Here is a 54,945-nt window from a genome sequence, read left to right on the forward strand (position 1 = left end):
CCTGGATCGACCGCAAACCCTACGACCCCAGCGCACACGGCGGACTTCAAATGTTGCTCAAAACAGCGGGGGGTTGACACAGGGTGTCTCATGCAGCGGCCTCCGCGGCGACCGACAGGCCCGGCAGCGCCGCCAGCCGCGGCAGCACGCGCGCCGCGTTGGCCGTCGTCACCGCCGCCGCGTGCGCGACGCTGCAGCCGCGCAGCCGCGCGAGCTCGGCGGCGATGCGCGGCAGCTCGGCCGGCTCGTTGCGCGCGACGTGGCCGGCGGCGCGCTGCGCCGCCGTGCGGTACAGCCACTGCGGCGGGATATCGGGCGCGTCGGTTTCGACGACGAGCGCCGTCTCGGGCAGCGTCGCGGCCAGCTCGCGGATGCGAAGCGCGCGCTCGAACGTCATCGCGCCGCCGAAGCCGAGCGCGAAGCCGCGCCCGACGAAGGCCAGCGCCTGCGTGCGGCTGCCGTTGAACGCGTGCGCGATGCCGCCGCGCACCTCGACGCGGCGCAGCCCGGCGAGCAGTGCGTCGGCCGAGCGGCGCACGTGCAGGATCACCGGCAGCCCCGCGTCGCGCGCGATGCGCAGCTGCGCCAGATAGAAGCGCGTCTCGCGCTCGCGCGCCGGGTCGTCGGGCGGCGGCGGCACGAAGTGGTCGAGGCCGATCTCGCCGATCGCGAGCAGGTGCGGGTCGTCGCGGTGGCGGTGGACCGCCTCGCGCAGGCGGTCGAGGTCGTCGGCGGCGGCCTGCGGCACGTACAGCGGGTGGATGCCCAGTGCGTAGCCGAACCCATGGCGGTGTGCCAGCGCGCGCACCGCGTCGAAGCCGGCGACGTCGACCGCCGGCAGCACGCATTGCACGACGCCTGCGGCGCGTGCGCGCGCCACGACGGCGTCGACGTCGGCGCCGAATTCCGCCGCGTCGAGGTGGCAATGCGAATCAACCCAGCGCACTTCGGGGTAGGGCATGCCCTGAATGATGCACGACGGCACGCTGCGTGCTACCGTTGTCGCGCCCTCTGGCTCCTCCGCGAGCTCGTCATGAACGCACGCAAGCCGACCCGCACGCCGCTGTACAGCCGCTCGCCGACGCGCCCGACGGCCAGCGGGGCGGCGCAGGACGCGCGCACCACCGCGTCGGCGGCCGTGCCCGGCGGGTCCGGCATGACGGCAGCGACGTCGCCGCCCGCGGGCCCAGCACCCCCGCCGCGGGCGACGCGCGCCGGCGCGCTGCGCGCGCGGCTGCAGCGCGTGCCGGCCTGGGGCTGGGCCGTGTTCGGCGCATTGCTCGTCGCAGCGCCGGCATGGCTCGGGGGCGGGCTGCGCCCGGCCGCGCCGGCGCTCACCCAGCGGCAGATCGACGCGGCGGTGCTGCACACGCTGAACACGCAGCCGCTGCCGTCGGCGGCGGCCAAGGCCTACGAGGGCGTCGCGCCGTCGGTCGTGCGCGTCATCGGGCGTGCGCACCCGCCCGGCGAGCCGCCGGCGGCGCGGTCGAAGTCCGGCGGCAACGGCGGCGGCGCCAAGCCGACGACGCCCGACCGCGACGACGACGATGACGGCGCGTCGGTAGGCACCGGCGTCGTCATCGTCGACAGCGGCGTGATCCTGACGAACCTGCACGTCGTCTCCGGCTCGCGCCACATCGAGGTCGTGTTCCACGACGGACTGACGTCGGGCGCCTCGGTCATCAACGTGATGCCCGAAAACGATCTGGCCGTGCTGCGCGCGCACCGCATCCCCGACGACCTGAAGTCGGCCACCATGCGCAGCACCGCCGACCTCAAGCCCGGCGACCGCGTGACGGCGATCGGCTTCCCGTTCGGCATCGGGCCGACGGTGTCGCACGGCGTCGTCTCGGGCCTCAAGCGCGAGTTCCGCACGCCCGACGGCGAGCGGTTGCTGACCAACCTGATCCAGTTCGACGCGATGGCCAACCCGGGCAGTTCGGGCGGGCCGCTCGTCACCGACGACGGCGAGGTCGTCGGCATCGTCACCGCCATCTACAACCCTGTGCAGGAGCGCTTCTTCGTCGGCATCGGCTTCGCGGTGCCGATCGAGTCGGCCGCCGCCGGCGCCGGACTGCCGCCGTTCTGACCTTCCCGCCCCCACCCTGCCCGCCACCCGACGAAAGGCCCCGATGACGCCCAATACCCTGAGCAGCCAGGCCGCCGAGACCGGCGCGCTGATGGAACGCGTGCTGTACGAAGTCAAGCGCGTCGTCGTCGGCCAGGACCGCTTTCTCGAGCGCGTGCTCGTCGCGATGCTCGCGCAGGGCCACCTGCTCGTCGAGGGCGTGCCGGGGCTGGCCAAGACGCTGACGGTGAAGACGCTCGCGCAGACGCTGCGCGGGCAATTCAAGCGCATCCAGTTCACACCCGACCTCGTGCCCGCGGACCTGGTGGGCACGCGCATCTACAACCAGAAGACGGGCGACTTCAGCACCACGCTGGGGCCCGTGTTCACCAACCTGCTGCTGGCCGACGAGATCAACCGCGCGCCGGCCAAGGTGCAGAGCGCGCTGCTCGAGGTGATGCAGGAGCGCCAGGTCACGATCGCCGGCGAGACGCACAAGGTGCCCGAGCCCTTCCTCGTGATGGCCACGCAGAACCCGATCGAGACCGAGGGCACCTACCCGCTGCCCGAGGCGCAGGTCGACCGCTTCATGATGAAGGTGCTCGTCGGCTACCCGACCGAGGAGGAAGAGTTCGTCATCGTCGACCGCGTCACCGGCCCGAAGATCGACGTCGTGCCGGTGTGCGACACGGCACAGCTGCAGCAGCTGCAGCGCGACTGCCGCAAGGTCTACGTCGACCCGTCGCTGGTGCAGTACGCGGTCAAGCTGGTGGCCGCCACGCGCGAACCGGCCAAGGTGGGTCTGGCGGACCTGCAGAAGTACGTGACCTTCGGCGCCAGCCCGCGCGCGACGATCGGTCTCATCGAGGGCGGACGCGCGCTCGCCTTCCTGCGCGGGCGCAGCTACATGCTGCCCGAAGACGTGCTCGACATCGCCCCCGACGTGCTGCGCCACCGCCTGTCGCTGAGCTACGAGGCGCTGGCCGACGGGCTCGACGCCGACACGCTGGTGATGAAGATCATGCAGAAGGTGCCCGCGCCCGAGCGGCCGCTCGAGAAGCATGTCCAGGTCGCCGCCTGAGCCAAGCGCGCCGCGCGCGCGCCCCGCCGGCCGTGCCGAGGCGATGCTGCACCGCCTCGACTGGACCGTGCTGCGCAAGCTCGACGGCGCGCTGCAGGGCGACTACCGCAGCCTGCTGCGCGGCGTCGGCCTCGACCTGGCCGACCTGCGCGAGTACCAGCACCACGACGACCCGCGGCACATCGACTGGAACGTCACGGCGCGCCTGCAGGTGCCGCACGTGCGCCAGTACACCGAGGACCGCGACGTGACCGCGTGGTTCCTGCTCGACCTGAGCCCGTCGGCGGGCTTCGGCTCGAACCGCAGCAAGCTCGACGTCGCCGTCGAGTTCACCGCCGTGCTCGCGCGGCTGCTCACGCGCCGCGGCAACCGCGTCGGCGCGCTCCTCTACGGCGACCGCGTCGACACCGTGGTGCCGGCGCGCAGCGGACGCCTGCAGGTGCTGCAGCTGCTGCACCGGCTGCTGCACCGCCCGCCCGCGCAGCCGATGCCCGGCGGCACGCAGCTGGCGGTGCTGCTGCGCCAGGCACTCGAGGTCGTGCGGCGCCGCTCGATCGTGTTCGTCGTCTCCGACTTCATCAGTGCGCCGGGCTGGGACGAGCCGCTCGCTCGGCTCGCCGCGCGGCACGAGGTGATCGCCGTGCGGCTGTACGACCCGCTCGAGATGGACCTGCCCGACCTTGGCATGGTCGTGATGCAGGACCCGGAAACCGGCGAGCAGGTCGTCGTCGACACGCAGGCGCCGGGCTTTCGCCACCGCTTCGCCACCGCCGCGCGCCGACGCGAGGCCGACTTGCGTGAGGGGCTGGCGCGCGCCGGCGTCGATGCGATCGAACTCGCCACCGACGACGACCTGGCCGCGACGCTGGCGCGCTTCGTCCAGCTGCGCAAGCGCCGCACGCAGCTGGCCGCCGGCGGCGCGCTGCCGGCGCACCTCGCCGCCGTCGCGTGAACGTGCAAGGAGACTGAGCCATGTCGTTCCTGTGGCCCACGATGCTGTGGAGCCTGCTGCTGGTGCCGGGGCTCGTGCTCCTGTACCTGTGGCTGCTGTCGCGGCGCAAGAAGGTCGCGCTGCCGTACGCCCAGCTCGCGCTCGTCAAGGAGGCGATGGCCAAGGGCGTGGGCTGGCGCCGCCACGTGCCGCCGGCGCTGCTGCTGCTGGCGATCACGGCGATGCTGGTGGCCACCGCGCGCCCGACGGCGGTGATCACGCTGCCGCTGGCCGAACAGACCATCATCCTCGCGATGGACGTCTCCGGCAGCATGCGCGCCACCGACGTGCAGCCCAGCCGCCTCGAGGCGATGCAGGCCGCCGGCAAGGCCTTCCTCACCGACTTGCCGCGCAGCGTGCGGGTGGGCGTCGTCAGCTTCGCCGGCACCGCCGCCATCGTGCAGCCGCCCACCTTCAGCCGCGAGGACGTCGTCGCCGCGATCGACCGCTTCCAGCTGCAGCGCGCCACCGCGATCGGCAGCGGCCTGATCCTGTCGCTGGCGGCGATGTTCCCCGACGCCGGCATCGACCTCAGCCAGGTCACGGGCCAGCGCAACATGCCCGCGCCGCTGGGCGCCGAGCCGAAGGCGCAGAAGGAGTTCACGCCCGTCGAGCCCGGCAGCTACGCGTCGGGGGCGATCATCCTGCTCACCGACGGCCAGCGCACGACCGGCCCGGACCCGATCGAGGCCGCGCAGATGGCCGCGCAGCGCGGCGTCAAGGTCTACACCGTGGGCATCGGCACCAAGGAGGGCGACACGATCGGCTTCGAGGGCTGGACGATGCGCGTGCGCCTCGACGAGGACACGCTCAAGCAGATCGCGCAGATCACCCGCGCCGAGTACTTCTACGCCGGCACCGCCGAAGACCTGAAGAAGGTCTACGAAGGGCTGTCGAGCCGGATGGTGATGGAGAAGAAGGAGACCGAGGTCAGCGGCCTGTTCGCCGCGCTGGGCGCGCTGCTGACGCTGCTGGCCGCCGGGCTGTCGATCGTGTGGTTCAACCGCGTGATGTGACGGCGCCGGTCGAGACGATTTTCTTCGGTCACCTGGCCGTCGAGGCCGTGGCGCGGTTGGCGATGCCCGATCCGGTGTTCCGCGTGAAGGGCTGCACTTTCGCCGTGCCGAAGAACGGGCAGACACCGACGCTCGGCGGGCCGAATACGTTGCAGCGCGACGCGATCACGGCACGGCTCGAGGCCGAGCGCGCGGCCGCCAAGGCACCTGCGGCATGAGGATCGCGATCGTCGGCGGCGGCCCCGCGGGCCTGTTCTTCGCGTCGCTGATGAAGCGTCACGGGCTGGCGCGTGACGTGCGCATCGTCGAGCGCGACCCCGAGGGGGCGACCTACGGCTGGGGCGTCGTGCTGTCGGACGTCGCGCTGAACTTCGTCAAGGACGTCGACGCGGCACTGCATGCGGCGCTGACCGAAGGCCAGGTCGTGTTCGACCGCATGCGCATCGTCCACCGGGGCCAGGAGGTGATCCTCGAGCACAACACGTTCTGGCGCATGGCGCGGCTGGACCTGCTGCGCATCCTGCAGTCGAGCTGCCGCGACGCCGGGGTGCGGCTCGAGTTCGGACGGCGCATCGCCGACCGCGCCGAGCTCGATGCGCTGGCCGCCGACGCCGACCTCGTCGTCGCCGCCGACGGCGCGCACAGCGCGGTGCGCACGCTGCTCGCCGAGCATTTCGGCCCCGAACTCGACGTGCGGCCGAACTGGCTCGCCTGGTACGGCACACGGCAGCGTTTCGATGCGCTGTCGCTGGTGTTCCGGCCGTGCGCGCACGGGCTGCTGATCGCGCACGCCTACACCTACACGCCGACGCTGAGCACCTTCCTCGTCGAGGCCGACCCCGACACCTTCGTCGCCGCGGGGCTGGGCGCGATGAGCGAGGCCGACAGCCTGCACTACTGCGAGCGCGTGTTCGCCGACGACCTCGGCGGCGAGCCGCTGCTGTCGAACCGCTCGACGTGGTCCCGCTACGCGATCGTGCGCAACCGCCGCTGGCACCACGGCAAGGTCGTGCTGCTCGGCGACGCGCTGCGCACCGGCCACCCGTCGATCGGCTCGGGCACACGGCTGGCGATGCAGGACGCGATCGCGCTGTTTCGCGCCTTCGAACACGCCGGCGCCGACGTCCCCGCGGCGCTGTGCGAGTTCGAGCGCACCCGCCGCCCCGGCTCCGACGGCCTGCAGGCCGCCGCCGTCAGGAGCACCGAGTGGTACGAGACGGTGCGCTCGCGCCTGCACCTGCCGCCGGTGGCGTTCGCCTACGACTACATGCGACGCACCGGGCGCGTGTCGCACGAGGACCTGCGCGCGCGCGACCCGGCGCTGGTGGCCGCCTACGAGGCGCTGCCGCCCGGCGAGCGCGGCTGAAACGCGCGCGCCGCGGCGGCTTCATCCGCCTGTCATCGCTGGCGGCCCAGACTGGCTGGCGTGCGGCACCGAGCGTGCCGCAACGTGCCACACGGAGGACCCTCACGATGACGACGACCCGCCCGCTTCGGGGCGCGCCGCTGCGCCGCCTCGCCACACTCGCCTGCAGTGCCGCACTCGCGCTCGCGGCGCACGCCGACCACGGCGGCCGTGACGGCGACGGCCCCCACGCCTCACGCCATGCCCCGCATGCGATCGGCCTGTGGGGCGACTTGCCGTACTCGGCCGCGCAGGAGAGCGTCGGCCTGCCGAACCTGATCGCCGACATGAATGCGCACCGGCTCGCGTTCACGGTGCACACCGGCGACCTGAAGCAGGGCTCGGGCAGCCCGTGCGACGACGCGCTGTACCTGCGCGCACTGGGCTGGTTCAACGCGCTGCGTGCGCCGGCGATGTTCACCCCCGGCGACAACGACTGGGCCGACTGCGACCGCCCCTCCAACGGCGGCTACGATGCGCTCGAGCGGCTCGACCGCGAGCGGCAGATCTTCTTCTCGACACCGTGGTCGCTCGGCCAGCGGCGGCTGCGCCAGCAGGTGCAAAACGAGCCGCTGTGCCTGGGCGCCGGCGGCGCCGCGGTGCCCTGCGTCGAGAACCGCCGCTGGACCGTCGGCCGCGTCGTCTACGTGACGCTGAACGTGACCGGCTCGTGCAACAACCTGTGCGACACGAACCCGGATGAGGCCGAGTTCGCGGCCCGCAACGCCGCCAACATCCGCTGGCTTCGCGAGAGCTTCGCGGTCGCGCAGGCGCGAGACGCCGCCGCGGTGATGCTGATCTCGCAGGCCAACCCGGGCTGGGACGGCAGCGACGGCACCCGCGCGCCGCGCCGCGACCCGCGCACGCTCGTACAGACCGACGGTGCGCCCGACGGCTTCCGCGACTTCCTGCTCGCGCTGCGCGAGGCGGTGACCGACTTCCGCCGCCCGGTGGCCTACGTGCATGGTGATTCGCACTACTTCCGCGTCGACAAGCCGCTGCTCGACGCGCAGGGCCGGCGGCTCGAAAACTTCACCCGCATCGAGACGCCCGGCAACAACGCCGCCTCCGGCAACAACGACGTGCACTGGGTCAGGGTCGAAGCCGACCCGCGCAGCCGCGACGTGTTCAGCGTGCAGTTCATGACCGTGCCGGGCAACCGCGTCGCGGTGCCGGCGCCCTGAGGCGCCCGCGGCTCAGCGCGCGTCGGCCGTGATGCGCCCGCCCGCGAGCCGCACCGCACGCCCGCACCGCGCGGCCAGCCGCTCGTCGTGCGTGACGACGACGAGCGCCATGCCGCGCTCGCGGCACTGGCCGAGCATCAGCTCGAACACCGTGTCGGCCGTCTCGCGGTCGAGGTTGCCGGTCGGTTCGTCGGCGAGCACGCAGGCCGGCTGCGTGACGAGCGCGCGCGCGAGCGCGACGCGCTGACGCTCGCCGCCGGACAGTTCCGACGGCCGGTGGTGCACGCGCTCGGCCAGACCGACGCGCGCGAGCACCTCGCGTGCCGCGGCGCGCGCGGCGGCCGGCGGCTCGCGGCGGATGCGCAGCGGCATCGCGACGTTGTCGAGCGCGCTGAACTCGGGCAGCAGGTGGTGGAACTGGTAGACGAAGCCCAGGTGCCGGTTGCGCCAGCGGCCCTGCGCCGCGGCGTCCATCGCCGACAGGTCCTGCCCCTGCAGCCACACGCGCCCGGCGCTCGGCGCGTCGAGCCCGCCGAGCAGGTGCAGCAGCGTACTCTTGCCCGAGCCCGACGCGCCGACGATCGCCAGCGTCTGCCCGGCGCGCACCTCGAGATCGACGCCGCGCAGCACCTGCACGTCCAGCGGCCCCTCGTGGAAGCGCTTGTGCAGGCCCTCGGCGCGCAGCACGACCGGCGCCTCACTCATAGCGCAGCGCCTCGGCGGGATTCACGCGGCTGGCGCGCCAGCTCGGGTAGATCGTTGCGAGGAACGCGAGCACCAGCGAGACGACGGCGATCGGCACGATGTCGCCGGCCTGCGGGTCGCTGGGCATGCGCGTGATGAGATAGATGCTGCCGGGCAGGAACGCGACGCCCAGCGCCCGCTCGATCGCCGGCACGATGACGTCGACGTTGAACGCCACCAGCAGTCCGAGCGCGACGCCGGCGGCGGTGCCGACGATGCCGGCGGTGGCGCCCTGCACGACGAAGATGCCCATGATCGAGCGCGGGCTCGCGCCCAGCGTGCGCAGGATCGCGATGTCGGCGCGCTTGTCGGTCACCGTCATCACCAGCGTCGACACGAGGTTGAACGCCGCCACCGCGACGATCAGCGTCAGGATGATCGCCATCAGGCGCTTCTCGATCTGCACCGCGTCGAACCAGTGGCGGTTGGTGCGCGTCCAGTCGCGCACGACCACGTCGCGCCCGAGCATCGACGCGAGTTCCGCCGCGACGCCGCGCGCGGCATGCACGTCGGCCAGCCGCAGCTGCACGCCGGTCGGCCCCTCGACGCGGAACAGCGCCGCCGCGTCGCGCAGGTGGATCAGCGCCAGTGCGCTGTCGTACTCATAGTGGCCGGTGTCAAAGGTGCCCGTGACCGTGAACTGGCGCAGCCGCGGGATCACGCCGGCCGGCGTGACCTGCCCGCCCGGGGCCACCAGCGTGACCTTGTCGCCCACCGTCACGCCGAGCTGGCGCGCCAGCTCGGCGCCGAGCACGACGTGCCACTCGCCCGGACGCAGCGTGGCCAGCGTCGTGTCGCGCAGCCGCGCCGCGAGCTCGGTCACCGTGGCCTCGGCCGCGGGCTCGATGCCGCGCACGACGGCGCCGCGCATGTCCTCGCCGCGCGCGATGAGCGCCTGCGCCGCGACGAACGGCGCCGCGCCGCGCACCTGCGGGTGGCGCTTCGCGGCCTCGGCGGTGGCCTGCCAGTCGGGCAGCGCGGCGCCGTCCCAGGCATGGATCTCGACGTGCGAGATCACGCTGAGCATGCGGTCGCGCACCTCCTTCTGGAACCCGTTCATCACCGACAGCACGATGATCAGCGCCGCCACGCCGAGCGCGATGCCGAGCATCGACACGGCCGAGATGAACGAGATGAAGCCGTTGCGCCGGCCGGCACGGCCGGCACGGGTGTAACGCCAGCCGACCTGGAGCTCGTACCACGGGTTCATCGGGCCGGCATGCTACCCGAGGGCCCCCGGTGCGCCGCAGCGGCGGGACTCCCGCGCGCCGGGATAATCCGCCGCAATGCATCTCGTGGTCCCGTTCGCCGCGCCGCTGTCCGACGCCGGGCGGCAGGCGCTGCGCGATGTCGAACTGCCGCACCTGGCCGAGCTGCTGAGCGCGCGTCGCCGCGAGCGTCGCGACGACGGCGACGCGTGGTCGCTGACGCCGCCGCACGAACGTGCGCTCGCCCGCGCGTGGGGCTGGGCCGCCGCCGAAGGCGCGCTGCCGTTCGCGGCGCACACCGCCGCGCAGGCCGGCATCGAACCGGGCGACCTCGCGTGGGGCCTGCTGACGCCGGTGCACCTGCACCTGGGCACCGAGCAGGTGAGCCTGCTCGACCCGCAGGCGCTGCAGCTCGACGAAGCCACGTCGCGCACGCTGTTCGACGCCGTCGCGCCGCTGTTCACGAGCGAGGGCTTCGTGCTGCGCTGGGTCGCGCCGCTCGTGTGGCTGACCGCGCACGAGTCGCTGCGCGCGCTGCCCACCGCGTCGCTCGACCGGGTGATCGGCCGCCACGTCGACCGCTGGCTGCCCGATGCGCCCGCGGCCCGTCTGCTGCGCCGGCTGCAGAATGAGGTGCAGATGCTGCTGTACACGCACCCCGTCAATGCCGAACGCGAATCGCAGGGCCGCCTGAGCGTCAACTCGGTGTGGCTGAGCGGCTGCGGCCCCTACCAGCCGGCACGACCGGCACCCGCCCTCGTCGTCGACGAGCGCCTGCGCGCTGCGGCGCTCGCCGAGGACTGGCCCGCGTGGCAGGCCGCGTGGCGCGCGCTCGATGCCGGCCCGCTGGCCGCGGCGCTCGACGCGACGCGGCGCGGCGAGCCCGTGACGCTGACGCTGTGCGGCGAGCGCAGCGCCGTCACGTTCGACGCCGCCGCGCGCCGGCCGTGGGCGCGCTGGTTCGTGCGCCGGGCCGACGCCGCCGCGCTGCTGGAGACGCTGTGAGTCCGCCATTCGCCGAGGAGCGCGGGGTGGCCGCGTCGATCCCGCAGACGCGCGAGGTGCTGCCGCCGAGCGGCGACGTGCGCGACGTGCCGCCGCCGATCCTCGAAGTGCGCGACGTCCCGCCGCGCGTGGCCTTCGCGCTCGAGCAGGCCGGCGTGCACCCGCTGCTCGCGCGCCTGTTCGCCGCGCGCGGCATCCGCGACCGCGACGAGCTCGACGACGGCCTCGACCGGCTGCTGCCTCCGTCGACGCTGCTCGGTGCCGACCGCGCCGCACGCCGGCTGGCCGACGCGATCGCCGCGCGCGAGGCGGTGTGCGTCGTCGCCGACTACGACTGCGATGGCGCCACCGCGTGCGCGGTCGCGCTGCGCGGCCTGAAGCTGCTCGGCGCCGACCCGGCGACGCTGCACTACGTCGTGCCCGACCGCGCGCGCCACGGCTACGGCCTGACGCCGGCGATCGTCGACCTCGCGCGCGAGCGCGTGCCCGGATTGAAGCTGCTGGTCACCGTCGACAACGGCATCGCCAGCCTCGAAGGCGTCGCACACGCACGCGCACACGGCATCGGTGTCGTCGTCACCGACCACCACCTGCCGGCCGTCGAGGCCGGCCGCGTCGTGCTGCCCGACGCCGACGTCGTCGTCAACCCGAACCAGCCCGGCTGTCCGTTCGAGAGCAAGTCCATCGCCGGCGTCGGCGTGATGTTCTACGTGCTGCTCGCGCTGCGCGCCGAGCTGCGCGCACGCGGGCGCTTCGCCGACGGCGCGCAGCCGCGGCTCGACAGCCTGCTCGACCTCGTCGCGCTCGGCACGGTGGCCGACGTCGTGCGGCTGGACGCGAACAACCGGCGCCTGGTCGCGCAGGGGCTGCGCCGCATCCGCGCCGGGCGCATGCAACCCGGCGTCGCGGCGCTGTTCGCGGTGGCCGGGCGCGATGCCGCGCGCGCCGCGTCGTTCGACTTCGGCTTCGCGCTGGGGCCGCGCATCAACGCCGCCGGCCGCCTGGCCGACATGACGGTGGGCATCGAGTGCCTGCTCGCCGACGACGCAGCGCGCGCCGCCGAGCTCGCGCGCACGCTCGACGCGATCAACCGCGAGCGCCGCGACGTCGAGGCCGGCATGCGCGCGCAGGCCGAGCTGCACCTCGACGCGCTGCTGCCCGCCGGCGTGCCGCCGCCGGCGCTGGCGCTGTTCGACGCCTCGTTCCACGAGGGCGTGGTCGGCATCGTCGCCGGCCGCGTGAAGGACCGCCTGCACCGCCCGACCTTCGTCTTCGCGCGCGGCGCCGACGGGCTGCTCAAGGGCTCCGGGCGCTCGATCGCGGGCTTTCACCTGCGCGACGCGCTCGATCTGGTGGCCAAGCGCGAGCCCGGCGTGCTGCTGCGCTTCGGCGGCCACGCGATGGCCGCCGGCTGCACGCTCGCCGAGGCGCAGTTCGAGCGCTTCGCCGCCGCGTTCGTGCGCGTCGCCGCCGAATGGCTCGACGCGGCGACGCTGCAGCAGCGCCTGCGCACCGACGGGCCGCTGCCGGCCGAGTACTTCGAAGCCGAGACCGTGCGCGCGCTCGACGCGCAGGTCTGGGGGCCGGCGTTCGAGCCGCCGCTGTTCTGCGACGAGGTCGAGGTCGTCGCGCAGCGGCTGGTCGGCGAGCGCCACCTGAAGCTGCGGCTCAAGCCCGCCGGGGCCGCGTCCGGTGCGCCGCGCGAGGCGATCTGGTTCGGTCGCAGCGAGCCGCTGCCGCCGCGTGCGCGCGTGGCCTATCGGCTGTCGCTCGACGAGTACCAGGGCCAGGCGCGCGTGCAGATGGTGATCGAGGCCGCCGTGCCGGTTGCGGGGTGATCGCGCCGGCGTCGCGAACTTCCGTGCGCCGACGCCGTCGAACCGGCTTCGCCGTTTCACCGTCCCGCCCGATGCGCCGCCTGCCCACGCTGTCCGCCCTGCTCCATGCCTTCGTGCTCGCCGCCACCGCGCTGGCGGCGCTGCCGAGCGCCGCGCTCGACGTCAAGCCCGTCACCGTCGCGCGCGGCCTGCAACACCCCTGGGGGCTCGCGTTCCTGCCCGACGGGCGCATGCTCGTCACCGAACGGCCCGGGCGCCTGCGCATCGTCGAGCGCGACGGCACGCTCGGCGCGCCGCTGGCCGGGTTGCCGCCGGTCGTCGCCAGCGGCCAGGGCGGACTGCTCGACGTCGCGGTCGACCCGAAGTTCGCCGACAACCACCTCGTCTACTGGAGCTACAGCGAGCCGGCGCCCGATGGCAGCGGCAACAGCACCGCGGTGGCACGCGGCCGGCTCGACGGCAACCGGCTCGCCGACGTGCAGGTGATCTTCCGCCAGCAGCCCAAGGTCGCGAGCAGCCACCACTTCGGCTCGCGGCTCGTGTTCGCGCCCGACGGGCGGCTGTTCGTCACGCTCGGCGACCGCTTCTCGCGCAAGGACGACGCGCAGACGCTCGACAACCACCACGGCAAGGTCGTGCGCATCGAGCCCGACGGCAAGGTGCCCGCCGACAACCCCTTCGTCGGCCGCCCCGGCGCGCTGCCCGAGATCTGGAGCTACGGCCACCGCAACATCCAGGGCGCGGCGATCCACCCGACCACCGGCGCGCTGTGGACGACCGAGCACGGCCCGCAGGGTGGCGACGAGCTGAACGTGACCGAGGCCGGCAGGAATTACGGCTGGCCGGTGATCACCTACGGGCGCAACTACGGCACCGGCACGCGCATCGGCGAAGGCACCGAGCGCGCCGACGTCGTCGCGCCGCTGCGTCACTGGGTACCGACCTCGATCGCACCGAGCGGCATGGCCTTCGTCACCAGCGACCGCTACCCCGGGTGGAAGGGCAGCGTGCTGCTCGGTGCGCTGCGCGCACAGGCGCTCGTGCGCGTGAGCCTGGACGGCCACCGCGTGACCGGCGAGGAACGGCTGCTGACGAACCTCAACGCGCGCATCCGCGACGTGCGCCAGGGCCCCGACGGCTGGATCTACCTGCTCACCGACAGCCCCGACGGGCAGATCGTGCGGCTGGAGCGCTGAGAGTCCGCTCTCGCCGTTCAGCCCCGCGGCGGTTTCAGCGGCGGACGGCGCGCGTCGCGCAGGCGCGCAGCCATCTCGGCGATGTCGGGCGGGTCGAACGAGCAGACGAACATCACCGCCACCGGCAGCAGCGCAGCGACGAGGAGGAAGAAGTCGCCGTGGTCGAGCAGCACGGCGAGCACCGGCAGCGCGGCGAGCGCGCCCATCGCTGCGTCGACGAGGGCCGAGCGCCGCCCCGGCGAGTGGCGCGGTGGCGCGGGCGGCGGGCCGTCGGACTCAGCGGCCAAGGGTGTCCCCCTACAATCGGGCGGTGCTGGATGTCAGCTTACTCAATGCCGACCTGCATTGCCACTCCGACGTCTCGGACGGCACGCTCAGCCCGCAGGCGCTGGCCGCGCGCGCGAAGGCCAATGGCGTCGAGCTGTGGTCGCTGACCGACCACGACGAGATCGGCGGCCAGGCCGCCGCGCGTGACGCGGCGCGCGCGCTGGGGCTGCCGTACCTGACCGGCTGCGAGATCTCGGTCAGCTTCCTCGACCAGACGGTGCACGTCGTCGGCTTGGGCTTCGACGCCGACGACACCGCGCTGCGCGACGGCCTGGCCGCCACCCGCGCCGGACGCGAGCAGCGCGCGCGCGAGATGGCCGCGGGCCTCGCGCAGGTCGGCATCAAGGGCGCGTTCGAAGGCGCGCTGAAGTACGTCGGCAACCCCGAGCTGATCTCGCGCACGCACTTCGCGCGCTTCCTCGTCGAGACCGGCGCGTGCCGCGACACGCACGAGGTCTTCCGCCGCTACCTGACCGAGGGCAAGCCGGGCCACGTGCCGCACCGCTGGGCGCGGCTCGGCGACGCGGTGCGCTGGATCACCGCGGCCGGCGGCGTCGCCGTGATCGCGCACCCGGCGCGCTACCGCTTCACGCCGACCGAGGAATACGCGCTGTTCAGCGAGTTCGTCGCGCACGGCGGGCGCGGCGTCGAGGTCGTCACCGGCAGCCACACGACGGCCGAGTACGCCACCTACGCCGAGCTCGCGCTCGAGTTCGGCCTGCTCGCGTCGCGCGGCAGCGACTTCCACGACCCCGACGAGAGCCACACCGACCTCGGCGCGCTGCCCGACCTGCCCGGGCGGCTCACACCGGTGTGGGCCGCGCTCGCCGAGCGGGTGATCCGGCCGTGAGCGTCGCCACGCTGCGCGCCGGCGCGCCGCCGGCCACGCGCCCGGTGCTCGGCGTCGCGCTGATCGGCGCGATGGCGGCGTGCTTCGCGGTGCTCGACACCACCGTCAAGGTCGTCGGCGCCGTCGTCCCGGTGCTCGTCGTGCTGTGGGCGCGCTACGCGTTCCAGGCCGTCGTGATGTCGGTGTGGCTGGCCGCGCCGTCGCGGCGCGCGCTGTGGCGCCCGGCGCACCCGCGCTTCCAGCTGCTGCGCGGCACGCTGCTGTTCACCGTCAGCGCGCTGAGCTTCATCGGGCTGCAGCACCTGCCGGTCGCGGAGTTCACCGCGATCTTCATGATCACGCCGGTGCTGTCGATCGTCGTCGCCGCGCTCGTGCTGCGCGAGCGCGTGACGCCGTGGCGCTGGGCGCTGGTGGCCGGCGCCTTCGCTGGCGCGCTCGTCGTGCTGCGCCCGGGCAGCGGGCTGTTCGGCTGGGCCGCGCTGTTCCCGCTCGCCGGCGCGACCTGCTATGCCGCATTCCAGGTCCTCACGCGCCGGCTCGCCGGCCACGAGCACCCGCTGACGACGCACCTGTACACCGGCGTCGTCGGCACCGTGCTCGGCTCGCTCGTGCTCGCCGCGCTGCCGGTCGACGTCGTGCCGTCGCTGGCGGCGGCCGACGCGCGCGCGATCGCGCTGATGCTGCTCGTCGGGCTGATGGGCACCGTCGGCCACGGGCTGCTGATCCTCGCGATGGGCATGGCGCCGGTGGCGCTGCTGATGCCGTTCACCTACCTGCAGATCGTGCTCGCCGCGTTCGCCGGCTGGGTCGCGTTCGGCCACCTGCCCGACGGCTGGGCCGTCGCCGGCATGGCCATCATCGCGGCCTGCGGCGCCACCAGCGCGTGGCTCAACGTGCGCGCCGCGCCGGGCCGGCGCGCGCCGCCGGTGGCGGTCGACTCGATCGGCGACTGACGACGCGTCCGCGATGGCCCAGTACTTCGAGGTCCACCCCGACAACCCGCAGCCGCGGCTGCTCAAGCAGGCCGCGCAGATCCTGCACGGCGGCGGCATCGCGGCGATCCCGACCGACTCGAGCTACGCGCTGGTGTGCCACCTCGACGACAAGGCCGCCGCCGAGGCGCTGCGGCGCATCCGCCAGGTCGACGAGCGCCACCACCTGACGCTGCTGTGCCGCGACCTGTCGGAGCTGGCCAGCTACGCGCGCGTCGACAACCGCCAGTACCGGCTGCTCAAGCTCGCGACGCCGGGGCCGTTCACGTTCATCCTCGAGGCGACGAAGGAGGTGCCGCGGCGCCTGAGCCACCCGTCGCGGCGCACGATCGGGCTGCGCGTGCCCGACCACCGCGTCACGCAGGAACTGCTCGCGCTGTTCGGTCAGCCGCTGCTGGCCACGACGCTGATCGCGCCCGGCGAGACCGAGCCGCTGAACGACCCGCACGAGATCCGCGCGCGCTTCGAGAAGCTGCTGCAGGCCATCGTCGACGCCGGCGCGTGCCCGATGCAGCCGACCACCGTGATCGACCTGAGTGGCGACGTGCCCGTGCTCGTGCGCCAGGGCCGCGGCGACGCCGCCGCGCTCGGCCTGGCACTCGACTGATCAGCCGGCGCCGGCCTGCAGCGCGCGCAGCACGCGCGCGGCGTCGAAGCCGGTGTGCACCTGCCCGCGCACGATCAGCGTCGGCGTGGCCTGCTTCGCCAGCGACTCGTAGGTCGCCTCGCAGGCCGCGTCGCGCTCGATGAAGCACTCCTCGAACGGCACGCCGTGGCGCTCCATCCACAGCCGCGCCTCGGTGCAGAACGGGCAGCTCAGCGACGACACCATGCGGATGTCGCCCGGCTGCGCGAGGCGCGCGATCTCGTCGCCGAGCTCGCGCTGCCGGCGGTCGCCGAACCACTGCGCGGCCAGCGCGACCGCGGCCACGACGGCGACGACGCCGATCAGCGAGCGGCGCGACGCGTCCATCGCGCGGGGCACCGGTTCAGACCGCGGCCGTCACGACGATCTCGACCTTCCACGTCGGCTTGGCCAGCGCGGCCTGCACCGTGGCGCGCGGCGGCGTGTGTCCGGGCACGACCCACTGGTCCCACACGGCGTTCATCGCCGGGAAGTCGGCGATGTCGGCGAGGAAGATCTGCGCGCGCAGGATCTTGGTCTTGTCGCTGCCGGCGCGCGCGAGCAGCGCGTCGATCGCGGCGAGCACCTGCTTGGTCTGGCCGGTGATGTCGAGCGTGTCGTCGGCGGCGACCTGGCCGGCGAGGTAGACGGTGCCGTTGTGCACCGCCATCTCGGACATGCGCGCGCCGACGTCGAAGCGTTGGATCATGGACTCGTTCCTCAGTGGTGTTTGTGGCCGTGGCCGCCGTGCGCGCGGCCGCGGCCGCGGCCGTGGCCGTGGCCGCGCGGCGGCGGCGCTGGTGCGGCCGCCTTCTGACCGAACTTGCTCTCGGTGCCGGCGAGCAGCTTGCGGATGTTCGATTCGTGCCGCCACACGAGCAGCAGGCTCATCAGCGCGATCGCGACCACCGTCGTGTCCGGCCCCCAGATCAGCAGCTGGTAGAACGGCGCGAACAGCGCGGCGACGATCGACGCCAGCGACACGTAGCGGAAGAAGTACAGCACGATCGCGAAGCTCGCGAGCGTGAAGGCGCCGAGCACCGGGTTCAGCGCGAAGATCACGCCGGCCGCGGTGGCCACGCCCTTGCCGCCCTGGAAGCGGAAGAACACCGGCCACACGTGGCCGACGAAGGCCGCCACGCCGACCCAAGCGGCCGTGTCGTTGCCCAGCCCGACGCGCGGGCCCCACACCAGCACCGCGAGCACCGGCAGGTAGCCCTTGAGCGCGTCGAGCGCGAGCGTGGCCAGCGCCGCCTTGCGGCTGCCCGAGCGCAGCACGTTCGTCGCGCCGGGGTTGTGCGAGCCGTAGGTGCGCGGGTCGGCGAGCCCCATCGCGCGGCTGACGATGACGGCGAACGACAGCGAGCCGATCAGGTAGGCGGCGACGAGCGCGAGCAGCGGGTAGACCAGTTCCATGCCGGGGCAGGGCAGCGCGACGCGGGGACCGGCAGTGTACGCGCCGCCCGCGCGGCGGCCGCCGTCACAGCGCGCAGTGCACCGCGCGCGCGCCGAGCAGGTCGACGAGCACCTGCGGCGCGATGCCGACGAGGTAGCCGCGCCGCCCGCCGTTGATCAGGATGCGCGGCAGCGCGAGCACGCTGGCCTCGACGTAGACCGGCACGCCGGCGCGCCGGAACCCGAACGGCGACGTGCCGCCCACCAGGTAGCCGCTGTGGCGCTGCGCGACCTCGGGCTTGCACGGCTCGACGCTCTTGCAGCCGATCGCGCGCGCGAGGTTCTTCGTGCTGACCTCGCGGTCGCCGTGCATCAGCACCACGAGCGGCTGTGCGCGCTCGTCCTGCATCACCAGCGTCTTGACGACTTCGTGCAGCGGCACGCCGAGCTGGCGCGCCGACTCGGCCGCGCCGCCGTGCTCGACGTAGTCGTACGGGTGCTCGGTGAACGCGACGCCGGCGGCGCGCAGCGCCTGCGTGGCCGGCGTCTCGCTGACGTGTCGGTCCTTCTTCGCCATCGCCCGCGTCACTGGCCGGGATCGCGGATCTCCCAGCGGATGCGGTCGATCTCGGCGAGCAGCTCGGGCGGCAGCGTGGTGCCCCACGCGTCGAGGCACTCGTCGAGCTGCGCGACGCTCGTCACGCCGATGATCGTGCTCGCCACGCGCCAGCTGCGATAGCAGAACGCGAGCGCCATCGCGGTGGGCGCCAGGCCGTGCGCGCGCGCCAGCGCGTTGTAGCGCTTCGCGGCGGCCAGCGCCTCGGGGCGGCCCCAGCGCTGCTGCTTCATGCTGTCGAAGATCGCGAGCCGCCCGGGGTTGGCCGGGTCGTCGAGACCCCTGGCGTCGTACTTGCCGGTCAGCAGGCCGAAGCCCAGCGGCGAATACGCGAGCAGCGACACCTGCTCGCGGTGCAGCACCTCGTCGAGGCCGTTGTCGACGACACGGTTGACCAGGCAGTACGGGTTCTGCACCGTGGCCACGCGCGGCAGGCCGTGCTTGTCGGCCTCGCGCAGGAAGGCCATCACGCCCCACGGCGTCTCGTTGCTCAGGCCCACCGCGCGCACCTTGCCGGCGCGCACGAGGCGGTCGAGCGCCTCGAGCTGCGCCTGCACCGACAGCACCGGCCGGTCCTTCGCCGGGTCGAAGTACAGCCCGCCGAACATCGGCACGTGGCGCACCGGCCAGTGGATCTGGTACAGGTCGATCACGTCGGTGCCCAGGCGCTTGAGGCTCGCGTCGCAGGCGTCGATGAAGTCCTGCGGCTGCACCTCGGCGCGGCCGCCGCGGATCCAGTGGTACGCGCGCGCCGAGCCCGAGACCTTGGTCGCGAGCACGACCTTGTGGCGCGCGCCGGGGCGCTGCGCGAACCAGCGCCCGAGGATGCGCTCGGTGTCGCCGAAGCGCTCGGCGCTCGGCGGCACCGGGTACATCTCGGCGGTGTCGAGGAAGTCGATGCCGCGCTCGAGCGCGCGGTCGAGGATCGCGAACGCCTTCTTCTCGTCGACCTGGCGCTCGCCGAAAGTCATCGTGCCGAGGCAGATCTTGCCGACCTTCAGGCCGCTCGTGCCGAGCGTGGTGTGCTCCATCGGGGTCTCCTTTCGCGGGGGCGAAGTGTGCCGCAAGGGCCGCGGCAGCGCGCGGTGGCTGCGCTATCCTCGCCGCCGCTGCCATGACGATCGCCGCACCGCAGGCCGCACCCGACGCCGCCGGGGTGCCCGCGCGCAAGCGTGTCTTCGTGCTCGGCGCCACCGGCACGATCGGCCGCGCGACGGTGCGCGCGCTCGTGCAGCGCGGCCACGCGGTGGTGTGCTTCGTACGCCCGCGCGCCGGCGCAGGCGGCACGCGCGCACCCGACGACGTGCCGCGCGGGCTCACCGGCGCCGAGCTGCGCGTCGGCCACGTGACCGACCCGACCTCGCTCGCGCGCGACGGCTTGCGCGGCGAACGCTTCGACGCCGTCGTCTCTTGCCTGGCCTCGCGCACCGGCGCACCGGCCGACGCGTGGGCCATCGATCATCGCGCCCACGTGCACGCACTGCGCGCGGCGAAGGACGCCGGCGTGACGCACTTCGTGCTGCTGTCGGCGATCTGCGTGCAAAGGCCGCGGCTCGCGTTCCAGCAGGCCAAGCTCGCGTTCGAGCGCGAGTTGATGGGCTCGGGGCTCACGTGGTCCATCGTGCGGCCCACCGCGTACTTCAAGTCGCTGTCGGGACAGGTCGAGCGCGTGCGGCGCGGCAAGCCGTTCCTCGTATTCGGCGACGGCACGCTGACAGCGTGCAAGCCGATCGCCGACGAGGACCTCGCCGACTACCTCGCCGGCTGCCTCGACGACGCGCAGCGCTGGAACCGCGTGCTGCCGATCGGCGGGCCGGGCGAGGCGCTCACGCCGCGCCAGCAAGGCGAGCTGCTGTTCGCGCTGCTTGGCCGTCCGCCGCGCTTCAGGCGGGTGCCGGTCGCGCTGCTCGACGCCATCGTCGCGGTGCTCGGTGCGCTCGGGCGCGTGCTGCCGCCGCTGGCCGACAAGGCCGAGTTCGCGCGCATCGGGCGCTACTACGCGACCGAGTCGATGCTCGTACTCGACCCGGCCAGCGGCCGCTACGACGCATCGGCGACGCCGTCGCACGGCACGCGCACGCTCGCCGATCACTACGTGGCGCTGCTGCGCGGCGAGGTCAGCGTCGACCTCGGCGACCACGCCGTGTTCTGACCGCCGCCCGCGGCGTGAGGCCTGCAGCCCCTCAGGTGGGGTGTGCGCGCGGGGGGCGGCACCGGGCCGTCGTGGCCCGCCGGAGACAATGGTGGCGATGCCCCGCCCGCCGATCACGAGCGCCCCCGCACCGGCCGCGCCGGCACCGGCACGGCAGGCCGCACCGCCGCAGCCTCGGCGCAGCGCAGCGCTGGACGCCGACGCGCGGCGGCTGGCGCTGCCGCTCGCGCTGTCGCTGGCGACGCATGCCCTGCTGCTGAGCCTGACGTTCGGCGACGACGTGCTCGGGCTGCCGCGACTGGCCTGGCCTTGGCAGGAACGGCGGCTGGTCGTGCCCGAGCTGCGCGTGGTGCTGACGCCCCCACCGGCGGCCGCGGCGCCCTCGCCGACCGCACCCGCCGCGGCCACGTTGCTGCCGGCGCGACCGCCGGCGACGGCCGTGCCTGCGCATCCGCCCCCTTCGTCGACGCCGCCGCGGGCCGCGACACCTCGTGGTGGCGCCGAGCCGGTACCGCCACCACCCCGGTTCGCGTCGCCCGCGGCGCAGGTCGCGGCACCGCTGACACCGGCCGCGGCCGAGACGCCCCCGCCCGCGGTGGCGTCGCTGCCGCCCCCCACCGAGCCGGCCGCCGACGACGGCGCCGCAACCGCCACGACGCCGGCGGCCGAAGCCGCGCCCTCCCCGCCGGCCGAAGTCGCGGCGACGCCGGTGATCGCCGTCGCGCCCGAGGTCGCGAGCCCCGAACGCGTCGCATCGGCACCGGCCGACGATGCCGACGACACGGGGCGCGCGCAGGCCGCGCTCGCGCAGGCGCAGTGGCTCGAAGCACGGCGGCTCGAGGCCGAGGCCGCGCGCGCCGAGGCGGTACGGCGTCAGGCCGAGCGGGACGAAGCGGCACGCCAGGACGCTGTGCGGCAGCAAGCAGAGCGCGAGCAAGCCGCTCGCCTCGAAGCGCAGCGCCTGGAGGCCGAGCATGCCGAAGCCGCGCGCCTGCAAGCCGAGCGCGAGCAAGCCGAGCGCCTCGAAGCCGAACGGGAAGCCGCAGCGCGACGCGAGGCCGCACGGCAGCAGGCCGAGCCCGAGGAGGCCGCTCGCAGGGAAGCCGCTCGCCTCGAAGCGCAGCGCCTGGAGGCCGAGCGTGCCGAAGCCGCGCGCCTGCAAGCCGAGCGCGACCAAGCCGCCCGCCTCGAAGCCGAACGGGAAGCCGCAGCGCGACGCGAGGCCGCACGGCAGCAGGCCGAGCGCGAGGAGGCCGCTCGCAGGGAAGCCGCTCGCCTCGAAGCGCAACGGCTGGAGGCCGAGCGCGCCGAAGCCGCGCGCCTGCAAGCCGAGCGCGAGCAAGCCGCCCGCCTCGAAGCCGAACGGGAAGCCGCAGCGCGACGCGAGGCCGCACGGCAGCAGGCCGAGCGCGAGGAGGCGGCTCGCAGGGAAGCCGCTCGCCTCGAAGCGCAGCGCCTGGAGGCCGAGCGTGCCGAAGCCGCGCGCCTGCAAGCCGAGCGCGACCAAGCCGCCCGGCTCGAGGCCGAACGGGAAGCCGCAGCGCGACGCGAGGCAGCGCGACAGCAGGCCGAGCGCGACGAAGCGGCCCGGCGCGAGGCCGCCGCGCGGGCTGCGCCACAGCCCCTGCCGCCGCCGTCGAACCTGGTGCGGCGCGTGCGGCTGTGGGGCTACACGCACCCCAACGACGAGCTGCTGCAGTACGCGCAGGCGTGGGCACTGCGCGTGCAGCTCAACACCCCGTACAGCACCGTGCGCGAGATCGCGAGCCGGCTGCAGCGCGCGCCGGTCGTGGCCGTGGCGCTGCGCAGCGACGGCTCGGTCGAATCGGTGACGTTCCACGTCTCCAGCGGCGTGCCGCAGGTCGACGAGGCGATCCGGCGCATCGTGCACGGGCTGCAGCCGCGCGTGCCGTTCCCGCCGACGCTCGCGCGCGAGGTCGACGTCGTCGAGATCCGCCGCACGTGGTTCTTCGACGCGGCCGTGCGGCTGCACTGACGACGCACGCCTCGCGGCGTGCGCCGGCAGGCCCGTCGCGCGACCGAGCTCAGGCTGCGCGCGGCGCCGGCTGCAGCGGCCGCGCGAGCACCTCGAGCAGCGCGCGGTACAGCGGCAGGAACGCGAGCAGGCTGATCACCAGCTTGGTCGCGTAGTCGACGAAGGCAATCTGCACCCAGTGCTCGGCCATGAAGGCGTCGCTGCTGCGGTGGAACGCGACGCCGAAGAACAGCGCCGTGTCGAGCGCGCTGCCCACGACGGTCGAGGCCGCCGGTGCCAGCCACCACTGCGGGCGGCGACGCAGGCGATCGAACACCGCGATGTCGACGAGCTGGCCGACGACGTAGGCCACCAGGCTCGCGAGCGCGATGCGCGCGACGAAGGTGTCGAACCCGGCGAGCGCACCGAAGCCCTGGAAGCGCCCCTCCTGGAACAGCACCGAGACGACGTACGACGCCAGCAGCGCCGGGCCCATCACGCGCGCGACGACGCGACGCGCCGGGCGCTGCCCGAGCAGGCGCACCGTGAGATCGGTGGCGACGAACACGAGCGGGAACGTGAACGCGCCCCACGTCGTCAGCACGCCGAACAGCTCGAGCGGCCACTGCACGAAGTAGTTGCTCGCGACGATGATCGCCAGGTGCGCGACGGCCAGCGTCGGCACGCGGAACCAGCCGGGGGCGGCGCAGGTGGAAGCAGCGGCGGGGCCGGCGTCGCGTTCGCGCGCGCCCGGCGGCGTGGAGGGTTTCATCGCGTTCCTTTTTGATGGTGGGGTGAGGGAACCCACGGGCGCACCCCCGGAAACGGGGAACACGCCGTTCTGTCGTCGCCTTGGCGGCGAGGCGCGCAGTGTAGCCGCGACCGGCGCGGCGCGCTGGGCTCGGCGCTCAGTTGCCCGCGCAGCGGGCCGTGCGGGCGCGCTCTTCTTCCTGCAGCCGCAGCACGCGCCGCTGCACCTTGCCGGTCGTCGTCATCGGCAGCGCGTCGACGAACTCGATCTCCTTCGGGTACTCGTACGGCGCGAGCTGGCCGCGCACGTGACGCTGCAGCTGCTCGACGAGCGCGGCGTCGCCCGCGAAGCCCGGCGCGAGCACGACGTAGGCCTTGACGACCGCCCCGCGCTCGGCGTCGGGCTTGGGCACGACCGCGGCGTTGGCGACCGCCGGGTGCTTGACGAGGCAGTTCTCGACCTCGCTCGGGCCGATGCGGTAGCCGGCGGCCTTGAAGACGTCGTCGCTGCGGCCCTGGTACCACAGGTACCCCTCCCCGTCCATCACGGCGGTGTCGCCGGTGCGGCACCACGAGTCGGCCGGGTCGCCGGTGAACTTGGCGCGCGTGGCCTTGTCGTTGCGCCAGTAGCCGAGGAAGAAGACGGGGTCCGGGTCGCCGTGCACGTCGCGCCGGTGCACCGCGACGTCGCCGGGCACGCCCGGCGCACACTCGCGCCCTTCGTCGTCGATCACGGCGACGCGGTGGCCGGGATAGGCGCGGCCCATGCTGCCCGGGCGCTGCGGCCAGCCGGCGTGCCAGCAGCCGTCGGCGCTGCGCCAGCACCCGCAGTTGCCGACGACGTAGTTGATCTCGGTCTGGCCGAACATTTCGTTGACCGGCACGCCGAGCGCGTCGCGCCCGTAGGCGAACACGGCGTCGCCGACCGCCTCGCCGGCGCTCATGACGGCCTGGAGCGCGAGGCCGGGGTAAGTGCCGCGCGGGTCGGGCACCGCCTTCATCATCGCCTTGAGCGCGGTCGGGAACAGGAAGGTGTGCGTCACACGGTGGCGCTGCATCAGCTCGAATGCGCGCTCGGGCGCGAAGCGGCCCTGGAACGCGACGATCTCGCGCCCGAAGTACAGCGTGGGCAGCAGCGCGTCCCACAGCCCGCCGGTCCAGGCCCAGTCGGCGGGCGACCAGAACACCGAAGGGCTCCCGTCGGACGTGTGCGGGAACCAGTTCTGGCTGCAGACGAAGCCGCTGAGATTGCCGAGCATCGCGCGGTGCGGGATCAGCGCGCCCTTCGGCGGGCCCGTCGTGCCGCTGGTGTAGATCAGCACCGCCGCGTCGTCGGCGCGCGTGGCGACGGCGTCGAACGCATCGCTCTCGCGCGCGAGCAGCGCCGTGTAATCGGCGTCGCCGCTGCCCGCGGCCCCGCCGACCGCGACGACGCTCTTCAGCCCCGGGCACTGCGGCCGGGCCGCGAGCAGGTTCGCGATCGCGGTCTCGTCGACGATCGCCACCGCGGTGCCGCTGTCGCGCAGGCGGTACTCGAGCGCATCGGGGCCGAACAGCATCGACAGCGGCATCGCGACCGCGCCGAGCTGGTAGACCGCCAGGTGCGCCACCGCGGTCTCGACGCGCTGCGGCATCACGATCGCGACGCGGTCGCCGCGCGCGACGCCGAGCCGCCGCAGCGCGTGCGCGAGGCGGTTCGCGTCGCGCTGCAGCTCGCCGTAGGTCACCGCGCCGGCCGCACCGTCGTCGCGCTCCCAGCGGATCGCCACCGCGTGCGGCGTCGCGCGTGCCCACCGCCGCCCGCAGACGGCAGCGAGATTGAACGTGCGCGGCACGCGCCAGTGGAAACTGCCGTGCAGGTGGGCCCAGGCGTCGGCGGTCGTCATGGCCCTGAGCTTAGGGCCGCGGCGCCGGCACGCCCATCGGCGCTGTCACCGATCGGCTGCAGCACCGGCCGTTGGGCGCGCGAACCGCTGCAGCGCCTCGCCGGTGACGCGGCAGATGCGCCAGTCGGGCAGCACGGTGGCGCCCATCGACTCGTAGAAGCCGATCGCCGGCGTGTTCCAGTCGAGCACGCTCCACTCGAAGCGGCCGCAGCCGCGCTCGACGGCCAGCGCGCCGAGCCGCTCGAGCAGCGCGCGGCCCAGCCCGCGGCCGCGGTGCGCCGGCTGCACGTACAGGTCTTCCAGGTACAGCCCGGGCTTGCCGAGAAAGGTCGAAAAGTTGGTGAAGAACAGCGCAAATCCGACGATCGGCGTGCCCGCCGCGCCGGCAGCGCCATCGACTTCGGCGACCAGGCATTCGGCCACCGGGCGCTCGCCGAACAGGTGCGGGTGCAGCGACGCGGGCGTGACCTGCAGCAGGTGCTCGAGGCGTTCGTAGGCGGCCAGCTCGGCGATCAGCGCGACGATCGCCTCGAGGTCGGCCGGCGTGGCGGCACGCAGCCGTGCCGGCGGCAGCGGGAAAGCAGCGTTCATCCCGGCATGGTAGCGGTGGGCCGCGCGGCCGCCGCTGGCCGTTCAAGTCCGGCCGCCGCTGGCCGAAACCCCCGGCAGCCGCGGCCCCGACGCCGCGGCACCGCAAACGAAGAAGGACTGTTGGGAACTGTCATGGCCTATGCCCCGCTGGCTGCGCTGCGCGACCGCATCACCGTCGGCGCCCCGCTGCCGTTCAACGTGCGCGACGCCGATGGCACGCTGCTGCTGGCGCGCGAGCAGGTGCTGCGCGACGAGCGCGAGCTCGACTCGCTGTTCGAGCGCGGCACGCTCGTCGACCTCGACGAGGTCTACACGCCGGCCGAACGCATCGCGACCGCGCCGCGCGAGGAGCTGCCCCGCCTGTGGGAGGAATGTTTCGACCGCGTCGACGACGTGCTGCGCCGCTGCGGGCACGCGCACTTCCGCGAGGCGCTCGACGACGCCAGCGCGCCGGTGGCCGCGCTCGTCGAGCGCGACCCCGACCTCGCGCTGTTCCAGGTGCTGCGCGCCGACGCCAACCCGCTCGTGCAGTACGGCGTCAACCACTCGATGCACACCGCGATCGTCTGCCGCCTCGTCGCCCAGCGGCTGGGCTGGGACGCCGACAGCACGCAGCGTGTGTTCAAGGCCGCGCTGACGATGAACGTCTCGATGCTCGAGCTGCAGGGCACGCTGGCGTTCCAGGGCACGCCGCCGACGCGCAGCCAGCGCGAGCAGATCCTGTCGCACCCGCTGCGCAGCGTCGAGATGCTGCGCCAGTCGGGCATCACCGACCGCGAGTGGCTCGACGCCGTGCTGCAGCACCACGAGACGCCCGACGGCGCCGGCTACCCGCAGGGCCTGACCGAGATCGGTGACCTCGCGCAGCTGATCCGCCGCGCCGACGTCTACACCGCCAAGCTCAGCCCGCGCGCCGGCCGCGAGGCGATCAGCGCCGACCGCGCGGGCCGCGAGATGTTCATGAGCGAGCCGGGTCACCCGATGGTCGCGGCGATGGTCAAGGAGTTCGGCCTGTACCCGCCGGGCTGCTTCGTGATGCTGGCCTCGGGCGAGATCGGCATGGTCGTCAAGCGCGGGCCGGCGGTGAACAACCCCGTCGTCGCGGTGATGACGACGGCCAAGGGCGAGCCCTGCCCCGAGCCGATCCGTCGCGACACGTCGTTCCCGGCCTACGCCGTGAAGTCGGTGCTGCCGGCGCGTCACCTGCCGGTGCGCGTGCAGCAGGAAGTGATGGCGCAGCTGCTCGTCTGACGCGCGCCGGCGCTGTCGCCGCGGCGGCAGCGCCGCGTACCGCGCTGGCCTACAGTGCGGCCATGACTGCCGCATCGTCGTTCGCGTCGTCCCCGCCTGCCGTCTACACGCCGCGCCGCCACGGCGTCTCGCGCCGCGTGCCGGTGCGCGGGCTCGACTACCACGTCACCGTGTGGGGCGAGCCCGACCCCGTGCGGCCGCCGCTGGTGCTGGTGCACGGGTGGATGGACGTCGGCGCGTCGTTCCAGTTCGTCGTCGATGCGCTGCACGAAGTCGAGGGCGTCGAGCGCCACGTGATCGCGCCCGACTGGCGCGGCTACGGCGGCACCGTGTCGCCGCCCGTCGACAGCTACTGGTTCCCCGACTACCTCGGCGACCTCGACGCGCTGCTCGACGCGCTGGCGCCCGCGCGCGCAGTCGACCTCGTCGGCCACAGCATGGGCGGCAACGTCGCGATGCTGTACGCGGGGGTGCGGCCGCAGCGCGTGCGCCGCCTCGTCAACCTCGAGGGCTTCGGGATGCCGGCGACGACGCCGGCGCAGGCGCCGGGCCGCTACGCGAAGTGGCTCGACGAGCTGAAGACGCCCGTCGAGCTGCGCAGCTACGACGACCTCGCCGCGGTCGCGGCGCGGCTGCTGAAGAACAACCCGCGGCTCACGCCCGACAAAGCGGCGTGGCTCGCGCCGCACTGGGCCGAGCGGCGCACCGACGGCCGCTGGCACCTGCGCGCCGACCCGGCGCACAAGCGCATCAACCCGATCCTGTACCGCGTCGACGAGGTGCTCGAGGTGTGGCGGCGCATCGAGGCGCCGGTGCTGTGGGTCGACGGCGACCTCACCGACACGACGGCGTGGTGGGGCCACCGCTACCCGCGCGACGAGTTCGAGGCGCGGCTCGCCGTGGTGCCGACGCTCGAGCGCCACCGCCTGTCGCCTTGCGGCCACATGCTGCACCACGACCAGCCGCTCGCGCTGGCGCGGCGCCTGGCGCAGTTCCTCGGCTGAGTAACCGTCTTCCGAGTCAAGCGGCCGAGCGCAGCGCGACGCTGCCCTCAGTGCGGCCCGATCCAGCGCCGGCTGTCGGCCAGCTTGCGCAGGTCGGCGAAACGCGGCGTCGGGCCGCACTCGCGCTGCACCGCCGGCCACAGCGCGATCAACAGCTCGGCGGTGGCCAGCGTGTCGGCGGCGGCCTGGTGGCGGCGCAGGCACGTGATGCCGAACACCGCCATCCACTCGTCGAGCGAGCGCGCGCGCACGTCGCGGCGCACGACGGCGGCCAACGGTTCGAGGTCGAGCCACGGGTTGGGCGCCACGCGGCCGAGCACGGCGCGTGACGCGCGACCGATCATCGCGCGGTCGAACTCGGCGTGGAAGCCCAGCAGCGGCGAACGGGCGACGTAGCGCTCGAAGTCGGCCAGCGCGACGGCCGCATCGACCCCGGCGCGCTGCTCGCCGACGCCGATGCCGTGCAGTAGGATGTTGGCGCGGTCGATCGCAGCCGGCTCGCCGGCTGCGGCGTCCTGGCGCAGCACGACCTCGAAGCTATCGTGCAGGTCGATCACGGGCTGCGGCGTGAAGCGCACCGCGATCGCCGCGATCGCGAGCAGGCGGTCGCGCGTGACGTCGAGCCCCGTCGTCTCGACGTCGACGACGACCCAGCGCGCCTCGTCGACCTCGGGCGCACCGCCGAACCAGCGCTGCAGCAGGCTCATCGCTGGTAGTCCAGTTCCATGCGCTGCTGCAGCATGCGGCCGACGCGGAACACCTCCTTCAGCACGCGGCGGTCGATGTCGCTGAGCTGCCCCAGGTCGACGAGGTTGGGGTTGTCGGCGTCGCCGCCGTCGTGGCCGTCGGCACGCTCGATCTGCACGCGCAGGCGCAGCATCTGCAGGAACTCGAACGCCTCGGCCCAGGTGCGCGCCTCCTGCGCGTCGACCTTCATCGGCGCCGCGGCGGCTTCGAAGCGCGCGCGCGTGCCCACCGCGCCGATGCCGTGCGCGAGCGCGTACAGCCGCGCCGCGTCGACGAAGGGCATCGTGCCGTTGAGCTTGAGGTCGAGCCAGCGGTGGCCGTCGCGGTCGCGCGTCTCGATCGCGCCGCGCCAGTTCAGCGGCACGCGGTTGCGCAGCGCGTTCTCGGCCATCTGCTTCATGAAGCGCGGCGTGTTCGCGGTGGCAGCGAGGACGCGCTCGCGCAGCGGCTCGGCCAGCGACTCGCGACCGGCGACGGCGCGGAAGTCGAAGTAGATGCTCGCGTTGAGCAGGTCGGTCGGCGAGCCGTGGTCGACCCAGTGCGCGAAGCGCGCGAACCACTCGTCGGCCGCCAGGCAGCACTGCGGGTTGCTCGCCATCACGTTGCCCTTGCACAGCGGGTAGCCGCAGGCATCGAGCGCCTCGTTGACCTCGCGCGCGAACGCGAGCCACGCCGGGCGGTCGCGCTCGGGGTCGTCGCTGACGAAGATCAGGCCGTTGTCCTGGTCGGTGGCGATGGTCTGCTCGCCGCGGCCCTCGGAGCCGAACGCCAGCCAGCACGCGCGCTGCAGGTCCAGGCCGTGGCGCGCGGCCGTCAGCTCGACGAGGCGCTGCGCGACGAGGTCGTTCAGGTGGCTGATCAGCTCGGTGAGCTGGCGCGCGCCGACGCCCTGGCCGAGCAGGTTGCGCGCCAGCCGGCGGATGTCGGCGGCCACCGCGGCCAGCGTCGGCACGTCGGCCGCGACGCGGATCGCGCCGCCGACCTGCTTGACCGAGAGCTTCTGCATCGCGAACAGGTCGCGCTCCGAGACGATGCCGACGACGCGCCCGCCGTCGGTGACCGGCACGTGGCGCAGCCCGTGGCGCGACATCAGCAGCGCGGCGTCCTGCGCGGTGTGCTGCGCCGTCAGCGTCAGCACCGGCTGCGACATGACTTGCGCGATCGGCGTCGACAGCGGCACCTGCGGCAGCGTGACACGGCCGAGCAGGTCGTGGCGCGTCAGGATGCCCAGCGGTGCGCCGGCGTCGTCGGTCACCAGCATCGAGCCGATGCGCTTGTCATGCATCAGCTGCAGCGCCTGCGCCAGCGGCGTGGCCGGCGGCACCGTCACCGGCTGCTGGCGCGCGATCCGTCCCAGCGGCGTCTCGAGCGACTGCTCGGCCAGCGTCTGCGACGAGAAGCTCGACTGCAGCGCACGGCGCGACATCTCGAGGAACTTCATCATCCTCGCGTTGAGGAAGTCGGCCAGCGGCGCCGACTCGGCGGCCAGCGCGCGCAGCGCCTGCGCCGGCACGCGCAGGCAGAAGCAGTCGCCGTCGGCGGTATAGATCGAGGTCACCGCGCGCTGGTTGAGCGCGGCACCGACGGGGAACAGGTCGGCGGCCTCGATCTGGAAGCTCAGCGTGCCGTCGCCACGACGCCGCCCGGTGACGGCGCCGCGGCGCACCCACCACACGTGCTGCACGACGCCGTCGTCGGGCGAGATCACCTTCTCGTCGGGCGCGAAGTAGACCTGTTCGGCCGCCGCGACGAAGCGCTCGACGTGCGCCGGCGCCATCTGCGCGAACGGGGGGTGCTGTGCCAGTTCGGCGGCCAGCTCGGCGATCAGGCTGCGGGAGGGCGTGTTCATGTCGACAGCATAAAAAAACCGGGACCCTCGCGGGCCCCGGTTGGATCAACAAACCGACGGATCGGGCGTCAGGCCTTGGCCGGCTTCAGGTCGGGGTAGCGCACGTGCTCGACGAGCTCCTGCGTCTCCCGCTTCGGCGCCGGCGTCAGCAGGCTGACGATGATGATCACCGCGAAGCCCAGCGGCACGCCGAACACGCCCGCCGAGATCGGCGAGATCGCCCACCAGGTGTTGTCGGCGATCGACGACGTGACACCGAAGACGCCGCGCAGCCAGGGCTGGGTCGTGGCCATGTAGTAGAAGGTCACACCCACACCCGCCAGCATGCCCAGCGTCGCGCCCCACTTCGTCGCGCGCTTCCAGAAGATGCCGAGCACCAGCGCCGGGAAGAAGCCCGCCGCGGCCAGCGAGAACGCCGCCGACACCAGGAACAGGATGTCCGCGGGCTTCTGCGACGCAACCCAGGCGGCGAGCAGCGCGACGACCAGCAGCAGCGCCTTCGACACCGCGACGCGACGCGCCGTCGTGGCGTTCGGGTCGAGCATCTTGTAGTACAGGTCGTGCGACAGCGCGTTGGCGATCGTCAGCAGCAGACCGTCGGCGGTCGACAGCGCTGCGGCCAGGCCGCCGGCGGCCACCATGCCCGAGATCACGTACGGCAGGCCCGCGATCTCCGGCGTGGCCAGCACGATGATGTCGCCGCCGATCCTCATCTCGCCGAGCTGGAAGATGCCGTCGCCGTTGACGTCGGACACCTGCAGCAGCGTCGGGTCGACGCGCTGCCAATTGGCGATCCACGCCGGCAGTTCGCTGAACGGGGTGCCCACCAGCACGTTGAACACCTCGTACTTGACGAGCACCGCGAGTGCCGGCGCCGTGAAGTACAGCAGGAAGATGAAGAACAGGCTCCACGTCACCGAGCGGCGCGCTTCACGCACCGACGGCGTCGTGTAGTAGCGCATCAGGATGTGCGGCAGCGCGGCGGTGCCCACCATCAGGCAGAACACCAGCGCCAGGAAGTTGCGCCGCGACTCGTTGAACGCCTTCTGCGCCGCGGCGTCGCCGTTCGGGTCGCCGGCGAACTGCTGCGCGTGGCGCGGCATGCCGGCCAGCGGCTTGGCCCGCGCATCGGCGGCGGCCTTGTCGGCGGTCCACTTCTTCTTGGCCGCCTCGGCATCGGCCGGCAGCGCCTTCAGCGCTGCTTCCGTCGCCTGGATGTCAGCCTGCGCGCCGTTGGTCGAGCGCAGTTCCTCGAGCTTGGTCTGCAGCGCCTGGCGTTCGGCCGCGAGCGCCGCCGCCGGGTCCTTCAGCTTCTCGGCCAGCGCGTCGGAACGTGCCTTGAACGCGGCGATGACCGACTGCTCCTTCGGATCGGCGATCAGCTGGGCCTCGCGCTCGGTGACCTTCTGCAACTGGTAGCCGTAGACGGCCTGCGGCACCGGCACGCCGGTCTGCTTGACCGACAGCCACACCACCGGGATCAGGTAGGCGATGATCAGGATGATGTACTGCGCCACCTGCGTCCACGTGACGGCGCGCATCCCGCCGAGGAACGAACACACCAGGATACCGCCGAGGCCGACGAACACGCCGATCTCGAACGCCAGCCCCGACAGCCGTGCCGTGATCAGGCCCACGCCGTAGATCTGCGCGACGACGTAGACGAACGAGCACAGGATCGCGATCAGGATGCCGACGAAGCGCGGCAGGTTGCCCTCGTAGCGCGCACCGAGGAAGTCGGGGATCGTGAACTGGCCGAACTTGCGCAGGTACGGCGCGAGGAACAGCGCGACCAGGCAGTAGCCGCCGGTCCAGCCCATGATGAAGGCCAGGCCGCCGTAGCCGGTCAGGTACAGCGTGCCGGCCATGCCGATGAACGACGCCGCGCTCATCCAGTCGGCGCCCACCGCCATGCCGTTGTAGACCGCGGGCACGCGCCGGCCGGCGACGTAGTACTCGGCCGCGTCGGTCGTGCGGCTCATGATGCCGATGCCGGCGTACAGCAGCACGGTCGCGAGCAGGAAGATCAGGCCGATCCACGTGCGCGGCAGCCCCATCTGCTCGAGCACCGCAAGCACGAGGATGAAGGCAAGGAAGCCGCCGGTGTACCAGCCGTAGACCTTGTTCAGTTGCTTCTGGAAGGCCTTGTTGGAGCTGGCGCTGAACACGCCACCACCACCGGCCTCGGGAGTCATTCCAGCCATGTTAGTCCTCCTCGGCCTCGGCCACGCCGTATTCGCGGTCGAGGTTGTTCATGTAACGGGCATAGACGCCGATGATGACGACGTAGACGATCAGCGCGCCCTGGGCACCGACCCAGAAGCTGAACGGCCATCCGAAGAAGGTGAAGTTGAGGTCGCGGGCGTAGTAGCCCACGACGAACGTCACCACGAACCAGATGGCCAGAAGAATCGAGGTGATCCTCAGATTCTTCGACCAGTACTGGCGGTGCCTCTCGGTCAGTTGCATCGCATTGCCTCCAACGTTGCCAAACCTCCGGACGGTCCGGAGCCCCTTCTCACACCCTCGCCGTGCCGGCGTGCCGCGCTGCCGTCACGGCGCCAACCCGGTCTCGCGCTGCAGCTGCGACGCCACCTGCGGCTCGAAGCCCTGCAGGTGGCGGATGATCTTGCGCGCCTCGTCGGCGTCGTGCCGGTCGGCGTAGACGCGCGCGAGCTGGTACCAGCCGTACGGGCTCATCGGCTGCAGCTCGGTGTTGCGCTTGAGCGCGGCGATCGCCTCGTCGACGCGGTCGAGCCGGATCAGCACCAGCCCGAGGCCGTACCAGGCCCGGTCGAGTTTCGGGTCGAGCTCGAGCGCGCGGCGGAACGCCGGCTCGGCCTCGGCCGAGCGGCCGGCACCCTCGAGCAAGAACGCGAGGTTGAACCAGTCGGCGGCACTGCGCGTCGGGTGACGCGACGTCAGACGCTGCGCGTCGCGGATCGCCTCGTCGCGCCGTCCGAGCTGCGACAGCACGTGCGCGCGGCTGGCCAGCGCGTAGGCGTCGTCGGGCCGCAGTTCGAGCATCTCGCCGAAGGTGGCCGCCGCCGCCTCGAGCCGGCCCAGCAGCAGCCACAGCAACGCGCGCAGCTTCAGGCGCCAGTAGTCGAAGCGGTCGTCGCTCATCGCCGGCAATCGGTGTAGCCCATCTGCACGCACGTCAGGTAGCCGCGCTCGGCGAAGACGACGAAGCTCGCCAGCAGCAGCAACGCGAACGTGATGATCGGCACGTGCTCGTCGGCCACCTTGGCCGGCGTCAGCGTGCGCACGACGAACGTGAACGGACGCGCGACGAGCCGCAGCGTCGTGTAGAAGAAATTCGTCTCGCGCCGCGTACCCGCGAGCACGTACAGCACCCCCTGGCCGAGCAGCGCCAGCATCGGGATGTACAGGACGACTTGCAGGATGTTGAGGAACTCGAGCATCGCGTCGCCGGTGTCTGCCAGCGGGTCGCCCGGGGTGGGCGGCCCGTGCCGGACACGGCCGTTGTGTTGGGGGCGAATGGTGTGCGGGCGGCGCTTACCGATTTCTGACAGTGACAGGGGGGCTTCTCGCTATCCTCCTTCGGACTTACCCCTAGGACGGCGCGAACGTTCGCGGCATGGCGATCGACGGCCGCATCGGCCGTTGACGCCGAGGCCCGGCACCCGGCGTGACAGAATCCGAATCCAATTTCCAGCGAACCGGACGATGGACAACGAACAGATCAACGCGATCGGCACGCTGCTGGCCGATCTGAGCGAACGCACCGAGCAGCTTCGGGGGTATCTTTGACTACGAGCGCAAGGCCCTGCGGCTGAAGGAAGTCAACGCCGCGCTCGAGAACCCCGCGATCTGGAACGAGCCCAAGCGCGCGCAGGAGCTCGGCCGCGAGAAGAAGTCGCTCGAGACCGTGGTCGAGACGATCGACCACCTGACGCGCAACCTCGCCGACAGCCGCGAGCTCTACGAAATGAGCAAGGCCGAGGGCGACGAGGACGCGCTGGCGTCGATCGCCGCCGACGCCGAGAAGCTGCGCGAGCAGATCGAGGCGCTCGAGTTCCGCCGCATGTTCAACAACCCGGCGGACCCCGGCAACTGCTTCATCGACATCCAGGCCGGCGCCGGCGGCACCGAGGCGATGGACTGGGCGCAGATGCTGCTGCGCCAGTACCTGAAGTACTGCGAGCGCAAGGGCTTCAAGGCCGAGGTGCTCGAGGAGACGCCGGGCGACGTGGCCGGCATCCGCAGCGCGACGATCAAGGTCGAGGGCGACTACGCCTACGGCCACCTGCGCACCGAGACCGGCGTGCACCGGCTGGTGCGCAAGAGCCCGTTCGACAGCGCGGGCGGGCGCCACACCAGCTTCGCGAGCCTGTTCGTCTACCCCGAGGTCGACGACACGATCGAAATCGAGATCAACCCGGCCGACGTGCGCGTCGACACGTTCCGCGCCAGCGGCGCCGGCGGCCAGCACATCAACAAGACCGACTCGGCGGTGCGGCTGACGCACATCCCCACCGGCATCGTCGTGCAGTGCCAGAACAGCCGCAGCCAGCACAGCAACCGCGACGAGGCCTGGCGCGTGCTGCGCAGCCGCCTGTACGAGCACGAGATGCGCAAGCAGCGCGAGGCGCAGCAGAAGCTCGAGGACAGCAAGACCGACGTCGGCTGGGGTCACCAGATCCGCAGCTACGTGCTCGACCAGAGCCGCATCAAGGACCTGCGCACCGGCGTCGAGATCAGCAACACGCAGAAGGTGCTCGACGGCGACCTCGACCCCTTCATCACCGCCAGCCTGAAGCAGGGCCTGTGACGGCCGCGCGCCGTCCGCCGCCTGCCTCCCCCACGAGAAGAAGCCACGACCATGCGTGAAGGCCCCGCCACCGTCGTGCGGCGCGAAGACTATGCGCCGCCTCCGTACCGCATCCGCGAGGTCGAACTGACCTTCGACCTCGACGCCGCCAAGACGCTGGTGTCCAGCCGGCTCGTGATCGAGCGCGACCCCGGCGCGCCGCCGCAGCCGCTGAAGCTGCACGGCGAGGAGCTCAACCTGCTGCGCGTCCTCGCCGACGGCGACAGCGTCAGCTTCCGGCACGAGGACGGGCAGCTCGTGATCGACGCGCCGCCGGCCGGCGCGCGCTTCACGCTCGAGATCCGCAACACGATCGCGCCCGACAAGAACACGCAGCTGTCGGGGCTGTACGCGTCGGGCGGCGGGCTGTTCACGCAGTGCGAGGCCGAGGGCTTCCGCCGCATCACGTACTTCCTCGACCGTCCCGACGTGATGGCGGTCTACACGGTGACGCTGCGCGCCGACAAGGCGAAGTACCCGGTGCTGCTGGCCAACGGCAACCTCGTCGAGCACGGCGACCTCGACGGCGGGCGCCACTTCGCGACCTGGCACGACCCGTTCCCGAAGCCGAGCTACCTGTTCGCACTGGTGGCTGCCGACCTCGTCGCGCGCGAGCAGAAGATCGCGAGCCGCGCAGGTCGCGAGCACCTGCTGCAGATCTACGTCCGGCGCGGCGACCTCGACAAGACCGAGCACGCGATGCGCTCGCTCGTCGCCGCGGTGGCGTGGGACGAGGCGCGTTTCGGGCTGCCGCTGGACCTCGACCGCTTCATGGTCGTCGCCGTCGAGGACTTCAACATGGGCGCGATGGAGAACAAGGGGTTGAACATCTTCAACACCAAGTTCGTCCTCGCGAGCCCTGCGACCGCGACCGACGACGACTTCGCCGCGATCGAGGGTGTCGTCGGCCACGAGTACTTCCACAACTGGACCGGCAACCGCGTCACGTGCCGCGACTGGTTCCAGCTCTCGCTCAAGGAAGGGCTCACGGTCTACCGCGACCAGGAGTTCAGCGCCGACATGGCCGGCGACGCGTCACCACCGTACTTCGGCGCGCCGTCGCCGGCCACGCGCGCCGTCAAGCGCATCGCCGACGTGCGCCAGCTGCGCCAGCTGCAGTTCCCCGAGGACGCGGGCCCGATGGCGCACCCGGTGCGCCCGGACAGCTACCTCGAGATCAACAACTTCTACACCGCCACCGTCTACGAGAAGGGCGCCGAGGTCGTGCGCATGATGGCCACGCTCGTCGGGCGTGACGGCTTCGCGCGCGGCATGACGCTGTACTTCCAGCGCCACGACAGCCAGGCCGTGACCTGCGACGACTTCGCGCAGGCCATCGCCGACGCCAACCCCGGCAGCGAGCTGGCCACGCGGCTCGACGCCTTCAAGCGCTGGTACAGCCAGGCCGGCACGCCGCGCGTGACGGCGCGCGGCACGCACGACGCCGACGCGCGCACCTACACGCTCACGCTCGAGCAGCACTGCCCGCCCTCGCCCGGCCAGCCGGTCAAGCAGCCGTTCGTGATCCCGGTGGCCGCGGGCCTCGTCGGCCGCGACGGCCGCGCGGTGCCGCTGCGGCTGACCCCCGACGGCGACGCCGCCGACGAGCGGCTGCTCGTGCTCGACCGGCCGAGCGCGACGTGGACCTTCCACGGCGTCGAGCGCGAGCCGGTGCCGTCGCTGCTGCGCGGCTTCTCGGCACCGGTCATCCTCGACGACGGCCTCGACGACGCCGCGCTGCTCGTGCTGCTCGCGCACGACCCCGACCCGTTCAACCGCTGGGAAGCCGGACAGCGCCTGGCGCTGGCGCGCATGCAGCGCGCGCTGGCGGCGCACGCGCTGCCGCACCTCGACGACGCCTTCGTCGACGCGATGCGCCACGTGCTGCGCCACCCGCAGCTCGCGCCCGCGTTCAAGGAACTCGTGCTGACGCTGCCCAGCGAGGCCTACGTCGCCGAGACGCTCGCCGAAGTCGACCCGCAGCGCCTGCACGCGGTGCGCGAGGGTATGCGCGCGCAGCTGGCCACGCGGCTGCACGCCGACTGGGTCTGGGCCTGGGAGACGCACCAGGTGCGCGAGGGCTACCGCCCCGACATGGCGCAGTCCGGCGCGCGCGCGCTGGCCAACCTGGCGCTGTCGATGCTGTGCCTGCACGCCGTCGAGGTCGGCGACCCGGTGTGGCCCGGCCGCGCGTACCAGCGCGTCAAGGACGCCGGCAACATGACCGAGCGGCTGGGCGCGCTGCGCGCGCTCGTGCACGCGCACGCCGAGCTCGCGCAGCCCGCGCTCGAGCGCTTCCACGCGATGTTCCGCGGCGAGGCGCTGGTGATCGACAAGTGGTTCGCGCTGCAGGCTGGCGCGCCCGAGCGCGACGGCGCCGTGTTCACGCGCGTCAAGGCGCTGCTCGCGCACCCCGACTTCACGCTCGCCAACCCCAACCGCGCGCGCAGCCTGCTGCACATGTTCTGCCAGCACAACGCCGCCGGTGTGCACCGCGCCGACGGCGCCGGCGTGCGCTTCTGGGCCGAGCGCCTGCTCGAGCTCGACGCGAAGAACCCGCAGCTCGCGTCGCGGCTGGCGCGCGCGATGGACCGCTGGCGCCACCTGGCCGAACCGTACCGCAGCCTCGCGCGCGACGCCATCGCCAGCGTCGCCGCGCGGCCGACATTGAGCAACGACGTGCGCGAGATCGTCACGCGCGCGCTGGAGGACTGAACGATGAACAAGCGGCGCATCAGCCTGACGCAGTACCTGGTCGAACAGCAGCGCGAGCACGGGCAGATCTCGGCACAGCTGCGCCTGCTGATCGAGGTCGTCGCGCGCGCGTGCAAGCGCATCGCGATCGCCGTCAACAAGGGCGAGCTCGGCGACGTGCTCGGCAGCACCGAACTGAGCAACGTGCAGGGCGAGATCGTCAAGAAGCTCGACCTGATCGCCAACGAGGTGCTGATCGAGGCCAACGACTGGGGCGGCCACCTCGCGGCGATGGCCAGCGAGGAGATGGACAGCATCCACGTCGTGCCCGACCGCTACCCGCAGGGCGAGTACCTGCTGCTGTTCGACCCGCTCGACGGCTCGAGCAACATCGACGTCAACGTCAGCATCGGCACGATCTTCAGCGTGCTGCGCAAGGTCGGCCACACGCGCGGCGTCAGCGAGGAGGACTTCCTGCAGCCGGGCAAGCAGCAGGCCGCGGCCGGCTACTGCGTCTACGGGCCGCAGACGACGCTGGTGCTGACGGTCGGCGACGGCGTGGCGATGTTCACGCTCGACCGCGAACAGGGCTCGTGGGTGCTGACGCACGACAAGGTGCGCATCCCCGAGGACACCAAGGAGTTCGCGATCAACATGAGCAACATGCGCCACTGGGCGCCGCCGGTGAAGCGCTACATCGACGAGTGCCTGGCGGGCAAGGACGGCCCGCGCGGCAAGGACTTCAACATGCGCTGGGTCGCGAGCATGGTCGCCGACGTGCACCGCATCATGAGCCGCGGCGGCATCTTCCTGTACCCGTGGGACAAGCGCGAGCCCGACAAGCCGGGCAAGCTGCGCCTGATGTACGAAGCCAACCCGATGGCCTTCCTCGTCGAGCAGGCCGGCGGCATGGCGACCAACGGCCACCAGCGCATCCTCGATCTGCAGCCGACCAAGCTGCACGAGCGCGTCAGCGTGATCCTCGGCTCGAAGAACGAGGTGCAGCGCGTCACCGACTACCACCGCGAGGCGAGCTGATCCGCTCTTGCCTATAATTCGCGGTTCGCGCCGGTGTAGCTCAGCTGGTAGAGCAGCGCATTCGTAATGCGAAGGTCGGGAGTTCGAATCTCTTCACCGGCACCATGATCCCGAGGCCCGGCCCCAGCGCCGGGCCTTTTCTTTGGGTTTGCCAACGTCGTTCCGCCCCATGAGCGAACTCGCCAAGTCCTTCGAACCGGCCGCGATCGAGGCGCGCTGGAGCGCGGCGTGGGAACGCGCCGGCATCGGCGCCCCGACGCTCGACCCCGCGAAGCCGTCGTTTTGCATCCAGCTGCCGCCACCCAACGTCACCGGCACGCTGCACATGGGCCACGCGTTCAACCAGACGATCATGGACGCGCTGACGCGCTACCACCGCATGCGCGGCTTCAACACGCTGTGGCTGCCGGGCACCGACCACGCCGGCATCGCGACGCAGATCGTCGTCGAGCGCCAGCTGCAGGAGGTCGGCATCAGCCGCCACGACATCGGCCGCGACGCGTTCCTCAAGCACGTGTGGGAGTGGAAGCAGCGCAGCGGCTCGACGATCACGAACCAGATGCGCCGCCTCGGCGACAGCGTCGACTGGTCGCGCGAGTACTTCACGATGGACGACCGGCTGTCGAAGGTCGTCACCGAGACCTTCGTGCGCCTGTACGAGGAGGGGCTGATCTACCGCGGCAAGCGCCTCGTCAACTGGGACCCGGTGCTGATGTCGGCCGTCTCCGACCTCGAGGTCGAGAGCGAGGAGGAAGACGGCTTCCTGTGGCACATCCGCTACCCCCTCGCCGACGGCAGCGGCTCGCTCGTGGTCGCGACGACGCGCCCCGAGACGATGCTCGGCGACACCGCGGTCATGGTCCACCCTGACGACGAGCGCTACCGCGCCTTCGTCGGCAAGACGGTGCGCCTGCCGCTGTGTGACCGCGAGATCCCGGTCATCGCCGACGACTACGTCGACCGCGAGTTCGGCACCGGCGTCGTCAAGGTCACGCCGGCGCACGACGTCAACGACTACGCCGTCGGCCAGCGCCACGGGCTGCCGATCATCGGCATCCTGTCGCTCGACGCGAAGATCAACGACCACGCACCGGCGCCGTACCGCGGGCTGGACCGCTTCGCCGCGCGCAAGCGCGTCGTGGCCGACCTCGACGCGCTCGGCCTGCTCGTCGAGACCAAGAAGCACAAGCTGATGGTGCCGCGCTGCGCGCGCACCGGGCAGATCGTCGAGCCGATGCTGACCGACCAGTGGTTCGTCGCGATGACCAAGCCCGGCGCCGGCGGCAAGAGCATCGCGCAGCAGGCGATCGACGCGGTGGCCAGCGGCGAGGTCAGATTCGTGCCCGAGCAGTGGGTCAACACCTACAACCAGTGGATGCACAACATCCAGGACTGGTGCATCTCGCGCCAGCTGTGGTGGGGTCACCAGATCCCGGCGTGGTACGGCATCGACGGCCAGGTCTACGTCGCGCGCGACGAGGCCGAGGCGCGTGCGAAGGCCACCGCCGACGGCTACGCCGGCCCGCTGCAGCGCGACCCCGACGTGCTCGACACCTGGTACTCGTCGGCGCTGGTGCCGTTCTCGACGCTGGGCTGGCCGGCGAAGACCGTCGAGCAGGACCTGTTCCTGCCGTCGACGGTGCTCGTCACCGGCTTCGACATCATCTTCTTCTGGGTCGCCCGGATGATCATGATGACGGTGCACTTCACCGGCAAGGTGCCGTTCCGCCACGTCTACATCCACGGCCTCGTGCGCGACGCGCAGGGCCGCAAGATGAGCAAGAGCGAAGGCAACGTGCTCGACCCGGTCGACCTGATCGACGGCATCGCGCTCGAGCCGCTGCTGGCCAAGCGCACCACGGGGCTTCGCCGTCCCGAGACGGCGCCGAAGGTGCGCGAGGCGACGAAGAAGGAGTTCCCCGACGGCATCCCGGCCTTCGGTGCCGACGCGCTGCGCTTCACGATGGCCAGCTACGCGACGCTCGGGCGCAACGTCAACTTCGACACCAAGCGCTGCGAGGGCTACCGCAACTTCTGCAACAAGCTCTGGAACGCGACGCGCTTCGTGCTGATGCAGGTGCAGGGGCTCACCGACGTCGAGCGCGGCATCGTCGAGTGCGCCGGCGACTGCGGCCCCGACGCGACGCTGCACTTCTCCCCCGCCGACAAGTGGATCGTCAACGAGCTGCAGCGCGTCGAGGCCGCGGTGGCGCAGGGCTTCGCCGACTACCGGCTCGACAACGTCGCCAACGCGATCTACGCGTTCGTGTGGGACGAGTACTGCGACTGGTACCTCGAGATCGCGAAGGTGCAGCTGGGCCGCGGCACGCCCGCGCAGCAGCGCGCGACGCGCCGCACGCTGCTGCGCGTGCTCGAGGCTGTATTGCGGCTGCTGCACCCGCTGACGCCCTTCATCACGGCCGAGCTGTGGGAGCAGGTCGCGCCGGCGGCCGGCCGCGCGCGCGAAGGCGGCGTGGCGCTGGCGCCGTATCCGCAGGCCGACCTGTCGCGCATCGACGCCGACGCCGACGCGTGGATCGCGCGGCTGAAGGCGATCGCAGGCACCTGCCGCGCGCTGCGCAGCGAGATGGGGCTGTCACCGGCCGAGCGCGTGCCGCTGCTCGTGCACGCCGGCACCGCCGACGCCGGCTTCGTCAACGACGCTTCTGCGGTGCTCGCCGCGCTGGCGCGGCTGGCCGAGGTGCGCGTGATCGCCGACGAGGCCGCGTTCGCGCAGGCCACCGCGGCGGCGCCGGTGTCTGTCGTCGGCGACCTGCGCATCGCACTGCACGTCGAGGTCGACGTCGAGGCCGAGCGCGCGCGCCTGGCCAAGGAGATCGCGCGGCTCGAGGGCGAGATCGCGAAGGCGCAGGCCAAGCTCGGCAACGCGAGCTTCGTCGAGCGCGCCCCGGCGGCGGTCGTCGAGCAGGAGCGCCAGCGTCTGGCAGCCTTCACGCAGACGCTGAATCGTCTGCGAGATCAAGCGGCGCGCTTGGGACCGTCGGCCTGAAACCCGGCGGCGCCGGCGGCTGCTCGCCGAGCAGTTCGTCGATGCGCCGCGCCACCGTCCACGCGCTGCGCCGGCGCGACTCGCGCGTGATGCCGGCCAGCCGCGGTGTCACCTGCAGCGTCTCGATGCCATACAGCGGCCGCCCCGGCTCGAGCGTGCCGGGCTCGACGCTGTCGAGCCACGCCGCAGCCATGCGCCCGCTGTGCAGCGCGTCGGCCAGGCTCGCCTCGTCGAACAGGCTCGAGCGCGACAGGCTGACCAGCACCTGGTCGGGTTTGGCATAAGGCAGCACGCGCTCGCCGAGCAGGCCGCGGTAGCGCGTGAAGTACGGCAGCATCACGCACACCGCGTCACTGAGCTCGATCAGTTCGCGCAGCGGCAGCGGCAGCACGCCCCAGCGGCTCCATAGCGCGTCGGTGGCGTGCACCGCCGGGTCGTAGCCGACCACGCGCGAGCCGAACGCGCCCAGCAGCGGCACGAGCGCCGGCGTCGCCGCGCCGAGCCCGACGAGGCCCACCGTGACGCCGCCGAGTTCGCGCCCGACCTGTGCGCCGTCCTCGGTCACGACCGGCACGCGGCGCAGCAGCGACAGCAGCGCGCCGATCACGAACTCGGCCTCGGCCGGCGCGCTGGCCGCCGCGGCGCGCACGACCTCGACACCCATGCGCTGGCACGCCGTCGTGTCGATCATCTCGACGCCATGGCCGACGACGCCCACCGCGCGCAGCGCCGGCGCCTGGTGCAGCAGCGATGCATCGAGCGGCAGCGACGGGGGCGCGATCAGCGCACGCACGTTGTACAGCGCGTGCCGCAGCGCGCGCGGCTCGCGCGCGAGCTCGGGCGCGAAGTGCACCGCGTGGCGCTGGTGCAGCCACTGCAGCACCTGGGCGTCGATCGGCTCGACGATCAGGACGTCCATGCCGTTCGCGGTCTTGCGTCACGGCGATGTGCGGGGCCTGCGTGCCAGAATGGCTGCAATGTCCTGCCGCACGTGGACCGATCGATGAAAGTCAACAAAGCCATCTTCCCTGTGGCCGGCCTCGGCACCCGCTTCCTGCCCGCGACGAAGGCGCAGCCGAAGGAGATGCTGCCCGTCGTCGACAAGCCCCTGATCCAGTACGCCGTCGAGGAGGCCTACGCCGCGGGCGTGCGCGAGATGATCTTCGTCACCGGCCGGCACAAGCGCCCGATCGAGGATCACTTTGACATGACTTTCGAGCTCGAGGTAGCCCTCGAACAGGCGGGCAAGCAGGAGCTGCTCGACGTCGTGCGCAGCGTCAAGCCCGCCGACATGGAGTGCATCTACGTGCGCCAGGCGCAGGCGCTGGGCCTGGGCCACGCGGTGCTGTGCGGTCGGCGCCTGGTCGGCAACGAGCCGTTCGCGGTGCTGCTCGCCGACGACCTGATGGTCGGCGAGACGCCGGTGCTCAAGCAGATGGTCGAGCAGTTTGCGGAATGGCGCGCGTCGATCATCGCGGTGCAGGAGGTGCCCGCCGAGCACACGCGCCGCTACGGCATCGTCGCCGGCACGCCGGTCGACGACCGGCTGATCGACGTCACGCGCATCGTCGAAAAGCCCGCCCCCGAGGCCGCGCCGTCTCGCCTGGGCGTGGCCGGGCGCTACATCCTCACGCCCGGGGTGTTCCACGAGATCGAGCACCAGCCGCGCGGCGTCGGCGGCGAGATCCAGCTCACCGACGGCATCGCCGGGCTGCTGCGCCGCGAGAAGGTGTTCGCCTACCGCTACGAGGGCCGGCGCTACGACTGCGGCAGCAAGGAAGGCTTTCTCGAAGCGAACGTCGAGCTCGCGCTCAGGCACCCCGAGATCGGGCCGCGCTTCCGCGAGTTCCTGCGCACGCTCGCGCTGTGACGCGCGCCGCGCGTCAGCGGCGGCGGATGTAGTGCACGAACTCCGTCGCGCTGCGCGTCTGCTCGACCAGTTCGTTGCCGGTCTGGCGCGCAAACGCCTGGAAGTCGCGCATCGAGCCGGGGTCGGTGGCGGTCACTTTGAGCACCTCGCCGCTTTGCATCTCGGCCAGCGCCTTCTTGGCCTTGAGGATCGGCAGCGGGCAGTTCAGGCCACGGGTGTCGAGTTCGCGGTGCACCTGGATGTGGGTTTGCATGAGGGACTCCCGAACTGCCGAGGCACCGATTCTATTCAGTCGCGCACCGGCTCGAAGAACTGCGGCTCGAACCCGCGCGAGCGCAGCCAGTCGGCCAGTGCGAGCCCGGTGCCGGCGCGCCAGCAGCGCACTTCGTGCGGCGCGAAGAGGCGCACTTCGGCGAGTTCGGGCGACAGGCGGATCTCGCCGCGCGCGAGCGCGTGGTACGCGACGATGACCTGGTTCATGCGCTGGAAGTCGTAGACGCCGATCAGGCTCAGCGCGTCGACCTGCAGTGCGGTCTCCTCGGCGACCTCGCGCCGGATGCCTTCCTCGGGCGACTCGCCGGCCTCCAGGAAGCCGGTGACGAGGCCGAACATGCGCCCGCTCCACGCGGCGTTGCGCGCCAGCAGCAGACGGCCGTCGCGGTCGGCGCACTCGATGACGGCGGCGAGCACCGGCGTCGGGTTGTTCCAGTGCGTGAAGCCGCACGCCGGACAGCGCAGCCGCGTGCGGCGGCCGGCGTCCTCGTCGGCTTCGATCGCCGCCAGCGGCGTCGCGCAGCGCGGGCAGAAGCGGTACTCGACGGCGCTCACGGCCGCACGCTCAGGCCGGGAACACGCCGGTCGACAGGTAGCGGTCGCCGCGGTCGCAGACGACGAACACGACCGTCGCGCGCTCAAGCTGCTCGGCGATCTTCAGCGCGACCCAGCACGCGCCGGCCGCCGAGATGCCGCAGAACAGGCCTTCCTCGCGCGCCAGGCGCCGCGCCATCGCCTCGGCGTCGGACTGCGTGACGTAGACCAGTTCGTCGACGGCCTTCGGGTCGTAGATCTTCGGCAGGTACTCCTGCGGCCACTTGCGGATGCCCGGAATGCGCGAGCCCTCGCTCGGCTGCGCGCCGACGATGCGCACCGCCGGGTTCTTCTCCTTCAGGAAGCGGCTGACGCCGGTGATCGTGCCGGTGGTGCCCATCGCGCTGACGAAGTGCGTGACGGTGCCCTCGGTGTCTTCCCAGATCTCGGGGCCGGTGGTCTCGTAGTGGATGCGCGGGTTGTCGGGGTTCGCGAACTGGTCGAGCACGCGGCCCTTGCCGTCTTTCTGCATCTGCTCGGCGAGGTCGCGCGCGTATTCCATGCCGCCGCTCTTGGGCGTGAGGATCAGCTCGGCGCCGAAGGCCTTCATCGTCTGCGCGCGCTCGATCGACAGATCCTCCGGCATGATCAGCACCATGCGGTAGCCGCGCATCGCGGCGGCCATCGCCAGCGCGATGCCGGTGTTGCCGCTGGTGGCCTCGATGAGCGTGTCGCCGGGCTTGATCTCGCCGCGCTCCTCGGCACGGCGGATCATGCTGATCGCCGGCCGGTCCTTGACCGAGCCGGCCGGGTTGTTGCCCTCAAGCTTGCCGAGGAACACGTTGCCGCGCCGCGCGTGGTCGGCGCCGGGCACGCGCTGCAGCCGCACCAATGGCGTGCGGCCGATCGCGTCTTCGAGGGTCTTGTAGGTGGGCATCGCGCGCTCTCCAACCGTTTCCCATTCTCGCAGCGCACCGCGGGCCGCGAAGGGGGCATGTGATAATCCACCGACGCGAAGCTGCCTTCGCATCCACCGGCCCGGGTGGCGAAATCGGTAGACGCAGGGGACTCAAAATCCCCCGCCGCAAGGCGTGCCGGTTCGAGTCCGGCCCCGGGCACCACCCCCCGCAACGACCGCCGCGCCGAGCGCCGCCACCGCTCGACACCCGCCATGCCCCCGATCCCACGAGTCACCAAGACGCTGCTCATCGCCTGCGTGGCGATCTTCTTCGCCGGCGCGGTGCTGCCGGCGGTGTTCGGCCCGCTCGAGGCGATGATGGCGCTGTGGCCGCTGCAAAGCGGGCGCTTCATGCCGTGGCAGGTCGTGACCTACGGCTTCCTGCACGGCGATGCCTTCCACCTGTTCTTCAACATGCTCGGCCTGTGGATGTTCGGCAGCGAGATCGAGCGGCTGTGGGGTGAGCGGCGCTACCTGCAGTTCCTGCTCGCGAGCCTGCTGACGGCGGCGCTGACGCAGCTGCTCGTGACGTTCGTGATGGGCTCGCCGTACCCCACCGTCGGGGCATCCGGCGCACTGTACGGGCTGCTGCTCGCGTTCGGCATGCTGTTCCCGAACCGCACGATCATGCCGCTGTTCCCGCCGATCCCGATGAAGGCGCGCACCTTCGTGATCGTGTTCGGCGCCCTCGAGCTGGTGCTCGGCCTGAGCGGACGCAGCGGTATCGCGCACTTCGCGCACCTGGGCGGCATGCTCGGCGGCTTCCTGATGATCCGCTACTGGCGCGGCCAGTCGCCGTTTCGCGGCCGCCGCCGCTGGTAGCCGTAAGCGCGAATAGCCCTGCCGCGCGGTCGGTCGCGCGCGCTGTCGCATCCTTGCACCCGTCGTGTCGCGGAGGTGGGCCATGACGGGCTGGTTGCGTTGCATTCGCCGCACGGGGCTCGTGCTGGTCGCCGCCGCGTGGGCCGCCGTCGCGCAGGCCCAGCCGACTGCCCGCCACGACGAGGACACGGTACGCGCGCTCGAGCGCGCGGCGCGCGCCGTCGTCGGGTTGAGCGCCACCGCGGTCGACGATGCGCGGTCGAACGCAACGCTGGGCCGCCAGCGCGCGGGCTCGGGCGTCGTCATCGACCGCGACGGACTCGTGCTGACGATCGGCTACCTCGTGCTCGAGGCCGAGTCGGTCACGCTCGAGGTCGAGCCCGGGCGCGAGGTGCCGGCGCGCGTCGTTGCCTACGACCTGGCCACCGGCTTCGGCCTCGTGCGCGCGCTGGTGCCGCTGCGCGTCGAGCCGGTGCCGCTGGCGCGCGGCAAGCCCGATGCCGACGCGCCGCTGATGGCGGCCAGCGGCGGCAGCGACGCCGCCGTCGGCGTCGCGCGGCTGATGTCGCAGCGTCCGTTCTCGGGCTATTGGGAATACCACATCGACGACGCGCTGTTCACCGCGCCGCCGCTGCCGCAGCACAGCGGCGCCGGGCTGTTCAACCTGAAGGGCGAGCTGGTGGGCATCGGCTCGCTCGCGCTGGCCGACACGCTGCCGGACGACGACCCGCGCAGCGTGCCGGGCAACCTGTTCGTGCCGGTGACACTGCTCGAGCCGATTCTCGGCGAGCTGCTCGCGCGCGGGTCGTCGGCGGCCAGCCGCCGCGCGTGGCTGGGGCTGAACTGCGCGCAGCAGAGGGACCAGGTGCGCGTCGTGCGCGTCAGCGCCGACAGCCCCGCGGCGGCTGCCGGCGTGCGCCCGGGCGACCGCATCGTGCGCATCGACGGCAACGAGGTGCGCTCGCTCGAAGGGCTGTGGAAGACGCTGTGGGCCGGCGCCCCCGAGCGCGACGTGACGCTCGAGGTGCGCCGTGCCGACGGCATGCACACGCTGACGCTGCGCAGCGTCGACCGCATGTCGACGCTCAGGCGCTCGCGCGGGGTCTGAGCGCGTCGTCGACCGTCGGGTAGCGCAGCCGCACGCGCAGCTCGCGCTTCAGCCGCACGTTGACGAGCCGGCGCGACTCGCCGAGGAAGCTCAGCTGCATCGGCGACAGCCGCGCGCGCGCCTCGTCGCGCGTGATGCGCGGCGGGCGCGGCAGCCCGGCGAGGTCGGCGACGGCGTCGAAGTGCTCGCCCATGCGCCGCTGGCTGTCGTCGCTGACGTGGTAGACGCGCTGCGGCGCGCCCCGGCACAGCGCCGCGACGCAGGCGCGCGCGAGGTCGTCGGCGTGGATGTGGTTCGTGTAGACGTCGTCGGCGTCGACCAGCACCGGCACACCGCGGCGCACGCGCTCGCGCGGGTCGCCGCCGTCGCGGTCGAGCGCGTAGATGCCCGGGATGCGCAGCACGCTGACGACGGCGCCGCTCGCGCGGCCGAACCAGCGCACGCGCGCCTCGGCGTCGACGCGCCGGCGCGCGCGGTCGGTCGCCGGGCGCACGGGCCGCGTCTCGTCGAAGCGCGCGCCGCCGCAGTCGCCGTAGACGCCGGTCGTGCTCGCGTAGACCAGCCGCCGCACGCGCCCGGCGCGCGCGAGCGCGCGCAACAGCCGCGCCGTGCGCGGGTCGGTGTCGCCGGTGGGCGGCGGCGGCGCCAGGTGCAGCACCGCGTCGGCCAGCGCACCGAGCCGCCCGAGCGTGGCGGCGTCGTCGAGGTCGCCCACCAGCGGCACGGCACCGGCCGCGCGCAGCACGGCGCGGCGCGCCGGCGTCGACGTCAGCGCGTAGACGCGCCAGCGCCCGCGCAGCAGGCGCAGCACGCGCAGGCCCACGTCGCCGCAGCCGACGATCAGCAGCGACGGACGACGGGCGGCAGCGGTCGGACTCATGGGCACCAGGGTCGCGGGGCTGCGGGCACAATCCCGTCTCCGCATCCCCGCGGCCGCGCAGTGTACGTGTGCACGCGGCGCCCCCGCCGCAACGGTCCCTCCCCGCCATGACGTTCAAAGTCACGATCCAGCCCGCCGGCGTCAGCTTCGACGTCGCGCGCGACGAACCGATCCTCGCCGCGGCGATCCGCGCCGGCGTCGGCCTGCCGTACGGCTGCCGCGACGGCGCCTGCGGCTCGTGCAAGAGCAAGCTGCTCGAAGGCCGCGTGATCCACGGCGCGCACCAGCTCAAGGCGCTGTCGGTGGCCGAGGAGGAGGCGGGGTACATCCTCACCTGCTGCGCGACACCGACCACCGACTGCGTCGTCGAGGCGCGCAGCGTGCCCGGCGCCGGCGAGTTCCCGGTGCTGAAGATGCCGGCGCGCGTGCAGCGCATCGAGCGCCCCGCGCCCGACGTCGCGATCGTCACGCTGCAGCTGCCGGCCAATGTCGCGTTCAAGTACCACGCGGGCCAGTACCTCGAGTTCATCCTGCGCGACGGCGCGCGGCGCAGCTACAGCATGGCCAACGCGCCGCACACGCTGCAGCAGAGCCCCACCGTCGAGCTGCACATCCGCCACATGCCCGGCGGCAAGTTCACCGACCACGTGTTCGGCGCGATGAAGGAAAAGGAGATCCTGCGCGTCGAAGGCCCGTTCGGCAGCTTCTTCCTGCGCGAAGACAGCGCCAAGCCAATCGTGCTGCTGGCCAGCGGCACCGGCTTCGCGCCGATCAAGGCCATTGTCGAGCACATGAAGATGAAGGGCATCGACCGCCCGGCGGTGCTGTACTGGGGCTGCCGCACGCGCACCGACCTGTACCTGCACGAGTGGGCGCTGCAAGCCGCGGCCGAGATGCCGAACCTGACCTACGTGCCGGTGCTGTCGGAGCCGCGCGCCGACGACGGCTGGACGGGGCGCACCGGCTTCGTGCACCACGCCGTGATGGCCGACCTGCCCGACCTGTCGCAACACCAGGTCTATGCCTGCGGCGCGCCGGTGATGGTCGACGCCGCGCGGCGCGACTTCGTCGAGCGCTGCGGCCTGCCGGCCGACGAGTTCTACGCCGACAGCTTCACGTCGGAAGCGGACAAGCATCCGGCCGCGTAGCGGCCGGATGCTTGCGGCGGACACTCATGTCGGCGCAGCCGACGTGAGTGGAAGCCACAAGCCGGTCCACGGCCGGCGGCGCCCCTCACTCGCCCAGGTACGCGGCCCTTACCTTCGGGTCGTTCAACAGCGCCTTGGCCTCGCCGTCCATCGTGATCTGGCCCGAGTCCATCACGTAGCCGCGGTTGGCCAGCCCGAGCGCGCGTGCGGCGTTCTGCTCGACGAGCAGGATCGTCGTGCCGCGCTTGTGGATGTCGTCGACGACCTCGAAGATCTTGTCGACCATGATCGGGCTCAGCCCCATCGAAGGTTCGTCGAGCAGCAGCACCTTGGGCCGCGCCATCAGCGCACGCCCCATCGCCAGCATCTGCTGCTCGCCGCCCGACATCGTGCCGGCGAGCTGGTGGCGCCGTTCCTTCAGGCGCGGGAACAGCGTGAACACCTTGTCGATGTCGGCGTCGATCTCATCGTCGCTGCGCACGAAGGCGCCCATCTGCAGGTTCTCGGTGATCGTCATGCGCGTGAAGGTGCCGCGCCCTTCCGGCACCATCACCAGGCCCTGCTTGACCAGGTCCCACGCGCCCTGGCCCTTGATGCTGCGGCCGAGGTATTCGATGTCGCCATCGGCCACCGGCTGCGTGCCGGTGATGGCCTTCAGCGTCGTCGTCTTGCCGGCGCCGTTGGCGCCGATCAGGCTCACCAGCTCGCCCTGCCGCACCTCGAAGCTGATGCCCTTGACGGCCTGGATGCCGCCGTAGGCCACTTTCAGGCCGCTGACCTTCAACAGGATCGGGTTCGTCGTCATGCGGTCGCGCCCCTCAGTGGTGGCTGGCGCCGAGGTAGGCCTCGATCACCTTCGGGTCCTTCTGCACTTCGGCCGGCGTGCCCTCGGCGATCTGCTTGCCGTAGTCGAGCACCGTGACGCGGTCGCACAGCCCCATCACGAGCTTGACGTCGTGCTCGATCAGCAGGATCGTGCGCCCGTCGTTGCGAATGCGGTCGATCAGCTCGCGCAGCACGACCTTCTCGGTTGCGTTCATGCCGGCCGCGGGCTCGTCGAGCGCGATCAGCTTCGGGTCGGTCGCGAGCGCGCGCGCGATCTCGAGGCGCCGCTGGTCGCCGTAGCTCAGCGTGCGCGCGCGGTAGTCGGCGTAGCGGCCGATGCCGACGTAGTCGAGCAGCTCCTGCGCACGCTGCGCGATCGCCGCTTCCTCGGCCTTGAACGCCGCGGTGCGGAAGATCGCGCCGACCAGCCCCGAGCCGGTGCGCACGTGGCGGCCGACCATCACGTTCTCGAGCGCGGTCATCTCGGGAAACAGGCGGATGTTCTGGAACGTGCGCGCGATGCCCGCCTTGGCGACCTCGTGCACCGCCGCCGGCTTGTACGGCGCGCCGCCGAGCTCGAACGTGCCCGAGTCGGGGATGTACAGCCCGGTGATGACGTTGAAGAACGTCGTCTTGCCCGCGCCGTTGGGGCCGATCAGGCCGTAGACCTGGCCCTCCTCGATCGTGATGCCGACGTCCGACAGCGCCTGCAGCCCGCCGAAGCGCTTGCTGACGCCCTGCACCTTGAGAACGGTGGCTGCCATCGCCTGCCTCCCGTCAGCGCACCGGCGCCGGCGCGGCCTTGCCGTGTTCGGGCGAGGGCCACAGCCCGCGCGGGCGCAGCAGCATGATCGAGATCATCGCCAGCGCCACCAGCAGCTGGCGCAGGATCGCCGCGTCGAGGCGCCCGCCGGTGAGCTCCTGCAGCGGGCCGGCGACGTAGCGCAGCACCTCGGGCAGCGCGGCCAGCAGCAGCGCGCCCAGGATCACGCCCGGCAGGTGGCCGATGCCGCCGAGCACGACCATCGCGACGATCATGATCGACTCCATCAGGCTGAACGACTCGGGCGAGACGAAGCCCTGGAACGCCGCGAACATCGCGCCCGAGACGCCGCCGAACGTCGCGCCCATCGCGAACGCGAGCAGCTTCATGTTGCGCGTGTTGATGCCCATCGCCTTGGCGGCGATCTCGTCCTCGCGGATCGCCATCCACGCGCGGCCGATGCGCGAGCGCTCGAGGCGGTAGCAGATGACGACGCTGAAGACGACGAGCACGAGGAACAGCCAGTAGTACAGCGTCACCGACGGAATGCGGAAGTCGCCGATGTCCAGCGGCCGCCCGAAGCTGAACCCGAAGATCGTCATCGGGTCGATGCGGTCGAGCCCGCGCGGGCCGTTGGTGATGTTGACCGGGTGCTCGAGGTTGTTCATGAACACGCGGATGATCTCGCCGAAGCCGAGCGTCACGATGGCCAGGTAGTCCCCGCGCAGCTTGAGCACCGGCATGCCGAGCAGGATGCCGGCAATCGCCGCGAGGAACGCCGCCAGCGGCACGACGACCCAGATCGGCGTGTGCAGCCCATTCGGGAACGCGGCGGCGATCCACTCGAAAGTCTCGAACAGGTGCGGGCTGGCCATCAGCGCGAACATGTACGCGCCGACGGCGTAGAAGGCCACGTACCCGAGGTCGAGCAGGCCGGCGTAGCCGACGACGATGTTCAGCCCCAGCGCGAGCATCACGTACAGCAGCGCGATGGCCATGATGCGCACCCAGCCCTGACCGAACTGCTGCGCGACCAGCGGCAGCGCGATCAGCGCGAGCGCGGCGATCAGGAAGACGACGAGTTTCTGGCTCTTCACGGTCGCCTCCTCAAGCCCGGTCGGCCACGCGCTCGCCGAGCAGGCCCTGCGGGCGCAGCGTGAGCACGAGGATCAGCGCGACGAACGCGAAGATGTCGGCGTAGTGGCTGCCCAGCACGCCGCCGGTGAGCTGGCCAAGGTAGCCCGCGCCGATCGCCTCGACCAGCCCGAGCACGAGCGCGCCGACCACCGCGCCGGCCAGGTTGCCGATGCCGCCGAGCACCGCGGCGCAAAACGCCTTGAGTCCGGGCAGGAAGCCCATCGAGTGCTGCACCGTGCCGTAGTTGGCGGCCCACATCACGCCGGCCACCGCCGCGAGCGACGCGCCGATGATGAAGGTCGCCGAAATCACCATGTCGGGCTTGACGCCCATCAGCGCGGCCACGCGCGGGTTCTCGGCAGTGGCGCGCATCGCGCGCCCGAGCTTGGTCTTGTTGACGATGAACATCAGCGCCGTCAGCACGACGGCGGTGGTCACCAGGATCAGCACCTGCGTCACGCTGATCACCGGCCCGCCGAGGTGGATCGGGTCGGTCGGCAGCAGCAGCGGGTACGGCTTGGGGTTGGGCTTCCAGATGATCATCGCCAGCGTCTGCAGCAGCAGGCTCATGCCCATCGCGGTGATCAGCGGCGCCAGCCGTGGCGCGCTGCGCAGCGGCCGGTAGGCCACCTTCTCGATCGTGAAGTTCAGCGTCGCGCAGATCACGATCGCGCACGCCAGCGAGATCAGCATCACCAGCCAGCCCGGCAGGCCGCTGGCGGCCAGCAGCGTCACGACGGTCCAGCTGGTGAGCGCGCCCACCATCAGCACGTCGCCGTGCGCGAAGTTGATCAGGCCGATGATGCCGTAGACCATCGTGTAGCCCAGTGCGACGAGCGCGTACATGCTGCCCAGCACCAGACCGTTGATGATCTGCTGAAACAAGATCTCCATCGAGGGTCTCCCGTGTGTGCCCGCCCACGGCACGCGCGCCCCCGCGGGACCCGTGCCGTCTGCCTGTGGATGCAGGCCCGTTCCCGGCCGCGTCACGCGCCAACGGGATCACCGGGCGCCGCCGGGTCGGCAGGGCGGCGCGGATTGTAGGCGCGCCCAAGGGCGCCCCATGGCGGGGCTTACCCCTGCGACCCGGTGGGGGCGTCCGTGGCACGGGCGGCGGCGGCGCGCGCGTTGGCCGCACGCAGCTCGGCCAGCCGCTCGCCGATGCGCAGCTCGAGGCCGCGCGGCACCGGCTCGTAGAACGTCACGTCGGGCAGGTCGTCGGGCAGGTAGCGTTCGCCGGCGGCGAAGCCGCCCGCCTCGTCGTGCGCATAGCGGTAGCCGCGCCCGTAGTCGAGATCCTTCATCAGCGCGGTGGGTGCGTTGCGCAGCCGCAGCGGCACCGGCCGCGTGCCGTCGCGCTTGACGAACGCGCGCGCATCGTTCCACGCGCGGTAGACGGCGTTGGACTTCGGCGCCACCGCGAGGTAGACCACCGCCTGCGCGAGCGCGAGTTCGCCCTCGGGCGAGCCCAGGCGCTCGTAGACCTCGGCCGCGTCGAGCGCCAGCCGCAGCGCGCGCGGGTCCGCCAGACCGATGTCCTCGCTGGCCATGCGCAGCACGCGGCGCGCGACGTAGCGCGGGTCGACGCCGCCGTCGAGCATGCGCACGAGCCAGTACAGCGCGGCGTCGGGGTCGGAGCCGCGCACCGCCTTGTGCAGCGCCGAGATCGTGTCGTAGAACTGCTCGCCCCCCTTGTCGTAGCGGCGCAGCATCTCGCCGAGCGCCGTCTCGAGCGCCGCCTCGTCGAGCACGTCGGCGGCGCCGGCCGAGCGCACGAGGTTCTCGTAGGCGTTGAGCAGCCGGCGCGCGTCGCCGTCCGCGTAGGCGACGAGGCGCTCGCGCGCCGCGGCGGTCAGCGGCGGCGCGCCGAGGACGGCGCGCGCGCGCTCGAGCAGCCGCGCGAGTTCGGCCGGCGCGAGCGGCTGCAGCACGTGCACCGTCGCGCGCGACAGCAGCGCCGAGTTGACCTCGAACGACGGGTTCTCGGTGGTCGCACCGACGAAGGTGAACAGCCCCGACTCGACGTGCGGCAGGAACGCGTCCTGCTGCGCCTTGTTGAAGCGGTGCACCTCGTCGACGAAGACGATGCTGCGCCGGCCGGCCGCGCGCGCGGCCTGCGCGCGCTCGACGGCGTCGCGAATGTCCTTGACGCCGCCGAGCACCGCCGAGATGACGATGAACTCGGCACCGGCGATCTGCGCGAGCAGCCGCGCCAGCGTCGTCTTGCCCACACCCGGCGGGCCCCACAGGATCATCGAGTGCGGCTGCCCGCGCTCGAACGCGACGCGCAGCGGCTTGCCGGGGC

General features: G+C 72.3%; 53 protein-coding genes and 2 tRNA genes (1 of these 55 only partly in view). 27 read left to right on the forward strand and 28 right to left on the reverse strand.

Annotated features, from left to right (window positions below; genetic code table 11):
- Positions 1-88 precede the first annotated feature (88 nt).
- Positions 89-961: a TatD family hydrolase gene (locus tag MOJ79_RS12590; protein WP_241924480.1), complete on the reverse strand. Its 873-nt coding sequence runs from the start codon at positions 959-961 to the stop codon at positions 89-91.
- A 72-nt stretch (positions 962-1,033) separates the two neighbouring features.
- Here MOJ79_RS12590 and MOJ79_RS12595 point away from each other — a divergent pair, with 72 nt between their 5' ends.
- From MOJ79_RS12595 to MOJ79_RS12625, 7 genes are all read left to right on the forward strand, one after another.
- Entirely contained in the window at positions 1,034-2,089 is a 1,056-nt protein-coding gene (locus MOJ79_RS12595) for a S1C family serine protease (protein ID WP_241924481.1), read from the forward strand.
- A gap of 43 nt (positions 2,090-2,132) precedes the next feature.
- Complete coding sequence (locus MOJ79_RS12600; RefSeq protein ID WP_119353121.1) at positions 2,133-3,149, forward strand: AAA family ATPase; 1,017 nt, start codon at positions 2,133-2,135, stop codon at positions 3,147-3,149.
- On the forward strand, positions 3,130-4,101 hold the full coding sequence (locus MOJ79_RS12605; RefSeq protein ID WP_442863123.1) for a DUF58 domain-containing protein: 972 nt from the start codon (positions 3,130-3,132) through the stop codon (positions 4,099-4,101). Before MOJ79_RS12600 ends, MOJ79_RS12605 begins: the two co-directional genes overlap by 20 nt.
- Before the next feature lie 20 nt (positions 4,102-4,121).
- Positions 4,122-5,156, forward strand: a complete 1,035-nt coding sequence (locus MOJ79_RS12610) for a VWA domain-containing protein (RefSeq protein ID WP_241924483.1) — start codon at positions 4,122-4,124, stop codon at positions 5,154-5,156.
- Positions 5,153-5,374, forward strand: a complete 222-nt coding sequence (locus MOJ79_RS12615) for a hypothetical protein (RefSeq protein WP_241924484.1) — start codon at positions 5,153-5,155, stop codon at positions 5,372-5,374. Before MOJ79_RS12610 ends, MOJ79_RS12615 begins: the two co-directional genes overlap by 4 nt.
- On the forward strand, positions 5,371-6,522 hold the full coding sequence (locus MOJ79_RS12620) for an FAD-dependent monooxygenase (protein ID WP_241924485.1): 1,152 nt from the start codon (positions 5,371-5,373) through the stop codon (positions 6,520-6,522). Before MOJ79_RS12615 ends, MOJ79_RS12620 begins: the two co-directional genes overlap by 4 nt.
- Before the next feature lie 107 nt (positions 6,523-6,629).
- A complete protein-coding gene (locus MOJ79_RS12625; protein WP_241924486.1) occupies positions 6,630-7,745 on the forward strand; it encodes a hypothetical protein in 1,116 nt (371 codons plus the stop codon).
- 12 nt (positions 7,746-7,757) lie between these two features.
- On the opposite strand, the gene MOJ79_RS12630 is transcribed toward MOJ79_RS12625, so the two are convergent.
- A complete protein-coding gene (locus MOJ79_RS12630) occupies positions 7,758-8,450 on the reverse strand; it encodes an ABC transporter ATP-binding protein (RefSeq protein WP_241924487.1) in 693 nt (230 codons plus the stop codon).
- Positions 8,443-9,699, reverse strand: coding sequence for a lipoprotein-releasing ABC transporter permease subunit (locus tag MOJ79_RS12635; RefSeq protein ID WP_241924488.1), 1,257 nt, complete (start codon positions 9,697-9,699; stop codon positions 8,443-8,445). Before MOJ79_RS12635 ends, MOJ79_RS12630 begins: the two co-directional genes overlap by 8 nt.
- A gap of 76 nt (positions 9,700-9,775) precedes the next feature.
- Here MOJ79_RS12635 and MOJ79_RS12640 point away from each other — a divergent pair, with 76 nt between their 5' ends.
- The 3 genes from MOJ79_RS12640 (at position 9,776) to MOJ79_RS12650 (ending at position 13,736) form a co-directional block, all read left to right on the forward strand.
- The gene (locus MOJ79_RS12640) at positions 9,776-10,702 is read left to right on the forward strand and encodes a hypothetical protein (RefSeq protein WP_241924489.1); all 927 of its coding nucleotides are present in this window, start codon (positions 9,776-9,778) and stop codon (positions 10,700-10,702) included.
- Positions 10,703-10,788: 86 nt separating this feature from the next.
- Entirely contained in the window at positions 10,789-12,540 is a 1,752-nt protein-coding gene (recJ, locus tag MOJ79_RS12645; RefSeq protein ID WP_241924533.1) for a single-stranded-DNA-specific exonuclease RecJ, read from the forward strand.
- Between the two features lie 71 nt (positions 12,541-12,611).
- The gene (locus MOJ79_RS12650; protein WP_241924490.1) at positions 12,612-13,736 is read left to right on the forward strand and encodes a PQQ-dependent sugar dehydrogenase; all 1,125 of its coding nucleotides are present in this window, start codon (positions 12,612-12,614) and stop codon (positions 13,734-13,736) included.
- Positions 13,737-13,753: 17 nt separating this feature from the next.
- Here the strand turns inward: MOJ79_RS12650 and MOJ79_RS12655 are convergent, their stop codons facing one another.
- Positions 13,754-14,023 (reverse strand): hypothetical protein, encoded by a 270-nt coding sequence (locus tag MOJ79_RS12655; protein ID WP_241924491.1) that lies wholly within the window; start codon positions 14,021-14,023, stop codon positions 13,754-13,756.
- 26 nt (positions 14,024-14,049) lie between these two features.
- Here MOJ79_RS12655 and MOJ79_RS12660 point away from each other — a divergent pair, with 26 nt between their 5' ends.
- The 3 genes from MOJ79_RS12660 to MOJ79_RS12670 are packed head-to-tail and all read left to right on the forward strand — an operon-like array spanning position 14,050 to position 16,512.
- A complete protein-coding gene (locus MOJ79_RS12660; RefSeq protein WP_241924534.1) occupies positions 14,050-14,913 on the forward strand; it encodes a 3',5'-nucleoside bisphosphate phosphatase in 864 nt (287 codons plus the stop codon).
- Positions 14,910-15,866 (forward strand): DMT family transporter, encoded by a 957-nt coding sequence (locus MOJ79_RS12665; RefSeq protein ID WP_241924492.1) that lies wholly within the window; start codon positions 14,910-14,912, stop codon positions 15,864-15,866. The genes MOJ79_RS12660 and MOJ79_RS12665 overlap by 4 nt, the downstream gene beginning before the upstream one ends.
- 13 nt (positions 15,867-15,879) lie before the next feature.
- Positions 15,880-16,512 (forward strand): L-threonylcarbamoyladenylate synthase, encoded by a 633-nt coding sequence (locus MOJ79_RS12670; protein WP_241924493.1) that lies wholly within the window; start codon positions 15,880-15,882, stop codon positions 16,510-16,512.
- Here MOJ79_RS12670 and MOJ79_RS12675 read toward each other — a convergent pair whose 3' ends face one another.
- From MOJ79_RS12675 to MOJ79_RS12695, 5 genes are all read right to left on the reverse strand, one after another.
- Complete coding sequence (locus MOJ79_RS12675; protein WP_241924494.1) at positions 16,513-16,878, reverse strand: glutaredoxin family protein; 366 nt, start codon at positions 16,876-16,878, stop codon at positions 16,513-16,515.
- Between the two features lie 16 nt (positions 16,879-16,894).
- Positions 16,895-17,239 (reverse strand): RidA family protein, encoded by a 345-nt coding sequence (locus MOJ79_RS12680; protein ID WP_241924495.1) that lies wholly within the window; start codon positions 17,237-17,239, stop codon positions 16,895-16,897.
- Positions 17,240-17,250: 11 nt separating this feature from the next.
- Positions 17,251-17,946, reverse strand: coding sequence for a glycerol-3-phosphate 1-O-acyltransferase PlsY (gene plsY, locus MOJ79_RS12685; protein ID WP_241924496.1), 696 nt, complete (start codon positions 17,944-17,946; stop codon positions 17,251-17,253).
- 64 nt (positions 17,947-18,010) lie between these two features.
- Positions 18,011-18,502, reverse strand: a complete 492-nt coding sequence (locus MOJ79_RS12690) for an aminoacyl-tRNA deacylase (RefSeq protein ID WP_241924497.1) — start codon at positions 18,500-18,502, stop codon at positions 18,011-18,013.
- 8 nt (positions 18,503-18,510) lie between these two features.
- A complete protein-coding gene (locus tag MOJ79_RS12695) occupies positions 18,511-19,572 on the reverse strand; it encodes an aldo/keto reductase (RefSeq protein WP_241924498.1) in 1,062 nt (353 codons plus the stop codon).
- An 83-nt stretch (positions 19,573-19,655) separates the two neighbouring features.
- On the opposite strand from MOJ79_RS12695, the gene MOJ79_RS12700 reads away from it, so the two are divergent.
- Together MOJ79_RS12700 and MOJ79_RS12705 are read left to right on the forward strand one after the other, a co-directional pair.
- Complete coding sequence (locus MOJ79_RS12700; RefSeq protein ID WP_241924499.1) at positions 19,656-20,693, forward strand: NAD(P)H-binding protein; 1,038 nt, start codon at positions 19,656-19,658, stop codon at positions 20,691-20,693.
- 97 nt (positions 20,694-20,790) lie between these two features.
- Positions 20,791-22,689, forward strand: coding sequence for a hypothetical protein (locus MOJ79_RS12705; protein WP_241924500.1), 1,899 nt, complete (start codon positions 20,791-20,793; stop codon positions 22,687-22,689).
- 49 nt (positions 22,690-22,738) lie between these two features.
- Here the strand turns inward: MOJ79_RS12705 and MOJ79_RS12710 are convergent, their stop codons facing one another.
- The 3 genes from MOJ79_RS12710 to MOJ79_RS12720 all read right to left on the reverse strand — a co-directional run bounded on the left by MOJ79_RS12710 (position 22,739) and on the right by MOJ79_RS12720 (position 25,895).
- Entirely contained in the window at positions 22,739-23,440 is a 702-nt protein-coding gene (locus tag MOJ79_RS12710; RefSeq protein WP_241924501.1) for a 7-cyano-7-deazaguanine/7-aminomethyl-7-deazaguanine transporter, read from the reverse strand.
- A 136-nt stretch (positions 23,441-23,576) separates the two neighbouring features.
- The gene (locus MOJ79_RS12715) at positions 23,577-25,304 is read right to left on the reverse strand and encodes an acyl-CoA synthetase (protein WP_241924502.1); all 1,728 of its coding nucleotides are present in this window, start codon (positions 25,302-25,304) and stop codon (positions 23,577-23,579) included.
- 45 nt (positions 25,305-25,349) lie between these two features.
- Positions 25,350-25,895 (reverse strand): GNAT family N-acetyltransferase, encoded by a 546-nt coding sequence (locus MOJ79_RS12720; protein WP_241924503.1) that lies wholly within the window; start codon positions 25,893-25,895, stop codon positions 25,350-25,352.
- A gap of 132 nt (positions 25,896-26,027) precedes the next feature.
- Here MOJ79_RS12720 and MOJ79_RS12725 point away from each other — a divergent pair, with 132 nt between their 5' ends.
- Together MOJ79_RS12725 and MOJ79_RS12730 are read left to right on the forward strand one after the other, a co-directional pair.
- Positions 26,028-27,146 carry an HD-GYP domain-containing protein gene (locus MOJ79_RS12725; protein ID WP_241924504.1) on the forward strand — a complete coding sequence of 373 codons (1,119 nt, stop codon included), beginning with the start codon at positions 26,028-26,030 and terminating at the stop codon, positions 27,144-27,146.
- A 62-nt stretch (positions 27,147-27,208) separates the two neighbouring features.
- Positions 27,209-28,150: an alpha/beta fold hydrolase gene (locus MOJ79_RS12730; RefSeq protein ID WP_241924505.1), complete on the forward strand. Its 942-nt coding sequence runs from the start codon at positions 27,209-27,211 to the stop codon at positions 28,148-28,150.
- 47 nt (positions 28,151-28,197) lie between these two features.
- Here MOJ79_RS12730 and MOJ79_RS12735 read toward each other — a convergent pair whose 3' ends face one another.
- The 6 genes from MOJ79_RS12735 to MOJ79_RS12760 form a co-directional block, all read right to left on the reverse strand.
- Positions 28,198-28,857: a 3'-5' exonuclease gene (locus MOJ79_RS12735; protein ID WP_241924506.1), complete on the reverse strand. Its 660-nt coding sequence runs from the start codon at positions 28,855-28,857 to the stop codon at positions 28,198-28,200.
- Positions 28,854-30,746, reverse strand: a complete 1,893-nt coding sequence (locus tag MOJ79_RS12740; protein ID WP_241924507.1) for a DUF294 nucleotidyltransferase-like domain-containing protein — start codon at positions 30,744-30,746, stop codon at positions 28,854-28,856. The genes MOJ79_RS12735 and MOJ79_RS12740 overlap by 4 nt, the downstream gene beginning before the upstream one ends.
- A gap of 68 nt (positions 30,747-30,814) precedes the next feature.
- Positions 30,815-32,950, reverse strand: a complete 2,136-nt coding sequence (locus MOJ79_RS12745) for a sodium:solute symporter family protein (RefSeq protein ID WP_241924508.1) — start codon at positions 32,948-32,950, stop codon at positions 30,815-30,817.
- Position 32,951: 1 nt separating this feature from the next.
- A complete protein-coding gene (locus tag MOJ79_RS12750; protein ID WP_241924509.1) occupies positions 32,952-33,215 on the reverse strand; it encodes a DUF4212 domain-containing protein in 264 nt (87 codons plus the stop codon).
- 84 nt (positions 33,216-33,299) lie between these two features.
- On the reverse strand, positions 33,300-33,872 hold the full coding sequence (locus MOJ79_RS12755) for a tetratricopeptide repeat protein (RefSeq protein WP_241924510.1): 573 nt from the start codon (positions 33,870-33,872) through the stop codon (positions 33,300-33,302).
- Positions 33,869-34,171 carry a hypothetical protein gene (locus MOJ79_RS12760; RefSeq protein WP_241924511.1) on the reverse strand — a complete coding sequence of 101 codons (303 nt, stop codon included), beginning with the start codon at positions 34,169-34,171 and terminating at the stop codon, positions 33,869-33,871. The genes MOJ79_RS12755 and MOJ79_RS12760 overlap by 4 nt, the downstream gene beginning before the upstream one ends.
- 265 nt (positions 34,172-34,436) lie before the next feature.
- Between MOJ79_RS12760 and prfB the strand changes: the two genes are divergently transcribed.
- From prfB to MOJ79_RS12785, 5 genes are all read left to right on the forward strand, one after another.
- Positions 34,437-35,541, forward strand: a protein-coding gene (prfB, locus tag MOJ79_RS12765) for a peptide chain release factor 2 (protein WP_119292955.1) whose coding sequence is annotated in 2 segments (ribosomal slippage) — positions 34,437-34,517 and positions 34,519-35,541 — 1,104 coding nt in all. Because the reading frame shifts where the segments join, the coding sequence is not laid out codon by codon here.
- A gap of 51 nt (positions 35,542-35,592) precedes the next feature.
- The gene (pepN, locus tag MOJ79_RS12770; RefSeq protein WP_241924512.1) at positions 35,593-38,295 is read left to right on the forward strand and encodes an aminopeptidase N; all 2,703 of its coding nucleotides are present in this window, start codon (positions 35,593-35,595) and stop codon (positions 38,293-38,295) included.
- Positions 38,296-38,298: 3 nt separating this feature from the next.
- The gene (locus MOJ79_RS12775) at positions 38,299-39,312 is read left to right on the forward strand and encodes a class 1 fructose-bisphosphatase (protein WP_119292951.1); all 1,014 of its coding nucleotides are present in this window, start codon (positions 38,299-38,301) and stop codon (positions 39,310-39,312) included.
- Between the two features lie 29 nt (positions 39,313-39,341).
- A tRNA-Thr gene (locus MOJ79_RS12780) sits at positions 39,342-39,417 on the forward strand.
- A 64-nt stretch (positions 39,418-39,481) separates the two neighbouring features.
- Entirely contained in the window at positions 39,482-42,322 is a 2,841-nt protein-coding gene (locus MOJ79_RS12785) for a valine--tRNA ligase (RefSeq protein WP_241924513.1), read from the forward strand.
- Here MOJ79_RS12785 and MOJ79_RS12790 read toward each other — a convergent pair.
- Positions 42,264-43,241, reverse strand: a complete 978-nt coding sequence (locus MOJ79_RS12790; RefSeq protein WP_241924514.1) for an NAD(P)-dependent oxidoreductase — start codon at positions 43,239-43,241, stop codon at positions 42,264-42,266. The genes MOJ79_RS12785 and MOJ79_RS12790 overlap by 59 nt on opposite strands.
- A gap of 84 nt (positions 43,242-43,325) precedes the next feature.
- Between MOJ79_RS12790 and galU the strand changes: the two genes are divergently transcribed.
- Positions 43,326-44,192, forward strand: coding sequence for a UTP--glucose-1-phosphate uridylyltransferase GalU (galU, locus tag MOJ79_RS12795; protein WP_119292945.1), 867 nt, complete (start codon positions 43,326-43,328; stop codon positions 44,190-44,192).
- A 13-nt stretch (positions 44,193-44,205) separates the two neighbouring features.
- Here the strand turns inward: galU and MOJ79_RS12800 are convergent, their stop codons facing one another.
- The 3 genes from MOJ79_RS12800 to cysM are packed head-to-tail and all read right to left on the reverse strand — an operon-like array spanning position 44,206 to position 45,936.
- Positions 44,206-44,445 carry a sulfurtransferase TusA family protein gene (locus MOJ79_RS12800; protein ID WP_259374472.1) on the reverse strand — a complete coding sequence of 80 codons (240 nt, stop codon included), beginning with the start codon at positions 44,443-44,445 and terminating at the stop codon, positions 44,206-44,208.
- Positions 44,446-44,480: 35 nt separating this feature from the next.
- The gene (locus MOJ79_RS12805; protein ID WP_241924515.1) at positions 44,481-45,020 is read right to left on the reverse strand and encodes an NUDIX domain-containing protein; all 540 of its coding nucleotides are present in this window, start codon (positions 45,018-45,020) and stop codon (positions 44,481-44,483) included.
- A 10-nt stretch (positions 45,021-45,030) separates the two neighbouring features.
- On the reverse strand, positions 45,031-45,936 hold the full coding sequence (gene cysM / locus MOJ79_RS12810; protein WP_241924516.1) for a cysteine synthase CysM: 906 nt from the start codon (positions 45,934-45,936) through the stop codon (positions 45,031-45,033).
- Positions 45,937-46,035: 99 nt separating this feature from the next.
- Here cysM and MOJ79_RS12815 point away from each other — a divergent pair.
- The 3 genes from MOJ79_RS12815 (at position 46,036) to MOJ79_RS12825 (ending at position 47,887) form a co-directional block, all read left to right on the forward strand.
- Positions 46,036-46,120: transfer RNA gene (locus tag MOJ79_RS12815), tRNA-Leu, on the forward strand.
- Positions 46,121-46,170: 50 nt separating this feature from the next.
- Positions 46,171-46,779, forward strand: coding sequence for a rhomboid family intramembrane serine protease (locus MOJ79_RS12820; protein ID WP_119353084.1), 609 nt, complete (start codon positions 46,171-46,173; stop codon positions 46,777-46,779).
- 82 nt (positions 46,780-46,861) lie between these two features.
- Positions 46,862-47,887 carry a S1C family serine protease gene (locus MOJ79_RS12825; RefSeq protein ID WP_241924517.1) on the forward strand — a complete coding sequence of 342 codons (1,026 nt, stop codon included), beginning with the start codon at positions 46,862-46,864 and terminating at the stop codon, positions 47,885-47,887.
- Here the strand turns inward: MOJ79_RS12825 and MOJ79_RS12830 are convergent.
- On the reverse strand, positions 47,865-48,767 hold the full coding sequence (locus tag MOJ79_RS12830; protein WP_241924518.1) for an NAD-dependent epimerase/dehydratase family protein: 903 nt from the start codon (positions 48,765-48,767) through the stop codon (positions 47,865-47,867). The two genes, MOJ79_RS12825 and MOJ79_RS12830, sit on opposite strands and share 23 nt — an antisense overlap.
- Positions 48,768-48,874: 107 nt before the next feature.
- On the opposite strand from MOJ79_RS12830, the gene MOJ79_RS12835 reads away from it, so the two are divergent.
- Positions 48,875-49,915, forward strand: a complete 1,041-nt coding sequence (locus tag MOJ79_RS12835; RefSeq protein ID WP_241924519.1) for a CDP-6-deoxy-delta-3,4-glucoseen reductase — start codon at positions 48,875-48,877, stop codon at positions 49,913-49,915.
- 85 nt (positions 49,916-50,000) lie between these two features.
- Here the strand turns inward: MOJ79_RS12835 and MOJ79_RS12840 are convergent, their stop codons facing one another.
- The 5 genes from MOJ79_RS12840 to MOJ79_RS12860 form a co-directional block, all read right to left on the reverse strand.
- Positions 50,001-50,720, reverse strand: a complete 720-nt coding sequence (locus MOJ79_RS12840; RefSeq protein WP_241924520.1) for an ABC transporter ATP-binding protein — start codon at positions 50,718-50,720, stop codon at positions 50,001-50,003.
- Between the two features lie 13 nt (positions 50,721-50,733).
- Complete coding sequence (locus tag MOJ79_RS12845) at positions 50,734-51,504, reverse strand: ABC transporter ATP-binding protein (RefSeq protein WP_119292931.1); 771 nt, start codon at positions 51,502-51,504, stop codon at positions 50,734-50,736.
- 13 nt (positions 51,505-51,517) lie between these two features.
- The gene (locus tag MOJ79_RS12850) at positions 51,518-52,600 is read right to left on the reverse strand and encodes an ABC transporter permease subunit (protein ID WP_241924521.1); all 1,083 of its coding nucleotides are present in this window, start codon (positions 52,598-52,600) and stop codon (positions 51,518-51,520) included.
- A 10-nt stretch (positions 52,601-52,610) separates the two neighbouring features.
- Positions 52,611-53,534, reverse strand: a complete 924-nt coding sequence (locus MOJ79_RS12855) for a branched-chain amino acid ABC transporter permease (RefSeq protein ID WP_241924522.1) — start codon at positions 53,532-53,534, stop codon at positions 52,611-52,613.
- Positions 53,535-53,713: 179 nt separating this feature from the next.
- Positions 53,714-54,945, reverse strand: the 3' portion of a protein-coding gene (locus tag MOJ79_RS12860; protein WP_241924535.1) for a replication-associated recombination protein A. It continues 49 nt past the right edge of the window; 1,232 of the gene's 1,281 nt are visible here — the last part of the coding sequence; its start codon lies beyond the right edge, outside the window; it ends in the stop codon at positions 53,714-53,716.

The organism is Calidifontimicrobium sp. SYSU G02091, assembly GCF_022631395.1.
Lineage (GTDB): Bacteria > Pseudomonadota > Gammaproteobacteria > Burkholderiales > Burkholderiaceae_C > Calidifontimicrobium > Calidifontimicrobium sediminis.

Coding starts and splice junctions, on each gene's coding strand:
- MOJ79_RS12590 (WP_241924480.1), bottom strand. CDS start 961: ATGCCCTACCCCGAAGTGCGCTGGGTTGATTCGCATTGCCACCTCGAC.
- MOJ79_RS12595 (WP_241924481.1), top strand. CDS start 1,034: ATGAACGCACGCAAGCCGACCCGCACGCCGCTGTACAGCCGCTCGCCG.
- MOJ79_RS12600 (WP_119353121.1), top strand. CDS start 2,133: ATGACGCCCAATACCCTGAGCAGCCAGGCCGCCGAGACCGGCGCGCTG.
- MOJ79_RS12605 (WP_442863123.1), top strand. CDS start 3,130: ATGTCCAGGTCGCCGCCTGAGCCAAGCGCGCCGCGCGCGCGCCCCGCC.
- MOJ79_RS12610 (WP_241924483.1), top strand. CDS start 4,122: ATGTCGTTCCTGTGGCCCACGATGCTGTGGAGCCTGCTGCTGGTGCCG.
- MOJ79_RS12620 (WP_241924485.1), top strand. CDS start 5,371: ATGAGGATCGCGATCGTCGGCGGCGGCCCCGCGGGCCTGTTCTTCGCG.
- MOJ79_RS12625 (WP_241924486.1), top strand. CDS start 6,630: ATGACGACGACCCGCCCGCTTCGGGGCGCGCCGCTGCGCCGCCTCGCC.
- MOJ79_RS12630 (WP_241924487.1), bottom strand. CDS start 8,450: ATGAGTGAGGCGCCGGTCGTGCTGCGCGCCGAGGGCCTGCACAAGCGC.
- MOJ79_RS12635 (WP_241924488.1), bottom strand. CDS start 9,699: ATGAACCCGTGGTACGAGCTCCAGGTCGGCTGGCGTTACACCCGTGCC.
- MOJ79_RS12640 (WP_241924489.1), top strand. CDS start 9,776: ATGCATCTCGTGGTCCCGTTCGCCGCGCCGCTGTCCGACGCCGGGCGG.
- MOJ79_RS12650 (WP_241924490.1), top strand. CDS start 12,612: ATGCGCCGCCTGCCCACGCTGTCCGCCCTGCTCCATGCCTTCGTGCTC.
- MOJ79_RS12670 (WP_241924493.1), top strand. CDS start 15,880: ATGGCCCAGTACTTCGAGGTCCACCCCGACAACCCGCAGCCGCGGCTG.
- MOJ79_RS12675 (WP_241924494.1), bottom strand. CDS start 16,878: ATGGACGCGTCGCGCCGCTCGCTGATCGGCGTCGTCGCCGTCGTGGCC.
- MOJ79_RS12680 (WP_241924495.1), bottom strand. CDS start 17,239: ATGATCCAACGCTTCGACGTCGGCGCGCGCATGTCCGAGATGGCGGTG.
- plsY (WP_241924496.1), bottom strand. CDS start 17,946: ATGGAACTGGTCTACCCGCTGCTCGCGCTCGTCGCCGCCTACCTGATC.
- MOJ79_RS12690 (WP_241924497.1), bottom strand. CDS start 18,502: ATGGCGAAGAAGGACCGACACGTCAGCGAGACGCCGGCCACGCAGGCG.
- MOJ79_RS12695 (WP_241924498.1), bottom strand. CDS start 19,572: ATGGAGCACACCACGCTCGGCACGAGCGGCCTGAAGGTCGGCAAGATC.
- MOJ79_RS12700 (WP_241924499.1), top strand. CDS start 19,656: ATGACGATCGCCGCACCGCAGGCCGCACCCGACGCCGCCGGGGTGCCC.
- MOJ79_RS12705 (WP_241924500.1), top strand. CDS start 20,791: ATGCCCCGCCCGCCGATCACGAGCGCCCCCGCACCGGCCGCGCCGGCA.
- MOJ79_RS12710 (WP_241924501.1), bottom strand. CDS start 23,440: ATGAAACCCTCCACGCCGCCGGGCGCGCGCGAACGCGACGCCGGCCCC.
- MOJ79_RS12715 (WP_241924502.1), bottom strand. CDS start 25,304: ATGACGACCGCCGACGCCTGGGCCCACCTGCACGGCAGTTTCCACTGG.
- MOJ79_RS12720 (WP_241924503.1), bottom strand. CDS start 25,895: ATGAACGCTGCTTTCCCGCTGCCGCCGGCACGGCTGCGTGCCGCCACG.
- MOJ79_RS12725 (WP_241924504.1), top strand. CDS start 26,028: ATGGCCTATGCCCCGCTGGCTGCGCTGCGCGACCGCATCACCGTCGGC.
- MOJ79_RS12730 (WP_241924505.1), top strand. CDS start 27,209: ATGACTGCCGCATCGTCGTTCGCGTCGTCCCCGCCTGCCGTCTACACG.
- MOJ79_RS12735 (WP_241924506.1), bottom strand. CDS start 28,857: ATGAGCCTGCTGCAGCGCTGGTTCGGCGGTGCGCCCGAGGTCGACGAG.
- MOJ79_RS12740 (WP_241924507.1), bottom strand. CDS start 30,746: ATGAACACGCCCTCCCGCAGCCTGATCGCCGAGCTGGCCGCCGAACTG.
- MOJ79_RS12745 (WP_241924508.1), bottom strand. CDS start 32,950: ATGGCTGGAATGACTCCCGAGGCCGGTGGTGGTGGCGTGTTCAGCGCC.
- MOJ79_RS12750 (WP_241924509.1), bottom strand. CDS start 33,215: ATGCAACTGACCGAGAGGCACCGCCAGTACTGGTCGAAGAATCTGAGG.
- MOJ79_RS12755 (WP_241924510.1), bottom strand. CDS start 33,872: ATGAGCGACGACCGCTTCGACTACTGGCGCCTGAAGCTGCGCGCGTTG.
- MOJ79_RS12760 (WP_241924511.1), bottom strand. CDS start 34,171: ATGCTCGAGTTCCTCAACATCCTGCAAGTCGTCCTGTACATCCCGATG.
- pepN (WP_241924512.1), top strand. CDS start 35,593: ATGCGTGAAGGCCCCGCCACCGTCGTGCGGCGCGAAGACTATGCGCCG.
- MOJ79_RS12775 (WP_119292951.1), top strand. CDS start 38,299: ATGAACAAGCGGCGCATCAGCCTGACGCAGTACCTGGTCGAACAGCAG.
- MOJ79_RS12785 (WP_241924513.1), top strand. CDS start 39,482: ATGAGCGAACTCGCCAAGTCCTTCGAACCGGCCGCGATCGAGGCGCGC.
- MOJ79_RS12790 (WP_241924514.1), bottom strand. CDS start 43,241: ATGGACGTCCTGATCGTCGAGCCGATCGACGCCCAGGTGCTGCAGTGG.
- galU (WP_119292945.1), top strand. CDS start 43,326: ATGAAAGTCAACAAAGCCATCTTCCCTGTGGCCGGCCTCGGCACCCGC.
- MOJ79_RS12800 (WP_259374472.1), bottom strand. CDS start 44,445: ATGCAAACCCACATCCAGGTGCACCGCGAACTCGACACCCGTGGCCTG.
- cysM (WP_241924516.1), bottom strand. CDS start 45,936: ATGCCCACCTACAAGACCCTCGAAGACGCGATCGGCCGCACGCCATTG.
- MOJ79_RS12820 (WP_119353084.1), top strand. CDS start 46,171: ATGCCCCCGATCCCACGAGTCACCAAGACGCTGCTCATCGCCTGCGTG.
- MOJ79_RS12825 (WP_241924517.1), top strand. CDS start 46,862: ATGACGGGCTGGTTGCGTTGCATTCGCCGCACGGGGCTCGTGCTGGTC.
- MOJ79_RS12830 (WP_241924518.1), bottom strand. CDS start 48,767: ATGAGTCCGACCGCTGCCGCCCGTCGTCCGTCGCTGCTGATCGTCGGC.
- MOJ79_RS12835 (WP_241924519.1), top strand. CDS start 48,875: ATGACGTTCAAAGTCACGATCCAGCCCGCCGGCGTCAGCTTCGACGTC.
- MOJ79_RS12840 (WP_241924520.1), bottom strand. CDS start 50,720: ATGACGACGAACCCGATCCTGTTGAAGGTCAGCGGCCTGAAAGTGGCC.
- MOJ79_RS12845 (WP_119292931.1), bottom strand. CDS start 51,504: ATGGCAGCCACCGTTCTCAAGGTGCAGGGCGTCAGCAAGCGCTTCGGC.
- MOJ79_RS12855 (WP_241924522.1), bottom strand. CDS start 53,534: ATGGAGATCTTGTTTCAGCAGATCATCAACGGTCTGGTGCTGGGCAGC.